The organism is Ruegeria sp. CDSC021, from assembly GCF_059610845.1.
In genome coordinates, this window is the sequence record NZ_JBXWOK010000003.1 from 115,344 (window position 1) to 172,402 (window position 57,059).

53 protein-coding genes and 1 tRNA gene (2 of these 54 cut by a window edge) are annotated in these 57,059 nt (G+C 56.3%); 36 read left to right on the plus strand and 18 right to left on the minus strand.

Features of this window, described 5'->3' with window-relative positions; translation table 11 throughout:
- The 5 genes in view from AC2FGB_RS07440 to arcC are tightly spaced (at most 29 nt apart) and all read left to right on the plus strand, a layout consistent with a single transcriptional unit that may run on beyond the window.
- A protein-coding gene (locus tag AC2FGB_RS07440; RefSeq protein WP_496689271.1) for a YfcC family protein crosses the window boundary here: on the plus strand, positions 1-853 show its 3' portion. 554 nt of this gene lie to the left of the window's left edge; 853 of the gene's 1,407 nt are visible here — the last part of the coding sequence; its start codon lies off the left edge, out of view; its stop codon occupies positions 851-853.
- Positions 854-862: 9 nt separating this feature from the next.
- A complete protein-coding gene (locus AC2FGB_RS07445) occupies positions 863-2,200 on the plus strand; it encodes an amino acid permease (RefSeq protein WP_496689273.1) in 1,338 nt (445 codons plus the stop codon).
- Positions 2,197-3,426, plus strand: a complete 1,230-nt coding sequence (locus AC2FGB_RS07450) for an arginine deiminase (RefSeq protein ID WP_142636397.1) — start codon at positions 2,197-2,199, stop codon at positions 3,424-3,426. The genes AC2FGB_RS07445 and AC2FGB_RS07450 overlap by 4 nt, the downstream gene beginning before the upstream one ends.
- A gap of 29 nt (positions 3,427-3,455) precedes the next feature.
- Positions 3,456-4,457, plus strand: a complete 1,002-nt coding sequence (argF, locus tag AC2FGB_RS07455; protein WP_142636395.1) for an ornithine carbamoyltransferase — start codon at positions 3,456-3,458, stop codon at positions 4,455-4,457.
- Positions 4,458-4,460: 3 nt separating this feature from the next.
- The gene (gene arcC, locus AC2FGB_RS07460; protein ID WP_496693770.1) at positions 4,461-5,393 is read left to right on the plus strand and encodes a carbamate kinase; all 933 of its coding nucleotides are present in this window, start codon (positions 4,461-4,463) and stop codon (positions 5,391-5,393) included.
- Here arcC and AC2FGB_RS07465 read toward each other — a convergent pair.
- The gene (locus AC2FGB_RS07465) at positions 5,390-5,668 is read right to left on the minus strand and encodes a hypothetical protein (protein ID WP_496710104.1); all 279 of its coding nucleotides are present in this window, start codon (positions 5,666-5,668) and stop codon (positions 5,390-5,392) included. The genes arcC and AC2FGB_RS07465 overlap by 4 nt on opposite strands.
- Here AC2FGB_RS07465 and AC2FGB_RS07470 point away from each other — a divergent pair.
- The 5 genes from AC2FGB_RS07470 to AC2FGB_RS07490 are packed head-to-tail and all read left to right on the plus strand — an operon-like array spanning position 5,661 to position 9,416.
- A complete protein-coding gene (locus AC2FGB_RS07470; protein WP_496710105.1) occupies positions 5,661-6,179 on the plus strand; it encodes a DUF4178 domain-containing protein in 519 nt (172 codons plus the stop codon). The genes AC2FGB_RS07465 and AC2FGB_RS07470 overlap by 8 nt on opposite strands.
- A complete protein-coding gene (locus AC2FGB_RS07475; protein ID WP_496710106.1) occupies positions 6,176-7,477 on the plus strand; it encodes a DUF4178 domain-containing protein in 1,302 nt (433 codons plus the stop codon). The genes AC2FGB_RS07470 and AC2FGB_RS07475 overlap by 4 nt, the downstream gene beginning before the upstream one ends.
- Position 7,478: 1 nt before the next feature.
- A complete protein-coding gene (locus tag AC2FGB_RS07480) occupies positions 7,479-7,643 on the plus strand; it encodes a hypothetical protein (RefSeq protein ID WP_185956671.1) in 165 nt (54 codons plus the stop codon).
- A gap of 10 nt (positions 7,644-7,653) precedes the next feature.
- A complete protein-coding gene (locus AC2FGB_RS07485; protein ID WP_142636390.1) occupies positions 7,654-7,878 on the plus strand; it encodes a DUF350 domain-containing protein in 225 nt (74 codons plus the stop codon).
- A complete protein-coding gene (locus AC2FGB_RS07490) occupies positions 7,875-9,416 on the plus strand; it encodes a polyamine aminopropyltransferase (protein WP_282027198.1) in 1,542 nt (513 codons plus the stop codon). Before AC2FGB_RS07485 ends, AC2FGB_RS07490 begins: the two co-directional genes overlap by 4 nt.
- On the opposite strand, the gene speD is transcribed toward AC2FGB_RS07490, so the two are convergent.
- Entirely contained in the window at positions 9,387-9,788 is a 402-nt protein-coding gene (gene speD, locus AC2FGB_RS07495) for an adenosylmethionine decarboxylase (protein WP_281995110.1), read from the minus strand. The genes AC2FGB_RS07490 and speD overlap by 30 nt on opposite strands.
- Positions 9,789-10,124: 336 nt before the next feature.
- On the opposite strand from speD, the gene AC2FGB_RS07500 reads away from it, so the two are divergent.
- Positions 10,125-11,288: an ATP-binding protein gene (locus tag AC2FGB_RS07500; RefSeq protein WP_142636387.1), complete on the plus strand. Its 1,164-nt coding sequence runs from the start codon at positions 10,125-10,127 to the stop codon at positions 11,286-11,288.
- A 410-nt stretch (positions 11,289-11,698) separates the two neighbouring features.
- Positions 11,699-13,720, plus strand: a complete 2,022-nt coding sequence (locus AC2FGB_RS07505) for a DEAD/DEAH box helicase (RefSeq protein WP_496693766.1) — start codon at positions 11,699-11,701, stop codon at positions 13,718-13,720.
- Positions 13,721-14,102: 382 nt separating this feature from the next.
- On the opposite strand, the gene AC2FGB_RS07510 is transcribed toward AC2FGB_RS07505, so the two are convergent.
- Both AC2FGB_RS07510 and AC2FGB_RS07515 read right to left on the minus strand, forming a co-directional pair.
- Positions 14,103-15,704: a BCCT family transporter gene (locus tag AC2FGB_RS07510; protein WP_496689293.1), complete on the minus strand. Its 1,602-nt coding sequence runs from the start codon at positions 15,702-15,704 to the stop codon at positions 14,103-14,105.
- 29 nt (positions 15,705-15,733) lie between these two features.
- Positions 15,734-16,813: an extracellular solute-binding protein gene (locus AC2FGB_RS07515; RefSeq protein ID WP_496689295.1), complete on the minus strand. Its 1,080-nt coding sequence runs from the start codon at positions 16,811-16,813 to the stop codon at positions 15,734-15,736.
- 634 nt (positions 16,814-17,447) lie between these two features.
- On the opposite strand from AC2FGB_RS07515, the gene AC2FGB_RS07520 reads away from it, so the two are divergent.
- Positions 17,448-17,708 carry a hypothetical protein gene (locus AC2FGB_RS07520; protein WP_496689297.1) on the plus strand — a complete coding sequence of 87 codons (261 nt, stop codon included), beginning with the start codon at positions 17,448-17,450 and terminating at the stop codon, positions 17,706-17,708.
- A gap of 80 nt (positions 17,709-17,788) precedes the next feature.
- Here AC2FGB_RS07520 and AC2FGB_RS07525 read toward each other — a convergent pair.
- A tRNA-Pro gene (locus AC2FGB_RS07525) sits at positions 17,789-17,865 on the minus strand.
- A 115-nt stretch (positions 17,866-17,980) separates the two neighbouring features.
- The gene (locus AC2FGB_RS07530; RefSeq protein ID WP_282027196.1) at positions 17,981-19,096 is read right to left on the minus strand and encodes a THUMP domain-containing class I SAM-dependent RNA methyltransferase; all 1,116 of its coding nucleotides are present in this window, start codon (positions 19,094-19,096) and stop codon (positions 17,981-17,983) included.
- Positions 19,097-19,372: 276 nt separating this feature from the next.
- On the opposite strand from AC2FGB_RS07530, the gene AC2FGB_RS07535 reads away from it, so the two are divergent.
- From AC2FGB_RS07535 to nqrF, 6 genes are read left to right on the plus strand one after another with little or no spacing between them, the layout of a single operon-like run.
- Positions 19,373-20,716, plus strand: coding sequence for a Na(+)-translocating NADH-quinone reductase subunit A (locus AC2FGB_RS07535; protein WP_496693765.1), 1,344 nt, complete (start codon positions 19,373-19,375; stop codon positions 20,714-20,716).
- Positions 20,717-20,721: 5 nt separating this feature from the next.
- Positions 20,722-21,930 carry an NADH:ubiquinone reductase (Na(+)-transporting) subunit B gene (locus AC2FGB_RS07540; protein WP_282027194.1) on the plus strand — a complete coding sequence of 403 codons (1,209 nt, stop codon included), beginning with the start codon at positions 20,722-20,724 and terminating at the stop codon, positions 21,928-21,930.
- Positions 21,923-22,738, plus strand: coding sequence for a Na(+)-translocating NADH-quinone reductase subunit C (locus tag AC2FGB_RS07545; protein WP_496677034.1), 816 nt, complete (start codon positions 21,923-21,925; stop codon positions 22,736-22,738). The genes AC2FGB_RS07540 and AC2FGB_RS07545 overlap by 8 nt, the downstream gene beginning before the upstream one ends.
- Positions 22,738-23,391, plus strand: a complete 654-nt coding sequence (locus AC2FGB_RS07550; protein ID WP_142636378.1) for an NADH:ubiquinone reductase (Na(+)-transporting) subunit D — start codon at positions 22,738-22,740, stop codon at positions 23,389-23,391. The genes AC2FGB_RS07545 and AC2FGB_RS07550 overlap by 1 nt, the downstream gene beginning before the upstream one ends.
- Complete coding sequence (nqrE, locus tag AC2FGB_RS07555) at positions 23,391-23,999, plus strand: NADH:ubiquinone reductase (Na(+)-transporting) subunit E (RefSeq protein WP_142636377.1); 609 nt, start codon at positions 23,391-23,393, stop codon at positions 23,997-23,999. The genes AC2FGB_RS07550 and nqrE overlap by 1 nt, the downstream gene beginning before the upstream one ends.
- Positions 24,000-24,009: 10 nt before the next feature.
- Entirely contained in the window at positions 24,010-25,233 is a 1,224-nt protein-coding gene (gene nqrF, locus AC2FGB_RS07560; protein WP_281972904.1) for an NADH:ubiquinone reductase (Na(+)-transporting) subunit F, read from the plus strand.
- A 53-nt stretch (positions 25,234-25,286) separates the two neighbouring features.
- Here the strand turns inward: nqrF and tviB are convergent, their stop codons facing one another.
- Both tviB and AC2FGB_RS07570 read right to left on the minus strand, forming a co-directional pair.
- Positions 25,287-26,570, minus strand: a complete 1,284-nt coding sequence (tviB, locus tag AC2FGB_RS07565) for a Vi polysaccharide biosynthesis UDP-N-acetylglucosamine C-6 dehydrogenase TviB (protein ID WP_496689481.1) — start codon at positions 26,568-26,570, stop codon at positions 25,287-25,289.
- 5 nt (positions 26,571-26,575) lie between these two features.
- Positions 26,576-27,589, minus strand: coding sequence for a GDP-mannose 4,6-dehydratase (locus tag AC2FGB_RS07570; protein WP_281995105.1), 1,014 nt, complete (start codon positions 27,587-27,589; stop codon positions 26,576-26,578).
- A 159-nt stretch (positions 27,590-27,748) separates the two neighbouring features.
- Between AC2FGB_RS07570 and AC2FGB_RS07575 the strand changes: the two genes are divergently transcribed.
- A complete protein-coding gene (locus tag AC2FGB_RS07575) occupies positions 27,749-28,519 on the plus strand; it encodes a metallophosphoesterase family protein (protein WP_271948909.1) in 771 nt (256 codons plus the stop codon).
- A 3-nt stretch (positions 28,520-28,522) separates the two neighbouring features.
- Here AC2FGB_RS07575 and AC2FGB_RS07580 read toward each other — a convergent pair whose 3' ends face one another.
- The gene (locus tag AC2FGB_RS07580) at positions 28,523-29,047 is read right to left on the minus strand and encodes a CBS domain-containing protein (protein WP_271948907.1); all 525 of its coding nucleotides are present in this window, start codon (positions 29,045-29,047) and stop codon (positions 28,523-28,525) included.
- A 363-nt stretch (positions 29,048-29,410) separates the two neighbouring features.
- Between AC2FGB_RS07580 and AC2FGB_RS07585 the strand changes: the two genes are divergently transcribed.
- From AC2FGB_RS07585 to AC2FGB_RS07610, 6 genes are all read left to right on the plus strand, one after another.
- On the plus strand, positions 29,411-30,436 hold the full coding sequence (locus tag AC2FGB_RS07585) for an FAD:protein FMN transferase (RefSeq protein ID WP_281972907.1): 1,026 nt from the start codon (positions 29,411-29,413) through the stop codon (positions 30,434-30,436).
- A 14-nt stretch (positions 30,437-30,450) separates the two neighbouring features.
- On the plus strand, positions 30,451-30,687 hold the full coding sequence (gene nqrM, locus AC2FGB_RS07590) for a (Na+)-NQR maturation NqrM (protein WP_271948901.1): 237 nt from the start codon (positions 30,451-30,453) through the stop codon (positions 30,685-30,687).
- Positions 30,688-30,753: 66 nt separating this feature from the next.
- Positions 30,754-32,427, plus strand: coding sequence for a sulfatase-like hydrolase/transferase (locus AC2FGB_RS07595; RefSeq protein WP_496693764.1), 1,674 nt, complete (start codon positions 30,754-30,756; stop codon positions 32,425-32,427).
- Positions 32,428-32,531: 104 nt separating this feature from the next.
- On the plus strand, positions 32,532-34,049 hold the full coding sequence (gene gpmI, locus AC2FGB_RS07600) for a 2,3-bisphosphoglycerate-independent phosphoglycerate mutase (RefSeq protein ID WP_496689307.1): 1,518 nt from the start codon (positions 32,532-32,534) through the stop codon (positions 34,047-34,049).
- Positions 34,046-35,176 carry a murein hydrolase activator EnvC family protein gene (locus tag AC2FGB_RS07605; RefSeq protein ID WP_496693763.1) on the plus strand — a complete coding sequence of 377 codons (1,131 nt, stop codon included), beginning with the start codon at positions 34,046-34,048 and terminating at the stop codon, positions 35,174-35,176. Before gpmI ends, AC2FGB_RS07605 begins: the two co-directional genes overlap by 4 nt.
- A 6-nt stretch (positions 35,177-35,182) precedes the next feature.
- Positions 35,183-36,523, plus strand: coding sequence for a S41 family peptidase (locus AC2FGB_RS07610; protein WP_142636359.1), 1,341 nt, complete (start codon positions 35,183-35,185; stop codon positions 36,521-36,523).
- Positions 36,524-36,648: 125 nt separating this feature from the next.
- On the opposite strand, the gene AC2FGB_RS07615 is transcribed toward AC2FGB_RS07610, so the two are convergent.
- Positions 36,649-37,005, minus strand: a complete 357-nt coding sequence (locus tag AC2FGB_RS07615; protein WP_496693762.1) for a VOC family protein — start codon at positions 37,003-37,005, stop codon at positions 36,649-36,651.
- 133 nt (positions 37,006-37,138) lie between these two features.
- Between AC2FGB_RS07615 and AC2FGB_RS07620 the strand changes: the two genes are divergently transcribed.
- A complete protein-coding gene (locus tag AC2FGB_RS07620; RefSeq protein WP_496689311.1) occupies positions 37,139-37,837 on the plus strand; it encodes a helix-turn-helix transcriptional regulator in 699 nt (232 codons plus the stop codon).
- A 63-nt stretch (positions 37,838-37,900) separates the two neighbouring features.
- Here the strand turns inward: AC2FGB_RS07620 and AC2FGB_RS07625 are convergent, their stop codons facing one another.
- Both AC2FGB_RS07625 and AC2FGB_RS07630 read right to left on the minus strand, forming a co-directional pair.
- Entirely contained in the window at positions 37,901-38,248 is a 348-nt protein-coding gene (locus AC2FGB_RS07625) for a hypothetical protein (protein ID WP_142636351.1), read from the minus strand.
- 10 nt (positions 38,249-38,258) lie between these two features.
- Positions 38,259-39,020: a DUF6478 family protein gene (locus AC2FGB_RS07630; RefSeq protein ID WP_271948884.1), complete on the minus strand. Its 762-nt coding sequence runs from the start codon at positions 39,018-39,020 to the stop codon at positions 38,259-38,261.
- 246 nt (positions 39,021-39,266) lie between these two features.
- On the opposite strand from AC2FGB_RS07630, the gene AC2FGB_RS07635 reads away from it, so the two are divergent.
- From AC2FGB_RS07635 to AC2FGB_RS07650, 4 genes are read left to right on the plus strand one after another with little or no spacing between them, the layout of a single operon-like run.
- On the plus strand, positions 39,267-42,365 hold the full coding sequence (locus AC2FGB_RS07635; RefSeq protein ID WP_496693761.1) for an ABC transporter transmembrane domain-containing protein: 3,099 nt from the start codon (positions 39,267-39,269) through the stop codon (positions 42,363-42,365).
- On the plus strand, positions 42,358-43,254 hold the full coding sequence (locus AC2FGB_RS07640) for a CPBP family intramembrane glutamic endopeptidase (RefSeq protein WP_496693760.1): 897 nt from the start codon (positions 42,358-42,360) through the stop codon (positions 43,252-43,254). Before AC2FGB_RS07635 ends, AC2FGB_RS07640 begins: the two co-directional genes overlap by 8 nt.
- 59 nt (positions 43,255-43,313) lie before the next feature.
- Positions 43,314-44,231, plus strand: a complete 918-nt coding sequence (gene accD, locus AC2FGB_RS07645) for an acetyl-CoA carboxylase, carboxyltransferase subunit beta (protein ID WP_142636339.1) — start codon at positions 43,314-43,316, stop codon at positions 44,229-44,231.
- Positions 44,228-45,502, plus strand: a complete 1,275-nt coding sequence (locus AC2FGB_RS07650) for a bifunctional folylpolyglutamate synthase/dihydrofolate synthase (protein ID WP_142636338.1) — start codon at positions 44,228-44,230, stop codon at positions 45,500-45,502. Before accD ends, AC2FGB_RS07650 begins: the two co-directional genes overlap by 4 nt.
- 59 nt (positions 45,503-45,561) lie before the next feature.
- Here AC2FGB_RS07650 and zapE read toward each other — a convergent pair whose 3' ends face one another.
- Positions 45,562-46,620 (minus strand): cell division protein ZapE, encoded by a 1,059-nt coding sequence (gene zapE, locus AC2FGB_RS07655; protein ID WP_496693759.1) that lies wholly within the window; start codon positions 46,618-46,620, stop codon positions 45,562-45,564.
- Positions 46,621-46,766: 146 nt separating this feature from the next.
- Here zapE and AC2FGB_RS07660 point away from each other — a divergent pair, with 146 nt between their 5' ends.
- Positions 46,767-48,005, plus strand: a complete 1,239-nt coding sequence (locus AC2FGB_RS07660; protein WP_496693758.1) for an MFS transporter — start codon at positions 46,767-46,769, stop codon at positions 48,003-48,005.
- Between the two features lies 1 nt (position 48,006).
- On the opposite strand, the gene AC2FGB_RS07665 is transcribed toward AC2FGB_RS07660, so the two are convergent.
- The 5 genes from AC2FGB_RS07665 to AC2FGB_RS07685 form a co-directional block, all read right to left on the minus strand.
- Positions 48,007-48,627: an HAD family hydrolase gene (locus AC2FGB_RS07665; protein ID WP_496693757.1), complete on the minus strand. Its 621-nt coding sequence runs from the start codon at positions 48,625-48,627 to the stop codon at positions 48,007-48,009.
- A 142-nt stretch (positions 48,628-48,769) separates the two neighbouring features.
- Positions 48,770-49,225 (minus strand): YaiI/YqxD family protein, encoded by a 456-nt coding sequence (locus AC2FGB_RS07670; protein ID WP_142636329.1) that lies wholly within the window; start codon positions 49,223-49,225, stop codon positions 48,770-48,772.
- Positions 49,222-50,670 (minus strand): Si-specific NAD(P)(+) transhydrogenase, encoded by a 1,449-nt coding sequence (gene sthA / locus AC2FGB_RS07675; protein ID WP_496689328.1) that lies wholly within the window; start codon positions 50,668-50,670, stop codon positions 49,222-49,224. Before sthA ends, AC2FGB_RS07670 begins: the two co-directional genes overlap by 4 nt.
- Positions 50,671-50,673: 3 nt before the next feature.
- Positions 50,674-51,507, minus strand: a complete 834-nt coding sequence (gene fghA, locus AC2FGB_RS07680) for an S-formylglutathione hydrolase (RefSeq protein WP_142636325.1) — start codon at positions 51,505-51,507, stop codon at positions 50,674-50,676.
- Positions 51,508-51,611: 104 nt separating this feature from the next.
- On the minus strand, positions 51,612-52,541 hold the full coding sequence (locus tag AC2FGB_RS07685) for an AEC family transporter (RefSeq protein WP_142636323.1): 930 nt from the start codon (positions 52,539-52,541) through the stop codon (positions 51,612-51,614).
- 193 nt (positions 52,542-52,734) lie between these two features.
- On the opposite strand from AC2FGB_RS07685, the gene AC2FGB_RS07690 reads away from it, so the two are divergent.
- From AC2FGB_RS07690 to AC2FGB_RS07705, 4 genes are all read left to right on the plus strand, one after another.
- A complete protein-coding gene (locus AC2FGB_RS07690) occupies positions 52,735-53,352 on the plus strand; it encodes a TetR/AcrR family transcriptional regulator (RefSeq protein WP_142636321.1) in 618 nt (205 codons plus the stop codon).
- A gap of 368 nt (positions 53,353-53,720) precedes the next feature.
- Complete coding sequence (locus AC2FGB_RS07695; protein WP_142636319.1) at positions 53,721-55,304, plus strand: ABC transporter substrate-binding protein; 1,584 nt, start codon at positions 53,721-53,723, stop codon at positions 55,302-55,304.
- A 65-nt stretch (positions 55,305-55,369) separates the two neighbouring features.
- Positions 55,370-56,464 (plus strand): M24 family metallopeptidase, encoded by a 1,095-nt coding sequence (locus AC2FGB_RS07700; RefSeq protein WP_142636318.1) that lies wholly within the window; start codon positions 55,370-55,372, stop codon positions 56,462-56,464.
- On the plus strand, positions 56,464-57,059 hold the 5' portion of the coding sequence (locus AC2FGB_RS07705; RefSeq protein ID WP_142636316.1) for an ABC transporter permease subunit. 412 nt of this gene lie beyond the right edge of the window; only the first 596 of its 1,008 coding nucleotides appear in the window; the start codon lies at positions 56,464-56,466; its stop codon lies off the right edge, out of view. The genes AC2FGB_RS07700 and AC2FGB_RS07705 overlap by 1 nt, the downstream gene beginning before the upstream one ends.

Sequence of the window (57,059 nt, forward strand, 5' to 3'; positions counted from 1 at the left end):
AGTCATCGCCTCGGATGCGGCGGGGGTGCCCTTCACCAATGGCATAATGCTGCGCTTTGCGCTGTTGCTGGCATGCTGGTTGGCTTGTGTGGTTTTTGTCATGCGATATGCAGCCAAGGTCAAAGCCGATCCGGATCTGTCCTTCGTTGCCGACAAGCGCGAAAGCAATGAGGCGCATTTCCTCAAAGGTGGCCGCACGGGCGGTGAAGCTCCGACCTTTACGGGTATGCATGGGCTGATCCTTTTGATCTTTGCGGCCAGCTTTGGCGTGATGATCTGGGGTGTCGCGGCAGGAGGCTGGTGGATGGCCGAGATGTCCGGCCTGTTCATTGTGTCCTCGATAATCGTGGGATTGATCGCACGGATCGGGGAAGAGGAATTCACCTCGACCTTCGTTGACGGTGCCCGGGATTTGCTGGGGGTTGCGCTGGTGATCGGGATCGCGCGCGGGATCGTAGTGGTCATGGACGCAGGAAACATCACCGATACCATTTTGTATTGGGCCGAAGGTGCCGTGGATGGTTTGGGCAAAGTGGCCTTTATCAATGCGATGTTCGCCTTGCAGGGGCTGTTGTCCTTCCTCGTCCCGTCATCCTCGGGCTTGGCGGTTCTGACCATGCCGATCATGGCGCCGCTAGCAGACTTTTCCGGCGTAGAACGGTCCTTGGTCGTGACGGCCTATCAGTCAGCCAGCGGTTTGGTGAACCTGATTAACCCCACCTTTGCGGTGGTCATGGGCGGGCTTGCCCTGGGGCGTGTGCCCTATGAACGCTGGCTCAGGTTCATGTGGCCGCTTTTACTGATCCTGATCGTCATCATCATGGCCGGGCTCAGCCTTTCCGCGTTGGCATGAGGTCGCATTATGCCCACCGACACCCGATCTAAACCCAAAGGAACCCTTGGGTTCTGGATGTGCACCGCGCTGGTGGTGGGCAATATGATCGGGTCCGGTATTTTCCTGCTGCCCTCTTCTCTGGCCGTGTTCGGGCCAATCTCGATGGCGGGATGGGTTCTGACCGCAGGTGGCGCGATTGTGCTGGCCCTGATCTTTGGACGGCTGGCGCGATTGTCTTCCAATACCGGCGGGCCATACGCTTATGCGCGCGAGGGCTTTGGTGATTTTGCCGGTTTCCTGATTGCTTGGGGCTATTGGATCGCGCTGTGGTCTGGGAATGCCGCCGTTGCCGTCGCCTTTGCTGGCTATCTCAGCTTTATGGTACCCGCCATCGGGGAAACTGCGCTCGCGGGATTGGCGGTCTCACTTGGTGCGATTTGGCTGCTCACCTGGGTCAATCTGCGCGGCGTTCGGCAGGCCGGGATTGTGCAAGTGGTGACCACGGTGATGAAGCTGTCCCCGCTGCTGGTGCTGATCCTGCTGGGCCTGGCTCATGTCCAACCTGAAAACTTCCGGCCGGTTAACCTCAGCGGTATGTCGAACATATCGGCGATCTCGGCCTGCGCGGCGTTGACGCTTTGGGCATTTGTGGGGCTCGAATCCGCAACGGTTCCGGCGGGCGATGTCAGGAACCCTACCAAAACGATCCCTCTTGCGACGATTGTCGGAACCTGTGTTGCCGCATTGGTCTATATCGCCACGACCTATGTGGCGCTTGGGGTAGTACCATCCGGCACGCTGGCCGGAAGCAACGCACCGCTGGCGGATGTTGCGCATGTGATGTGGGGGTTTGGCGGTGCGGTATTCATCGCGGTCGGGGCCTGCGTTTCGACCTTCGGCACGCTCAACGGATTTGTGCTGCTGACCGGGCAAGTGCCACTGGGCGCGGCGCGTGACGGGTTGTTCCCGGCCGGTTTTGCCCGGGTGTCACGGACTGGTACGCCGACATTTGGCCTGATCTCCTCAAGCCTGCTCGCCAGCGCTCTGATCGCTATGAACTATACCCGATCCCTGGCTGAACAGTTTGAATTCATCATTCTGTTGGCCACCCTATCCACGCTGGTTCCCTACCTGCTGTGCGCAGGTGCCGAGATTATGATCCGCGCAAAACGCAAAGAACGCACCCGCCTGCCACCGCAGGCCTTTGTGCTGGCGGGTCTCGGTTTTGTCTATTCATTCTGGGCGATCTTCGGCGCTGGAAAAGACGTCGTTTTCTGGGGCGTCCTTTTGCTGTTGGCTGGGTTGCCCATCCATGTCTGGCTGCGTTGGCAGTCCGGCGCGATTACATCAAAGGAGATATCATGACTGGATTTGGCGCACATTCCGAGATTGGGAAACTTCGAAAGGTGATGGTCTGCGAACCGGGTCTGGCCCATTCCCGCCTGACCCCTGGCAATGCGGCAGAGTTGCTTTATGACGATGTCCTTTGGGTGCACAAAGCCCGCTCTGACCATGCCGATTTCCGCATGAAGATGGAGGATCGCGGGGTTCAGGTTCTAGAATTCCAGACGCTGCTTGCAGAAACGCTGAAGGACAAGGGAGCCCGTAATTGGGTTCTGGACCGCCGCATTACCGAAAATCAGGTGGGCGTCGGTATGCTGAATGAGCTGCGCGGCTGGTTGGATGAGATGGCGGCCAAGGATCTGGCCAGATATCTGATCGGCGGCATCGCGGTCGAAGATATGCCGTTCAAACCCTCAGGTATGTTCGGCAGCTATCTGGGGCCATTGGGCTTTGTGATCCCACCGATTCCAAATACGCAGTTCACTCGTGACAACAGTTGCTGGATCTATGGCGGCGTTACGGTCAACCCGATGTACTGGCCGGCGCGGCGCCCCGAAACCCTGTTGGTGACCGCGATCTACAAGTTCCACCCCGAGTTCCGCGACGCAGATTTCGAGATCTGGTGGGGTGACCCAGACAAGGATCACGGCGCGGCCACGGTCGAAGGCGGTGATGTCATGCCCTGGGGCAATGGCAGTGTGTTGATCGGCATGGGCGAACGCACCAGTCCGCAGGCGGTTGGTCAAGTCGCCCGCGCTCTGTTTGCCAAAGGCGCGGCGGAGAGGGTTGTTGCCTGTCAGATGCCCCGCAGCCGCGCGGCTATGCATCTGGATACAGTGTTCAGCCATTGCGACCGTGAGACCGCGACTGCCTATGTTGATGTCTGTAACGACATCCAGTGCATCAGCCTGCGCCCCGGAAACAAAGAGGACACGATCGACTTCCGGCGCGATGACAAACATCTGTTCGATGTGGCCGCCGAATGCTTGGGGATCAAATCTCTGAACATCGTTCAGACAGGCGGAGACGCATTCAATCAGGAACGAGAGCAATGGGACGACGGTAACAACGTGGTGGCGTTAGAGCCCGGCGTGGTCGTTGCCTATGACCGCAACACCTATACCAACACGCTGCTGCGGAAGGCGGGGGTCGAGGTGATCACGATCTCGGGCTCGGAACTGGGGCGTGGACGAGGCGGCGGGCATTGCATGACCTGCCCGATCTGGCGTGACCCCGTGGATTATTGAACCCGATTACTGAAAAAGGAGATTGACCAATGGCATTTAACATCAAGGGCCGCAGCTTCCTGAAACTGCTCGATTTCGACCAGCGCGAGCTGCGTTATTTGCTGGACCTGTCGCGCGATCTGAAGCGCGCAAAATATGCGGGGTCTGAAATCCAGCATCTAAAAGGCAAGAACATCTGCCTGATCTTCGAAAAATCCTCGACCCGGACCATGTGCGCCTTTGAAGTGGCCGCGATGGATCAGGGTGCCGGTGTCACCTATCTTGGGCCCTCGGGGTCACAGATCGGGCATAAGGAAAGCATGAAGGACACTGCCCGCGTGCTGGGCCGCATGTTCGACGGCATTGAATATCGCGGTTTTGGGCAGGAACTGGCGGAAACACTGGCCGCCAATGCGGGCGTGCCGGTCTATAACGGGCTGACCGATGAGTTCCACCCGACCCAGATGCTGGCCGATCTGCTGACCATGCAGGAATATGGAGAAAAGCCCCTGCATGACATCAAATACGCCTATGTGGGCGACGGGCGGTCTAATATGGGCCATTCGCTGATGATCGCGGGCTGCATGATGGGGATGGACGTCCGCATCGCCGCCCCACGTGATCTGTGGCCGTCCGACGAATTCCGCGGTCCGGCGGAAGAAGCCGCCGCGCGTTACGGCGCGACGCTGACCATCACCGATGATCCTGCGGCCGCCGTGGATGGCGTGGATTTCATCCACACCGATGTCTGGGTCTCGATGGGCGAAGCACCAGAGGTCTGGGACAGCCGGATCAAGCAGCTGACCCCCTATCAGGTCAACAGCGCGTTAATGGCAGCGGCAAACAATCCAAACGTCAAATTCATGCATTGCCTGCCCGCCTTCCACAATACCGAGACAAAAGTGGGCGAAGACATCCACGAGAAATTCGGCATCACCGAAATGGAGGTCACCGAAGAGGTATTCGAAAGCCCCGCCGGTATTCAGTTTGAACAGGCCGAAAACCGAATGCACACAATCAAGGCCGTTCTGGTCGCCACTCTGGGGGCCTGAGTCATGCGCATCGTCGTCGCCCTTGGGGGCAATGCGCTGCTGCGGCGGGGTCAGGCCCTGACCGCCGAGAACCAGCGTGAAAATACCGCTATCGCCGCGCAGGCGCTGGCCACCATTGCCGAGGGGAACGAGCTGATTGTGACCCACGGGAATGGCCCTCAGGTGGGATTGCTGGCCCTACAGGGCAACGCCTATAAACCGGATGAGGCCTATCCGCTGGACGTGCTTGGGGCGGAAACCGAGGGCATGATCGGGTACATGATCGAGCAGGAGTTGGGCAACCGTCTGCCGCCCGAGACGCCTCTGGCCACGCTGCTGACCATGATTGAGGTCGATGCCAAGGATCCCGCCTTTGACGACCCCACAAAATTCATCGGTCCGGTATATGACAAACCCGAGGCTGAACGATTGGCCGCCGACAAGGGCTGGCAAATTCGTGCGGATGGCGACAAATGGCGACGGGTTGTTGCATCTCCGCTGCCGAAACGGATCTTTCAGATCAGGCCGATTAAATGGCTGCTGGAACGGCAAACCGTGGTGATCTGTGCCGGTGGCGGGGGCATTCCCACGGCCTATACTTCTCCGGGTTATCTGGAGGGGATAGAAGCGGTGATCGACAAGGATCTGGCCTCGGAGCTGCTGGCCCGAGAGGTCGGGGCCGATTTGTTCATTTCGGCAACGGATGCTGATTGTGCCTATCTGGACTGGGGTACCGATACTCAGCGTGGCATAAAAGCCGCCTCACCAGAGGCCATGGCCAAGTTCAATTTCGCCGCCGGTTCGATGGGCCCAAAGGTCGAGGCCGCCGCCCAGTTTGCGCGGCTTACCGGCAAATCCGCAGCCATCGGCGCACTGGCCGATCTGGCGGATATCGTTGCGGGCAGGAAGGGCACAACCATAAGCAAAGACGCAGCTGAAATCCTATTTCACGACTAACTCAGATGATTGCTGGGGCTGACGGCATCTCTAACATAACCGCCAGCATGTTCAGTCCCACCTAAGTGGTTCTGTTTGAATTCTGGCAACAAGGGCAAGGCGGCACCGGACGTGTATTCTCCAGAACCAATAACGGCTTGAACTTTCATTTTCTTTGCGCGACTTGAAAGCATGAAGACTTTGAACTGTCCAAACTGCGGTGCGCAAACCCCGATTGCGCTGAAAGGGATAAAGGTTGCCACCTGTGCGTCCTGCGGTACGACGTTGATGATCAATGATGTCCAGGTTCAATCGGCGGGCCAGCAGGGTGAGATGCACGATGCACCGCTTTTGTTCGGGATAGGCGATCAAGTGCAACTGGGTCGAACGTCGACATTGATTCTTGGTCATGCGCGCTATTCCTACGGGCGGGGGTTCTGGGATGAGTTCTGCGGTGTCGATGGTGATGGCCGCACCTGCTGGATATCGCTCGATGAGGGAGATGTCGTTCGGCAGAAACGCTTGACCGGAAAGTACACGCCGAAATTCATGCCTCCGTTCAAGCTGGGCGAAACGCTGGATTTCGACGCGGCCACATTCACGGTTACCGAAGTTGAACATGCCGAATGCATCGCCCTGCGCGGACAATTCGATGAGGTGCTAAAGGTCGGGGAAAGCCATGAATTCGTGAACGCTTCCGCCGGAGACGAGGCACTGTTGTCCGGTGAATTCTGGCCGGGTCATGCGATCTGGTTCTACGGTCGGTGGTACGACGCGTTTGATGTGAAGGTTCAGCGGCAGTCATGACCCGAAATCCAAGTCTTCTTTCGATCAACTGCACTTGCTGCGGCGCCGGTCTGGATGTGCTGGGCGGGGGCAGGGTGATCGTGCAGATCTGTTCCTATTGCGGGGCCGAACTGGATGCACAGAACAACTATCGGACATTGCGGCAGTTCAAGGATCAGAAACGCCCGGAAACTCCGCTTTCGATTGGGATGAGTGGGTCGTTGTATGGTGCTGAGTTCACCATAATCGGTCTGATCGAGCATGCCGAACGCTGGGGCGGACGGGTCTATCAATGGATAGACCATCAGCTCTATTCGCCAACTCACGGCTATGCCTGGCTAACGCTTGAGGCGGGGCATCTGGTGTTTTCCAGACGCTATCGCGGATCGGCCTGGATGTCGGAGCGGTGGGTTGAGACAGCGGAATCTCCTCCCTCTGTGACGACCGAGGATGGGCGCTTTGTGTATTACGAGACCACCACAAGCGCGGTCACCTATGTCGAGGGCGAATTCACCTGGACGCCGTCACTGGGGGAAAAGACAACCACGATTTCGGCGATGTCTGATACGGCGATGCTGGGGTTTTCGACCACCGGGTCCGAGCGTGAGACCTATCGCTCGTTCTATGTTTCGAAACAGCAGGCCGAAGCAGCTTTTGGGGTTTCATTGAACCTGAACCCACATCGGGTGCATCCGCTGCAACCTTTCATCGAGGGCCCAAACTATAGATTTTTGCTGGTCGTATCATGCGTGTTTACGATCCTCTGTCTTGTGATGGCGGTCTCCTTCTCTCAACGATCAGGTGAGAGGGCGATAGAGCGTCAGGCGCTAAAACGTGGCGACTTCCCGGCCGAAATCACAATCCCGCTTGAAGCCAATAGCCAACTGACGAAGGTTTCCTTTTCGGGCAATGTTGAAAACAGTTGGATCTATCTGGACATCGAGCTGCTTGATCCGGACGGAGAGCCGGTGTTCCAGGCGGGTCGGACGATCGAATATTACACCGGCCGCGACTCGGACGGCACATGGCGCGAAGGCAGCAAATTTGCGAGCCTGACGTTTCGGCCAGATCGCACGGGTGACTACACATTGGCACTGGACGTGCCAGAGCAGGGGCTTTGGAACGGGCGGGGCGCAGGCTATGTGCCGGGGCAGCCGTTTAGCCAGTTGCAGGTCAGTGTCAAAACCGGACTGTCCAGTGGTCTTTGGACATTCGCGCTGGCCGGGGTTTTTGGAGCGCTGTTCCTGTTTCAGTTCGGGCGCAAATGGTTGCATCAACGCGCCCGGTGGTCGGGAACTGATTGGGTAAATGAGGATTAAAGTGACAGCTTTCAGGATCATTTTCGTCGTCATTTCAACCCTGGCCGTGGCTGCCACAGGTTATGTCTCGTGGCATGGGTATTGGGCCGAAAGCCGTGACTTGGACACCTCGGTTCGGGTCGGCAGCGGTGGCGGCGGGTACTATCGGTCAAATCGGATAAAATAGTGAGGAATCAATGGATTATATAGCAGCAATTCAGATTGCAGAAATCATCAGCACAATCTTCTACACTCTTCTGGGCGTGACGCTGATGTGGGTCGTGTGGAAGGTGATCGACTGGATGACGCCGTTTTCCGTCGTGCACGAGATTGAAAAGGATCAAAACATCGCGTTGGCGATCCTGATCGGGCTGCTATTTGTGGCGGTGTCCATCATCATCGCGGCCGTCATCCTGTCATGACCCAGCCCCGCGCGGTTGAGGCGCGCGCCGCGTGGTTGTTGCTGGCCACCTTTCTGGTGGCCGTCGCCGGTCTGATCTATGAGCTGATTGCAGCCACACTCTCCAGTTATCTGCTGGGGGACTCCGTCCGCCAGTTCTCGCTGGTGATTGGTATCTTTCTGTCAGCAATGGGGGTCGGGGCCTGGCTATCGCGCTTTGTCTCGGATGCGTTTTCCGGATTTGTCTGGGCTCAGATCCTTTTGGGCATTGTCGGCGGATTTTTGGCGCCGGTGTTGTTTCTGAACTACGCGTGGATGGGGCAGGTGGCCCTGCCGCTGTACGGCGCCTTGATTGCCATTGGTATCCTGTCGGGGATGGAGATCCCTTTGATCGCCCGTGTTCTGGAACAGATTGGGGCGTTGAAGTTCCGCTTTGAAAACGTGCTGAGCGTCGACTACATCGGTGCGCTGGTTGCCTCGCTGGCTTTTCCACTGCTGGTAATCCCATATCTGGGACTGATGTCGGCCAGCCTGGCCTTTGGAGGGTTGAACCTTGCCGTCGCAGGCCTGTCTCTGTTGGTGTTTCGGGAATGGGCCACGCGAGTCCAGGTTGCGGTTTGGGCGGTGGCCTTTGTGGCAACACTGGGCGCACTGTGGCAGTCCGAACGGCTGGTCTCGGTCGCCGAGGCCGAACTGTTCGAAGATGATGTCATCCTGTCCGAGGCCACGTCGTATCAGCAGATCACCGTCACCCGGTACCGCGACCGGGTGCGCCTGTTTCTGGATCATTCGATCCAGTTCGATTCCCTTGACGAACACCGCTATCACGAGCCACTGGTGCATCCGGCCATGGCCCTTGCGCCGCGCGCGCGTGACATTCTGATCCTAGGGGGTGGAGACGGCATGGCCGCGCGCGAGGTGCTGCGCTATCCCGAGGTGCAATCCGTGACGCTGGTGGATCTTGATCCGCGTGTGACGCAGTTGTTTCGCGACCATCCAGATCTGTCCAAGCTGAACGACAATGCTCTCAGCGACCCGCGCGTGACGGTTGTCAACGAAGACGCCTGGAGGTTTCTGGAGCGGGAAACCCAGATTTACGACGTGGTGATCATTGATCTGCCAGACCCCAAATCCATCGCCTTGTCCCGGTTATACACCAAGCAATTCTACGGCTTGCTGGCCGAACGGCTAAGCGGGCAGGGGGTCTTTGTCACCCAGGCCGGATCACCGTTCTTTGCTCGGCAGGCCTTTTGGTCGGTGGCCGAAACGATCGAGAGCAGCCGCAATCCGCAAAGGCCCGGGCGGGGACTGCAGGCGGTTCCCTATCACAGCTACGTGCCGAGCTTCGGCGAATGGGGGTTTGTTCTGGCTACATTTGAACCATTGACCGACCGTAGAATCGAACTGCCGGATGGGTTGAGCTATCTCGACGATGATGTTTGGCGCGCGGCACAGATTTTTGGCGGTGATACCGACCGGGTCGATGCCGAACCTAATACACTGCAATCGCACGCATTGATGGGATATTACTTAGACGGTTGGGACTACTGGTTCCGGTAAACCGCGGTTGACGCGCGTAATTTCAACTCGGGCAGGGCGCAGGTGCTTCTCAAGATATGCGACCGCTTTGTCCGGTTGCGTTGTGCCACACATGAAGATGTCGATGGCGGCATAATCATTTTCCGGCCAAGTGTGGATCGAGATATGGGATTCTGCCAGCAACAACACTCCGGTCACACCGCCATGCCCGCCAAATTTGTGGAACTTGCCCGACAGTATCGTTGCGCCAGCCTCCCGCGCCGCGCGGGTCAGTGCCTCTTCGATGCGCATAACGTCGGTTAGGTATAGGCTGCCGTAATGATCGACCAGAATATGCATTCCCGAGCCAGCCAGCGTGCCTGTGTCAGCGTTTTTGATTGCTGGTATGGTCATGATCCTGGTCCTTTCTGCGATTTGATTTTTCGCAGATTCTTAGGGGTTTGTGCGCGGCAAGTACCTAGTTGGCTTCGCCCTTCAGGGCAATGGAAATGAAATTGAGGGACGCAAAGAGGACTCTTCAAATTTAATAGTTAAGAAAGAAGAACGTACTCAGGTTCTATTTTCTCTTGATCAAATGGGACGCAGCTTTCCACGATTATGCTCGACCTAAGGTCCAGACTTGCGTGTCATGGTTCTGGGGTGAAGGGCCGAGACGGATAGGGTTTCACTGGACAGTAATGTGGAATTTTATCCTTGTAAATCTTCCATCAAATGGGATAAATGCAAGGTATGATCAAGCGCGGTGATAGAAAGTCAGTTGAAGACTCTCTCGAGAACCAGGCGGGTGTAGTCCTGCTTGGGCCGCGGCAAGTTGGGAAGACAACTCTCGCGCAGGATATCGCTGAAAGCCGTGACGCTGTCTATCTTGATATGGAGAGATCTGCTGATCGCCAAGTGCTCGAAGAGCCAGACCTCTATCTCGACGAGCAGGTTGGGCGCCTGGTGGTGATCGATGAAGTTCAGCTTATGCCCGGCCTGTTTAAGGCATTACGCGGTCAGATTGACCGACGACGAAGACAAGGGTATCGGACTGGGCAATTCCTGCTGCTGGGGTCGGCCTCGAACACGCTTCTGCACCAAAGCGCAGAATCTTTGGCTGGCCGGGTCAGCTATCACGAGCTGACGCCTTTCATTTTGTCGGAAACCGGAGCGGACTCGATCTCTGCGCTGTGGTTGCGGGGTGGGTTTCCAGATAGCTTCCTTGCCAAGAACGACAAAACCAGCCTGGCATGGCGCGAGGATTTCATCCGCACCTATCTGGAACGCGATGTTCCGGCTTTTGGGTTGCGCATCCCGGCGGAAACATTGCGCCGGTTCTGGACAATGCTTGCCCATGAGCAAGGCGGGTTACTCAATGCGGCGAAACTTGCGGGAAACCTGGGTGTCTCTGGCCAGAGCGTTGCGCGCTATCTTGATTTGCTGGTCGACCTGATGCTGGTGCGCCGTTTGCAGCCATGGCATTCCAATGCCGGAAAGCGTTTGGTCAAGTCTCCTAAGGTCTATATTCGCGATTCCGGGTTGGCCCATGCACTTCTTGGGATCGAAACGCAAGAAGACCTACTGGGGCATCCGGTTGTCGGCGGCAGTTGGGAAGGGTTCTGCATCGAAAGCCTGATCACCGCGGCACCGCGCGGAACAGAAGCAAACTTCTATCGCTCTTCAGCAGGGGCTGAGGTAGATTTGTTATTGAAACTTCCCCGCGGCGGCCTCTGGGCCATAGAGATCAAGCGGACGACATCAGCGAAGGTTACGCGTGGGTTTCACATCGCGACAGAAGAATTGGACGTCTCAGAGCGCATCCTTGTCTATGCCAACGACAAGGAAGTGCCGGGGCAGGGAGGTGTGCGGGCTATGCCTCTCATGAGCGCAATGAAACGGCTGGCGTCAGCATAGACGCAAGAGGGACCGCGCCATTGGCTCAACGTCATGCCCTAAATTCGAAGAAAACGTGGTCGTAGAAGCTATCGAATCCGACTGCTTGTAGTAGATTTCCCGAAGGAGTAGTCACGTTGACCGCCAGCCCGACAGGGACAGCCGGTTTACAGACGGTTGAAAGCTCTACAGAAAAACGCCTGTTTTGATTATTCCAAGCCTGCGCTTCTGCCGCGTCTCAACAAATTGAACCGAATGCAGCGAGGGTCTCAAGCCGCTACTGAAAGGGAGCAGTACGGACAGGATACGGGATTTTCAGCGCATCTGCCCCGGTTCGTGGCTATACAATAGACAAGACACTCGTTAAGGGGCTGTCTTTACCCATGGATGATGCATTGATTGCAATACCGCACAATCCCATCTCCTGACCGATGAAAAGAACCACCGCTGTGAAACAAACCATTGCAAATGCGCTGGCTCGCAAGGGCTATGACACCTTAACCCAAGTTCAGCAGGCTGTAACCCGGCCCGAACTGGAAGGGAAGGATATGCTGGTTTCGGCCCAAACCGGATCGGGTAAAACCATCGGATTCGGTCTGGCGATTGCGCCGCGACTTTTGGGTGACGCTGAGACTTTCGAAACCTCGGGCGCACCGCTGGCACTTGTTGTAGCACCAACAAGGGAACTGGCGCTGCAGGTAAAGCGTGAACTGAGCTGGTTGTTCGCCGATGCGGGCGCGTTTCTGGCGTCCTGCGTCGGAGGCATGGATATTCGGGATGAACGCCGTGCGTTGGCGCGTGGCGCGCATATTGTTGTCGCCACTCCGGGAAGGCTGCGGGATCATATCATGCGGGGCTCGATCGACCTGACGGCCATTCGCGCCGTGGTTCTTGATGAGGCCGACGAGATGTTGGATCTCGGGTTCCGAGAGGATCTGGAATTCATTCTGGATGAAACACCATCAGACCGTCAGACTTTGCTGTTTTCTGCCACTGTCCCACGTGCGATTGCCAATTTGGCGACACGGTATCAGCGCGATGCAGAACGTGTGAGCACCGTCAGCGAAAAGACGCAGCACGCCGATATTGATTATCGTGCTATGTTGGTCGGTCCGCGCGACGGCGAGAATGCAATTATCAATGTGTTGCGCTATTATGAGGCGCCGAACGCCATCGTGTTCTGCAATACCCGCGCGATGGTGTCACGTCTGACCGCGCGCCTGTCAAACCGGGGCTTTTCGGTCGTCGCCCTATCCGGAGAATTGACCCAGAGCGAACGCTCGAACGCCTTGCAAGCCATGCGCGATGGGCGTGCCAGGGTCTGTGTGGCAACGGATGTTGCCGCCCGCGGTATTGATTTGCCTAACCTTGATTTGGTGGTCCATGCGGAACTGCCAAACAGCCATGAAACACTGCTGCACCGCTCGGGTCGAACAGGCCGGGCCGGGCGCAAGGGCGTTAGCGCACTAGTGGTTGCACCCGCGTCGCGAAAAAAGGCGGAACGTATTCTGAAATTCGCCAAGCTGACCGCCGATTGGGGGACAGCCCCGTCAGCCGAAGAGGTGACCGAACGCGATCAGGTGAGGATGTTCGCATCGGATGACTGGCAAGCAGAGATCACGGAAAGTGAACGCGCAGCAGTTCAGAAAATGGTAGAAAGCTTTACCCCTGAGCAGATTGCAGCAGCTTACCTGCGGCAGTACAAGCTGCGTCATTCCGCGCCAGAAGAGTTGTCGACGGTCGATCAGCAAAGCCAGAAACCGCGCGCGGCCTTTGGCCCCAGCGTCTGGTTTTCGCTGTCCGAGGGGCGCAATCAAAATGCGTCGCCGCGTTATATGCTGCCGATGATCTGCAAGTCAGGCAATCTGACGAAGGATGACATTGGGGCCATCCGGATTGCCGATGATGTGACCTATTTCGAGATCCGTGAGCCCAGCGTCGAAGGGTTTCTGACAGCCGTTGGGCCCGAGATGAAGATCGAAAAGGTCAAGAATCTCGTGCGTCTGGACACGGCACCGGACTTTGCTGCAACTGGCCGGACCAAGCCCATCGGAAAGCAAAAAGGCAAACCGATTACGAGCAAACGAGATACGACTCCGACCGAACGGAGCGGCACTGCAACCTATGGACGTCGCAAGCCTGAACCCGAGGGCCGGGCACCTTCCAGCCCTGCAGAACGTTCCACAAGGGCCGTCAAATCAGCCAAAGTAGAACGCCAGCGTGCTTCGAAAGACGAGGCAGATGCCTTGTTCAAACCGGTTGGTGCAAAGCCAAAGGCACGTAAGGGCGGTAAATCTGAAGCCAAAGGCGGCGATATCAAATCTGCCCGAACAGCATCAAAGGGTCCGCCTCCACCCAAAGGTAAGTCAAGCAGCAAGAAGAACCGAGCGCGAGTCGCAGCGGCCAAATCTACAAAAGGTGGCGATTCTGTCCCGAAACGGCGGAAGACTTAGCCTGCATTCCATTCCGAACCTGGTTTTTTGGCTTTGGGCATTACCTTTAAGGGACAATGGAAGGCATGGGCGAAAGAAACCGCTCCATCACGACCAGGATCGGACTATCCCCCACAATGTACCTTTGGTTCACGGGTCGAGATTGTGTGAGAGGCTCACCATGGAGAGCCGACAAGCCTATCCAGTTGCTGTACCACGCGGGTAGCAGAGATGCTGGTGGAAACCATTAGGCAGAGGTTCTTTCGTATTCGTTTGATCCCAGAAAGTTTAGCAAACTTCACATCAGAACGAGGAAAGTTTCGCGGACAGATCGAAACCCATGTCTGTAATTGTCGAGAGGCAGATGTAACTGCCTCTCGACAAATTGAACCACAATGGCTGCCTATCTGTTGAGGAACTCCATTTCGTACTTATCCTCAACATCTGGCACTGGGTGCTCAGCGTGAAGCGACGAGACAATACCATAGATCATGAACAACAAGATCACAGCGATTGGTAGCCCTGCGACGATGGACGCTGTCTGTAGCGCGCTCAACCCACCGGCCAGCATTAGGACACCGGCAACAACGCCTGCGGTAATACCCCAAAATACACGGAACTTGATTGGCGGATGCTCGTCACCCATCGACAGCATTGTGCACATCACGAGTGTCCCCGAGTCAGAAGACGTGACAAACCACGAAATCAGCAGAACCGTAATCAACACTGTGATCGGGTACACCAGCCATGTGTAGCCAAATCCTTTGACCGTTTGGAATACGCCAGCGGCGTAGTCATTGTTGACCGCCTCGACGACACCTGCGTCGTAGAACAGATCAACCCCGGCTGCTGCGCCACCAAAGACACCCATCCAGAGCATCACGACTGAGGTTGGAATAAGAAGAACGCAATAGCAGAATTGCTTGATCGTCCGCCCCTTTGATACCCGCGCAATGAACAGTCCAACAAACGGGCACCATGCGATCCACCAGCCCCAGTAAAAGATCGTCCACCAGCTCTGCCATTGGTTTTCGGGCTCACCGTTGATCCAGAAACCCATGGGTATCACCGTCCAGAGGTAATCTCCAAATCCGGATATGGTTATGCCCAACAGGAATGCCGTGGGTCCCAGAATGATGAACAGGAGCAGCAGGCCAACACTTGCCATAACGTTGGCTTCAGACAAGATACGCACGCCTTTGCCAACACCCGATGCAGCAGAAGCCGTGCCAAGACAGGTGATGATTGCGACGAGGATCAACTGATTTGTCTGGGTGTTTGCCATCCAGCCAAGATCCTCAAGACCGGCGGCGATTGGTGTGACGCCCAACCCCAATGAGGTTGCGAGGCCAAAGATTGTACCAAATACGCCAATCAGATCGACGAGATGACCCCAGGGACCATAGATCCGTTCCTTCAGGACAGGATAAAGAGCGGTGCGCAAAGTCAGAGGAAGCCCATGGCGGTACGAGAAATATGCAAGGCAGAGGCCAACCAGCACATAAAGGGCCCAACCGTGGAAACCCCAGTGGAAATTCGTGATCGTTACCGCAGAAACCGCCGCGTCAACCGAGCTTGGTTCAATTCCCGCCCGTTCAAGGAATGGGCTGCCTTGGATATGGAACATTGGCTCTGCAACGCCCCAATAGATCAGACCAGATCCCAAGCCCGCACTAAACAGCATGCAAATCCATGAAAACGTTGAAAAATCTGGCTCGTCATCATCCTTGCCCAGCTTCACGTGTCCGAACCGACTGATCATAAGCCAAATTACGAAAAACAGTGCCGCGTTAACGACCAGTACATAGAACCAGTCCAGGCTACCGATGATGAAGTTTTTACCTGTCGCAAAGATCGCACTTGAAGCTTCAACATCACGGATCGTGAAAAACACAAACCCCAATATCATCACCATCGAAGCGATACCCATCGTCGGATTCATACCTTTGAACAAGCCGCTCTTTGCTACAAGATTGTCAGGTTTCTGTGTTGATTGATCACTCATTTTGCACCTCTTAGACCTGTTGTTTCGGCTTACCGTGTTGAACCCGCAGCGCCCTGACGGGCGGAGGTTGCGAGCCAGGACTGGAACGCCTCTTCCAGGCGCCCGTGGTTGGTGGCCCACCACTCGGCGTCCGACAGAATGTAAAGATTGTCTTCATACGCCGGACCGTTCGGGATGCGCTCCAAAACGTCATCTGACAGGAGTGTCATCGAAGATTTTCGGGTTGGACCATTTGGCAGGTGCCCGACCATATCGGCCAGCGAATTTGAGCTGCTAGCAAAGCGAATAAAATCAATGGCCTCTTCTTTATTCTGGCTTCCTTTTGGAATGCCGAACAGATCCAGCTCAATCACACGGCCGTCCATGTTGACCGTAAAATCGGAACCATCTTCCTGGGCGGCCGTTGCACCGGTAGTGGCCCAAATCGATGACATAGCAATGTCGCCAGAGTTCAGCAGACGTACGGGTTCGCGCCCGGTTTCCCAGATTTGCAGGCCGGTTTTTATGTCGTCCATCTTTTTCAGCGCGCGCTCAACACCTTCTTCGGTTTCTAGCGTTGGATACACATCATCGCGGGCTACGCCGTCGGCCATAAGGGCCCATTCCATGATCACTGTCGGATCATTTCGGATGGCACGTGGCCCAGGATAGGTTTCTGTGTCGAAGAAATCCGAAATGGTTGATGGAGGCGTTTCTGCGAATTGAGAATTGTTATACGCATATGCGGTGCCCCATACGATGACTCCTACGCCACAATCATTCAGGGCACCTTCGACAAAATCCTCTCGAAATGGTGTGCCATCGACGCCATCAGGCAGATCTATGTCAGATATGTTCTCCAGCAAGCCCTCTTCGCAGGCGCGAAGTGAATCTGCTTGCGTAAGGTCGACCACATCCCAAATCACATTTGCGCTTTCGACCTGATCGCGGATTTCCGAGATGCCACCATTGTAATGTGCAACATGCACATCAGCGTTTTTGGCTTGCTCATAAGGGCGCACAAACCCAAGCATCTGACTTCGCATGTAAGGGCCGGTCCAGGATGTGAAGGTGATGGACGGCCCGGGCTCTGGGATTGTGGTTTCGCTCTCAGAGTTACTTTGCGCCATCGCATTACTCAAAGAGAGAGTAGAAAACAGCGCAGCTATCATTATCCGACAGCCCCTGACCGCCTTTAGCCTATAGTACATCATCAAATTCCTCCCTAGTCGCTTCTAATTTTGTATAAGCGCTTTGTTTGGGTCGTCCTCCTGGTCAATTCCCAGCACATTCAGCAAGAATACATCAAATTCACCCTGATGATCAGCAATAATCAAAAATTGCGAAAGCTAAATACGACTATTACGCCAGACAGAGCGACAGATTTGGCAGAGCCACCAAGAAACAAGGCTTGCGGTTACAGGCTGTTTTCCAGAAGCCAGCGATACAGAGAAACCGGTTCCTGTTCATCGACCACAGTTAATTACGGACCTGATCTTGGGGCCTATCTCACCTTCGGCGAAAGAGCCTCAGGGGCGTGCGTGGGCGATGGAATGACGACGCCCAGGACATGGTGTGCCACATCGCACACGCGACGGATATCAACATCGCGGAGCTTTGAAGTCTTGATCAACATTCTCATGACAGCTGCATGATCGCCGCCGCCCACGGGAGTAGGCAAATATATCCTGCGCGCTTTGTGATTTGTATGTCGTTTGCTGTGTAACCGTTCAGGATGTCGATAGGGGCCAGTAACTCTGTGACTTGCTGGTTGAAGTCGCAAGCCATCAAGCACCGGCCGAGCAATTTGATACAATTTATCTTGCCCTCGACGCGCCTCCAGCGATGCTCGTTGTCTCAATTTTACCTGATGGCGCGACAGAGGTTTCTAGAGGCTCGCAGGGCCTCATTCCTTGCGCCGAGCCGTTTCAACGCTTCATTGTAGGCCAACCAGTTCGTCATTTTGACTTCGTGGGAGTAAAGCAGTTCATACCACACAGCTATCACCTTGGATTAATGCAGTGAATCCTCGAACCAAATTGTGCGGAAAAGTAGGTTTATTGGTCAAACAGAAAAAAATCTTTGCAGTTGAAACCTTGCTTTATTGGTCGGAGTGAGAGGATTCGAACCTCCGACCCCTGCCTCCCGAAGACAGTGCTCTACCAGGCTGAGCTACACTCCGACCGTGGCGGGTGATTTATACCTGAGGGTTTGGATGTGCAAGAGGAATTCTGGGTCTGGTTAGTGATTAGTAACAGGCTTTGGACAGGCTCAAAATCCCTGTGGTTAGCCCCATGTCAGATCAGGTGATCAGTGCGATAAAGTCGGATTTTTGTGCCGCCGTGATCCACTACCGGCCCTGCCGGAAGCAAAGGAAGGCGCGTGGCATGGGCCAGGGATGGGGTGCTTGTTACGATGCCAACGCGCCAGCCTTTGAAGCGTGACATCAGAACCTTGCCGAAACTCCCATACAAGGATCGCAGACGTTTTTCATCGCCTATCCGGGCGCCATAAGGGGGGTTTACGATCACTAACCCCTCAGCCCCTGGCGGGGGCTTCAGATCGCTGACGGAGTGGCAATGAAATGTTGTATTGGTCGAAACACCGGCTTGTTCCGCGTTGGCTTTTGCGGCTTCGATCGCGCCTGCATTCCTGTCGGAGCCGAAGAACTGAACCTCGGGGGCAGGGGGTTCTGACCCGGCGCGCATGTCGGACCAGATGTCGGGATCAAAACTCCTTAGGCTTTCGAATGTAAAATTACGTGTGCGACCGGGAAGCAGGCCCAATGAGATCTCGGCAGCCTCGATGACGAAAGTGCCCGACCCGCACATGGGATCCAGCACCGGTTCGGTCCCGTGATAGCCACATTCGCGCAGGAACATGGCCGCCATTGTCTCGCGCATGGGGGCCTTGGCGACGGAAGTCTTGTGACCTCGCTTGTGCAGGGGCTCTCCGGAGGTGTCGATCGAGAATGTGCAGATGTCTTTCTCAATCCGCAAAAGCACGCGCAGGGCTGCATCTGTCGAGATTGGAGTCCCCAGTGTCTCGGCCAGCGCTCGTTCGATCCTTTGGCGCGCGGCACCCGCATGATAAATGCGCGATTTGCGGCTTGTCGCCTCGACTTTTACCGGCACTTCCGGGCGCAGGAAATCTGACCACGGAAATTTTCTGGCGCGTTTGTCCAGTTGTGCCAGATGGACAGCGGGAAAGCTGCCAATCCGAACCAGAACTTTATTTGCGCCCCGAAGGCAAAGGTTGGCACGCCATACTTCGGGCCACCCGCCCCGACAAACCACGCCACCGGCAATGACCTTAGCATCGGCGAATCCCTGTTCGGTGGCCTCGGCATGCAGCGGCGCCTCTAGTCCGGGCGTTGCTACCAGAAAAATTTCCAGATCGTTCGTTTGTTCCATCAAGGGTGCTTACACCGGACATGATCGGGGCGCGACAGGCAATTTCAGCGAAAGTGATACAAGAAAGTGAATACCGTGAGGGAATTTTGACGGTTACAGGTTTGCTTTTGGTATCATCCCCGCGTAAAGGGGCCACAATCAGAGGGACGGCCGCGGATTTCAGTCGCAATTCGACGCTTTTGCGACGACTGCTTGGAATTCTCGCGTTATTGTCTGACACTAGATAGGTGTTGGCTCAGCCGGCACAGGTAAAGAGGCTTGGAAGACCGTAGCGACATGCAAACTTTCAAACTGAAAAAAGGGTTGGAGCTGCCGGTGCAAGGCGCACCGGAACAAACTATCCATCCGGGTCCAGAATTCAAGACTGTTGGGGTTTTGGGGGGCGATTACCTTGGCTTGAAACCGCGAATGCTGGTTCAGGAGGGGGATGACGTTCAACGTGGCATTCCGCTTTTCTGTCACAAGGACGCACCCGAGGCGATGATGGTCGCCCCGCTAAGTGGTAAGATCGTTGCCATCAACCGTGGTGCGCGCCGGGTTTTGCAAAGCGTTGTGATCGAGGTTGCGGATGCCAACGACACGGGTATCGATTTCTCGGGTGTTGGTGATGCGGACAGCGCCGAGGGTGTTACCGCCAAGCTATGCGCCGCGGGGCTGTGGACCGCTTTCCGTACGCGTCCCTATTCCAAGATGCCAGTTCCGGGCACTAAGCCAGCAGCGATTTTCGTCACCGCCATGGATAGCGAGCCACTGGCCGGAGATGCAGAACTCATCATCAATGACGCGGGCAAAGCATTTGCGGATGGTCTGGTAGCCGTATCCAAGCTGACCGAGGGCAAAACCTATTTGTGCCAGCAGGACGGTGCTTCAGTTCCGGGTAGCGATCTGCCAGACGTAGAGGCGGCGGCATTCTCTGGTCCGCATCCTGCGGGTTTGGCCGGAACCCACATCCATTTCCTCGAACCGCTTGCGGGCGAAAAGCAGGTCTGGACCATCGGGTATCAAGATGTCATCGCCATTGGCCGCCTGATGCAGACGGGCCATCTGGACCCTAATCTGGTGATCGCCCTGACTGGCCCGGGAGCCCGTCAGCCGCGCCTGATCCGTACGGTGATGGGAGCGTCGACCGAAGACCTGACCCGGGATGAGATTGATGTGGAGGGCACGGCACGGATCATTTCGGGCTCGATCCTATCTGGTCAGCATGCGGATGGCCCAACGGCTTATCTGGGGCGTTTTGCAAGGCAGATGACCATCATCCGTGAGGACCACGACCAGATTCCGATGGGTTGGATCCGCCCGATGCCTTCGAAATTTGCGGTTCAGCCGGTGCTGGGTTCTGCTTTCGCCAAAAAGCTGTACGCGCTCAGCTCGAATCTGAATGGGGGGCGCCGCGCCATGGTGCCCACGGGTACGTTCGAAGAGCTGATGCCGCAGGACTATCTGCCGACGCAACTGCTGCGGGCACTACTGGTGATGGACACCGATACTGCGCAAGCTCTGGGCGCGCTAGAGCTGGACGAAGAGGATCTGGGCCTTGTCGGCTTTGCCTGTCCGGCAAAATATGAATACGGGCTGGCGTTGCGCGACTGCCTGAACAAGATTGAAAAGGAGGGCTGATCCAAATGGGTTTGCGCAGCTTCTTCGATCGGATCGAGCCGAACTTTACCAAGGGCGGCAAGTACGAAAAGTATTTCCCCATCTACGAGATGGTCGAAAGCTTTATCTACACTCCGAAAACCGTGACCTCTGTGGCCCCGCATGCGCGGTCTTACGTGGATATGAAGCGGATCATGACCTATGTCGTGATCGCGACCATTCCCTGTATCCTTTGGGGGATGTGGAACACCGGCTATCAGGCCAACTCGGCCATCGCCAGCCTCGGGCCGGACTCTGCCACCGGTTGGCGCATCGCTCTGCTGCAGATGTTTGGTATCTCGCTGGACCCCAGCAGTGTCTTTGCAAATGTGATGCACGGGTTGATGTATTTTCTGCCTATCTACATCGTCACACTGGTCGCAGGCGGTATATTCGAGGTCATCTTTGCCACCGTGCGCGGCCATGAGGTGAACGAAGGTTTCCTTGTAACATCAATGCTTTACACTCTGATTATGCCGGCCACTACACCCTTGTGGCAGGTGGCTTTGGGCATTATCTTCGGTGTGGTGATCGGCAAAGAGGTATTTGGCGGCACCGGCAAGAACTTCCTTAACCCCGCGCTGGTTGGTCGTGCGTTTTTGTACTTCGCTTATCCTGCTCAGATGTCGGGTGACTCGGTTTGGACCCCGGTTGACGGGTTCTCGGGTGCAACCGCGCTGGCGGTGTCAGCGGCCGAGGGCGTACAGGCTCTTGCTGCCGAAGGGATCACATGGTCCAGCGCTTTTTACGGCACCATTCAGGGCAGCTTTGGCGAGACCTCGACCTTGGCCTGCTTGATTGGTATGGCCTTCCTGCTGATGACCAAGATTGCCAATTACCGCCTGATCGTTGGCTGTCTGGCCGGGACCATCGGATTTACTCTGCTGCTGAACCTGATCGGGTCGGATACCAACCCGATGTTCGCGATGCCGTGGTATTGGCATGTGGTTCTGGGTGGGTATGCATTTGGCCTGGCCTTCATGGTGACCGAACCGGTTTCCGCCAGCCACACCAACCTGGGCCGCTATATCTATGGCGCCTTGATCGGAGTGATGGTTGTGATGATACGCGTGATCAATCCGGCCTTCCCCGAAGGCATGATGCTGGCCATCCTGTTCGGCAATGTCTTTGCACCGCTGATCGACTATTTCGTCGTGCAGGCCAATATCAAACGGAGGGCGCGTCGCCATGTCTGATCCGCAACCTCAAGAACCCAAGGGCGCATTGGCTCGCTTTCTGGCCGCCTCGCCGGATTCGGTTGGCAAGACGATCTTCGTCGCCGTTGCTGTCTGTCTTGTTGCCTCGATGGTGGTCTCCGCCGCTGCGGTCAGCCTGCGCCCGGTGCAAGAAGCCAACGCGCTGAAGGACAAACAGGTTAACGTTTTGCAGGTGGCTGGTGTCTTCGAGCCGGGCATAGATGTGACCGAAGCCTTCGCTGCGTTCGAGCCGCATGTGCTCGAGCTTGCCACCGGCGAATTTGTCGACGATCAGTTCGATCCGGCAACCTTTGATGACCAGGCTGCTGCAAGTGATCCTGAACTCAGCGTAGCATTGGACACTGACCCGGCGGGTATTGGTCGTCAGGCCAAGTACCGAGTGATCTATCTGTTGCGCGATGATGCGGGCGATTTAGACAAAGTGATCCTGCCGCTGCATGGTTATGGCCTGTGGTCGACGCTCTATGGTTTTATCGCTCTAGAAAGTAACGGCAACGACATCTACGGCCTGCAGTTCTATCAGCATGGTGAGACCCCCGGCCTTGGCGCCGAGGTGGACAACCCGCGATGGAAAGGTCTGTGGAATGGCAAGAAATTGCGCGACGATGCAGGCGAGCTGCAGATTACCGTCGCCAAGTCGCAGCCCGCCGCCGGTCCCGATTTCTATGTCGACGCGCTTGCTGGGGCCACTCTGACCTCGGTTGGTGTCGATAACCTGGTGAAATTCTGGATGGGTGACGCGGGCTACGCCCGGTTCCTGGCCAAACTGCAAGCAGGAGAGTTTTGATGTCTCAGACCAAGAAAGAGATGCTGGTCGACCCGCTTGTCGACAATAACCCGATCACGCTGCAGGTCCTGGGCATCTGTTCCGCGCTGGCCGTGACTTCTTCGTTGCAGGTGGCCTTTGTAATGGCGCTGGCTGTGACCTTCGTGACCGCCTTCTCGTCGATGTTCATTTCGATGTTGCGCAACCAGATACCCGGCTCAATCCGGATCATCGTTCAGATGGTGATCATCGCGTCGCTGGTGATCCTGGTGGATCAGGTTCTCAAGGCCTATGCCTTCCAGATTTCGAAAACCCTGTCGGTTTTCGTTGGGCTGATTATCACAAACTGTATCGTGATGGGCCGTGCCGAGGCATTTGCGATGAAGAACCCCCCGATAGCATCTTTTATCGATGGTGTTGGCAACGGCATGGGCTATGGGCTGATCCTGCTGCTAGTCGGCTTTATCCGCGAGCTGTTGGGGGCCGGGTCGCTGTTCGGTGTCACCATCTTGCAGACTGTGAACAATGGCGGCTGGTACGTACCCAACGGTATGCTGCTGTTGCCACCTTCGGCGTTCTTCATCATCGGCCTGATCATCTGGGCCTTCCGTACATGGAAGCCGAACCAGGTCGAAGAACGCGAATACAAAATCCAGCAGGTAGAGGCGCACTGATGGAAGGGCTTATCTCACTGGCCGTAAAGGCCATCTTTGTCGAAAACCTTGCGCTCAGCTTCTTTCTTGGCATGTGTACCTTCATCGCCGTGTCCAAGAAGATCTCGACCGCGCTGGGTCTTGGGATCTCGGTCATGGTCGTGCAGGCGATCACCGTTCCCGCCAACAACCTGTTGCTGACCTATCTGCTGAAGCCGGGCGCGCTGGCCTGGGCCGGGTTCCCGGATGTGGACCTGACCTTCCTTGGCCTGATCTCGTATATCGGCGTGATAGCCGCGATGGTTCAGATCCTCGAGATGGTCTTGGACAAGTATTTCCCCCCGCTCTACAACGCGCTGGGTATTTTTCTGCCGCTGATCACGGTGAACTGCGCCATCCTGGGTGGCTCGCTGTTCATGGTCGAGCGGGATTATAACTTTGCCGAGGCCACGACCTATGGTCTGTCCTCCGGCTTTGGCTGGGCGCTGGCGATTACCGCTATGGCGGGGGTGCGCGAAAAGCTGAAATATTCGGACATTCCTGATGGCCTGCAGGGTCTGGGGATCACCTTTATCACCGCGGGTCTGATGGCGATGGCCTTCATGTCCTTCTCGGGCGTGAAACTGTAAGGGGGCGGCAATGGAAACCTTTAGCCTAGGCGTCGTTCTTTTCACGCTGATCGTTCTGGCGCTTGTCGCCCTTATCATGGCCGCCCGGTCGCGGTTGGTGTCGACGGGCAATGTCAACATCACCATCAATGGTGAGAAAACCGTGTCCGTGCCCGCCGGTGGCAAGCTGTTGCAAACCCTGGCAGCTGAGAAACTGTTCGTGCCATCGGCCTGTGGCGGCGGCGGGACCTGCGCACAATGCCGCGTACGCGTCCATTCCGGCGGTGGCTCGATCCTGCCGACCGAAGAAAGCCATATCACCAAGCGCGAGGCCGCTTGTGGCGACCGTCTGTCTTGTCAGGTTGCAGTTAAACAAGACATGGATATCGAGGTCCCCGAAGAGGTCTTTGGCGTCAAGAAATGGGAATGCACGGTTCGGTCGAACGAAAACGTTGCCACCTTTATCAAAGCGCTGACGCTGGACCTGCCCGAAGGTGAGGATGTGAATTTCCGCGCTGGTGGCTATATCCAGATCGAAGCCCCCGCCCATGCGCTGAAATACACTGATTTCGATGTCGAGGAGGAATATCGCGAAGATTGGGATCGCTTCAATCTGTGGCAATACGACTCGGTCGTTGCCGAACCCATCGAACGCGCCTATTCCATGGCCAACTATCCGGACGAAAAGGGCATGATCATGCTGAACGTCCGGGTTGCCTCACCGCCTCCGGGTTCCGAAGGGATACCGGCGGGCCAGATGTCGTCGTATATCTTCAACCTGAAACCGGGTGACAAGGTCACGATCTCGGGTCCATTCGGTGAATTCTTCGCCCGCGAGACCGGAAGAGAGATGGTGTTCATCGGTGGTGGTGCTGGTATGGCGCCCATGCGCAGCCATATTTTCGACCAGCTCAAACGGCTTGAGAATCGCGACCGTAAGATCACCTTCTGGTACGGTGCCCGGTCCAAGAAAGAGATGTTCTTTGTCGAGGATTTCGACAGCCTCGCGGAAGAGTTCGACAATTTCGAATGGCATGTCGCCCTGTCGGATGCCCAGCCCGAGGATGACTGGAAAGGCTATACCGGCTTTATCCATAACGTGCTGTTCGACGAATACCTCAAGAACCACCCGGCACCCGAGGATTGCGAGTTCTACATGTGCGGACCGCCGATCATGAACCAGTCGGTCATCAACATGCTGCTGGATCTGGGTGTGGACCGCGAAGATATCATGCTCGACGATTTCGGCGGGTAATCAGTTATCCGGCGCCCTGTGGCGCCGGTTTCATTTTAGGTCTTTTGGTTCGATTACAGGCGCAGGTCGCTTGCCTCGCGTGGCAGGCAGGATTTGATGTCGAAGACTACGCTGTTTTCTTTGCCATAGGCTCGAAACTGCAAAGGATCGAGTGCCCGATATTCCGCATGCGCGACGGCCAGGACGACCCCGTCATAGAGCCCTGGCTCAGGTTGGTCGATCAGGGCCAGGTCGTATTCTTCGTGCGCGGCTTTGGGGTCGGCATGAGGGTCGTGGACATCGACGCTGATGCCATAGCTTTGCAATTCTTCGATAATGTCGACGACACGGGTGTTGCGCAGGTCGGGGCAGTTTTCCTTGAACGTCAGGCCCATCACCAGAACACGGGCGGCGCCAACATTGATACCGCAACGGGTCATACGTTTGACCAGTTGCGACACCACATAGCTGCCCATCCTGTCATTCAGGCGCCGCCCTGCAAGGATGATCTGCGGGTGATGGCCCACGGCCTCGGCCTTGTGCGTCAGGTAGTAAGGATCCACGCCGATGCAATGCCCGCCGACCAGACCGGGGCGGAAGGGCAGGAAGTTCCATTTGGTTCCGGCTGCGCGCAGCACAGCCTCGGTATCGATGCCCATGCGACCGAAGATCATCGCCAACTCGTTCACCAGAGCGATATTCAGGTCGCGCTGGGTGTTTTCGATCACCTTCGCGGCCTCAGCCACGCGGATGCTTTCGGCCTTGTAGGTTCCAGCGGTGATGATCCGGGCATAGAGCGCGTCAACTAGATCAGCGACCTGCGGGGTTGAACCAGCGGTGACTTTGCAGATGTCCGCGATACGGTGGGTCTTGTCACCGGGGTTGATCCGCTCGGGGCTGTAGCCTGCAAAGAAATCCGTGTTGAAAGTCAGGCCCGAGGCGCGTTCCAGCACCGGAACGCAATCTTCTTCGGTTGCGCCGGGATAGACGGTGGATTCGTAGATCACCAAATCACCGGGTTTCAATACGTGGCCAACTGTTTCCGACGCAGCCAGAAGGGGGGCTAAATCAGGCTGCTTACCTGCGGTGATCGGCGTGGGGACGGTTACGACATAGGTATCGCAATCGGCAATCTCCGAGGGGTTGGTTGTGAATTTCAGGCCGCCCGCCGCGCTCAGGTCATGTGGCTCAACCTCATGCGTTGCATCTACGCCAGCGCGTAGTGCCTCGACCCGCGCCGCATTGATGTCAAATCCGATCACCTTGCCAATTTTGCCGAAGGCCACGGCCAGGGGCAGGCCGACATAACCCAGCCCGATCACAGCAATCTTTCGGGAATTGGGGTCGGTTTCAAGCATATGCGTCACTTACCATGATAGTCGCGGAACCATTCGACAAACTGGGCGATTCCATCTTTGAAATTTGTCTGCGGACGATAGCCGGTCAGCTTTTGCAGCAGATCACTATTCGCCCAAGTGGCAGGAACATCACCCATCTGCATAGGCATGTAATTGCGGATGGCTTTCTTGCCGATAGCTTCCTCAATGGCTTCGATAAAATCCATCAGCCGCACTTTGTCGCCATTGCCGATATTCACCACGCGCCAGGGCGCCGCCGGCGACAGGCTGTCACCTTCTTCAATCTCATCTGCGCTGTCCGGCCGCACCGGAGGGACGTCGATCAGCAGTCGGATACCGCGGACAAGGTCTTCGACATTGGTGAAATCCCGATACATGTCGCCGTGGTTATAGATATCGATCGGGCGGTCATCCAGGATGGCGTCCACAAATTTATAGAGCGCAAGATCGGGTCGCCCCCAGGTGCCATAGACGGTGAAGAACCGGAACATGGTCGTGGGCAGGTTCCACAAATGGGCATAGGAATGGCCCATCGCCTCATTTGCCTTTTTGGTCGCGGCGTAAATCGTGAGCGGCGTGTCGGCCTTTTCGACCTCGGTGAAGGGCATGACCTCGTTGGCGCCATAGACCGAGGATGTCGAGGCCATCAGAAGGTGATCCACCTTATGCTCGCGCGCGATTTCCATGACGTTGAACGTGCCGACCACGTTGGAATTGATATAGCTGCGCGGGTCCTCAAGGCTATAGCGGACACCAGCCTGCGCCGCGAGATGCACGATCACCTCGGGCTGGAACTCCTCAGCGACCTTTGCAAGCTGCTCGTAGTTTTCCAAAAGATCCTCGGTTGCGGAAAACCCAGGGGATTGCAAGAGCATCTGATGGCGGCGCTGCTTGAGCGAGACGTCGTAATAATCCGTCATCCCATCGTAGCCGTGAACCTGAAACCCCTCGGCCAGTAGTAGTTTTGCCAAGTGAAAACCGATGAACCCTGCTGTGCCTGTGACTAATACGCGCTTCATTTAACCCTCGACCCAAACCAAAACCGTTTGAAACATCAGGGATACTTTCAGCCCCTCAAGGTCAAGGGGATTTTCCTACAAACCGCGCCAATGGGGCAATCCAGAACCCGAATTCACTTGCGGATTGTTGTTGCCCGCCAGTCAGGGTAGGAAATTGCGATGGTGTGGGATTGGATCAAAACCAGGTGGAAAAAACCTCAGGCGGCACAGAATTCAGTTTCTGACATCGCGCCTGACCAGAGGTTTTATGCCGTGGGGGATATCCACGGGCGATTGGATCTGTTGCAGACTTTGCTGGCAAGGCTGGATCCAGATTGCCCCACAATCTTTGTCGGGGACTACATTGATCGTGGCAATTACAGCGCCCAGGTGCTGCACCAGTTACGGCACCTTAGCCGGGTCCGGGGCAATGATTTCATTTGCCTGCTGGGTAATCACGAAGAGATGCTGTTGCGGTTCACCGATGACCCAAAACGGGTCGGCAGGCTTTGGCTGCAAAACGGTGGCCTGCAAACGCTCGCCTCATTTGGAATTACCGGTGTGGATGAAGACACGGTTGGTGCGGATGCTGTCTCGGTGGCTGACAGATTGCGACGCGCAATGGGAGAAGATTTGCTGTCATGGCTGCACGACCGTCCCCTGACCTGGACCAGCGGCAATGTCACCGTGGTGCATGCAGGGCTGGACCCGGGCAAGCCATTGGATGAGCAGACACGCCAAGTCCGCCTGTGGGGCCATCCGAATTTCTCACGGCAGATGCGGGAAGATGGCCAGTGGGTTGTCCATGGTCATACGATCACGTCAGAGCCCCGCGCTGAGAATGGCGTTGTTTCGATCGACACCGGCGCCTTCTTCAGTGGCAGGTTGACCGCCACTGATATTCGCGCCGGCGAGGTCCGGTTCATCGCAACCAACGAGCAGCCGGAATAGCTGTCAACCGACGATCATCTGCTTCATGCGAAGGGCTTCATACTCCAGCTCTTTGAGGCGGAAATGCACGACATCACCGATCGTGATCACGCCACGAAGATGGCCATCGCTGAGGACGGGCATGTGGCGAAAGCGCCCCTCTGTCATGGTTTTCAGTACATCGTTCAACAGATCCTCGGGCGCGCAGGTCTGTACACTGCGGGTCATCAGATCTTCGACAGATTGGGGCAGGGTCTGGCCCGGAGTATCGGCCATACGGCGCACAATATCACGCTCGGACAGGATACCCTGAAGCGTACCATTCTGATCTGTCACCACCACAGCGCCAATACGCTTTTCCTTGAGGATATTCACCACCGAATGAATTGTGTCTTTCGGGCGCACGGTAAAAACCGCGTCCCCTTTGCCAACAAGCAGCTTTTCGACTGTTGTCTGTGTATGAGAAAGGTTCGATTCAACCGACTGGCTATGCGAGGCAGCCGCGGCCTTGTCGCCGCGTGTCGGTGGCTGGTAAGAGCTTGGGGCCATGGGCAATCTCCTCTTGCTTTGCTTTTCACCTTACCGCAGCCATATGACCTGTATAGGGTACAAATGCCCTAACCGGGGAAAACTGCCAAAAACCAAGGAAATCCGGCCCGTTGTCCAACTTTTATCTGACCCCCCCTGTTGCCGCGCTGATATTTTTTGCGGTTGTCGTTTGTGGCCATAATTTTCGCATGACCTGGAAACAACAGGCTCCGGGATGGCAGAAGAAAGCATGGCTGTTCGGGGTGCCCGCCGGAATCGGTTTGTTGGCGCTAGGCTTCCTGCCGCTGAAAGCCTGATGCAGGTTTGACTCTGATTAGGGCCGCTGTCATATGCCGGGCACGCTTTTCCTCAGGAGGGACCCATATGCGTTTCTTGCCAGTCCTGGCTGTCGCCACACTTATTTCCGGCTGCTTGTTCGACAAAGAGCCCGAGGTGGTACGCCTGTCAGGCGAAACGATGGGGACGACCTTCAACATCACGGCCATCGGTGTCGATGTTGATGAAGAAGCGCTGGCGGGTGCGGTCGAACAGACACTGGCCGAAGTTAACGCAAAGATGTCGAACTGGGACCCGAATTCCGAGGTTTCGACCTTCTCGGACTCGGGCAGCACTGAACCTGTAGCCGTTTCGGATGAATTTGCGCTGGTGCTTGATGCCGCGAATGATGTGCACGAGAAATCCGGGGGTACATTCGACGTGACTCTCGGCCCGCTGATCGAGCTGTGGGGCTTTGGTCCGCGCAAACCGGAAGATCCGGTGCCCGCAGATGCTGACATCCAGGCGGCTTTGGGCAAGGTCGGACAGGCCAGATTGCTGCAACTGGATCGCGATGCCGGAACTTTGGCGAAGGCCGATGCCGGAGTCGGCATTAACCTGTCCGCCATTGCCAAGGGGTATGGCATCGACGCCGTGGCCGAAACGCTGCGCACGGCTGGGATTGAGGACTATATGGTCGAGATCGGCGGCGATCTGGTCACAAGAGGCGATAACGACAAGGGTGAAACTTGGCGGATCGGGATCGAAAAACCCCAGGCCGATGCGCAGAATCTGCAGTTGATCGTACAGCTTGATGATCTGGGTATGGCGACATCCGGCGATTACAAGAATTTCTTTGAACAAGATGGTGTGCGGTATTCGCATATCATTGACCCAACTACTGGCCGCCCGATCACGCATCGGACCACTTCGGTCACGGTACTGGCCGAAAATGCTATGATGGCAGATGCTTGGGCGACAGCGATGTTGGCCTTGGGTCAGGAAAAGGGTTTGAAACTTGCCGAGACGCATAAACTTGCCGTGTATTTCATCTCGCGGGATGTGACAGGCGGTGAGGATGCCTATATCACGGTACACAGCACAGCGTTCAAAGAGGCGTTGGGCACCAACTGACGGGTTGAGCTGAGATGAGCACTTTTATTCTGGCCTTCATTCTGCTGCTGATCATCATGGTTGGCATGTCGCTGGGTGTGATGTTGATGGGTAAGACCATCAAGGGCAGCTGCGGTGGCCTGAATGCGATCTCGGGGGCGGATAAATGTGTGGTCTGCCAAAAGGACGTGGACCCTAACAGCCCCTTGCGCGACAAGCTTCAGTGCAAACGCGCCCAAAAGATGCTTGAGCAGATGGAACGGCAAGCCTAATAACTTAGCGCTTCGTTTGGCGGTTGGAATTGGCTAAGCAGGTCCCTGAATAACGGGGGCGCAGATTTGGCCAAAGCAAGAAACATCCTGTTCATCATGTTCGACCAGCTGCGCTGGGACTATCTGAGCTGTTACGGGCATCCGCATCTGCACACCCCCAACATAGACCGCTTGGCTGCGCGTGGCGTGCGGTTCGACAGGGCCTATATTCAGTCTCCTATTTGCGGTTCCTCCCGTATGTCGACCTATACCGGGCGCTATGTGCATTCGCATGGGGCTTCTTGGAACGGTATCCCGCTGAAAGTGGGTGAGATGACCATGGGTGATCATCTGCGCAAGGCCGGGATGGACTGTTGGCTGGTGGGCAAAACCCATATGCGCGCGGATGCTGAAGGCATGGCGCGGCTGGGGCTGGAGCCGGACAGTCTGATTGGTGCGCGCGTGGCCGAATGCGGGTTCGACGTGTTCGAGCGTGATGACGGAATGCTGCCCGAAGGGCCGGATGGGTATTATGACCCGGACGGAGCCAAGGAATACAACAAATATCTATCGGCCAAAGGATATGACAGCGACAATCCCTGGCATGACTTCGCCAATTCAGGTCTCGACGCTGATGGCAATGTTCTGTCGGGCTGGTTTCTCAAGAACTCGTCCCAGCCGGCGAATATTGCCGAGGAAGATAGCGAAACGCCCTATCTGACCGGGCGCGGGATCGAATTCATGGAAACCCATGACGGCCCCTGGTGCTGCCACCTGAGCTTTATCAAACCGCATTGGCCCTATGTCGTGCCGGAACCCTATGCCTCAATGTACGGACCGGAACATATCCTGCCCGTGGTCCGGTCTGAGGCGGAACGCCGGAATGCCCATCCGGTGCTCCGGGCATTCATGGACACCAAGGTTGGCGAGGCGTTCTCGCGGCAGGATGTGCGCGACGCCGTGATCCCCGCTTATATGGGTCTGATCAAGCAGGCCGACGACCAAATGGGCCGGCTGTTCGCATGGCTGGAAAAGACGGGTCGGATGGAGGACACGATGATCGTGTTAACCTCGGACCACGGGGATTTTCTGGGCGATCACTGGATGGGTGAGAAGACCTTTTTCCAGGACGCATCGGTCAAGGTGCCGTTGATCATCTATGACCCATCCCCCGAGGCTGAGGCAACCCGTGGCACTGTCAGCGACGCGCTGGTCGAGTCCATCGACCTCGCCCCAACATTCTTGGACATAGCCGGAGGCGAAGCGTCGGGTCACATTCTGGAAGGTCACTCCTTGTTGCCGATCTTGCGTGGCCATCAGGTCGAGACACCTCGGGAAGTGGCAATCAGTGAGTATGACTATTCCGCCTCGCCCATGGCGGAAAAGCTGAATGCCTCGGTTCGGGATGCAGTGATGTTCATGGTGGCCAACAAGAATTGGAAGCTGATCCATTGCGAAGGCGGGCATCGGCCACTGCTGTTCGATCTTGAAAACGACCCGAATGAACTAACCGACCTTGGCAACAGTGCTGAACACGCGGATATCATCGCCAAGATGTATGACCATCTGTTCACTTGGGCGCGTCGCCCGTCGCAGCGCACAACACGTTCCGAACAGCAACTGATCGATATGCGCACCAATAGTCGGGGCAGAGGGGTGGTTATTGGAATCTATGACGAAAACGACGCACCACTGGAATTGACCGTGAAATACAGAGGCCGCAAAGCGCGCCCCTATCAGGACCATACCGGCAAGGAATAGCCTTTGTAACATGAATTCTGACCTGATCAGGGCAAAAGGCGGTTCACCCTGCGCGGGGCAGGCGATACAAGACCAACCAAGAGCAGCAAACCCGGAGAGCCGAAATGACCGCCCCGAAACCCGTCGTCCTGTGTATTCTTGATGGCTGGGGCCTGTCCGAGGACACCGAGGCCAATGCGCCTTACCTTGCCGACACGCCAACATTTGATGCGATCATGGCCAAGGGCCCACACGCCAAGCTGATCACCCATGGTCCGGATGTTGGTCTGCCAAGTGGTCAGATGGGCAATTCCGAAGTCGGTCACACAAATATTGGGGCTGGCCGCGTTGTTGCGATGGATTTGGGCCAGATTGATCTGGCGATTGAGGACGGTTCTTTCTTTGCCAACTCCGCGCTGCAGAACTTTATCGGTAAGGTAAAGGCTGCAGGTGGCACCGCACATCTGTTGGGGGTGGTCTCGGACGGGGGAGTGCATGGCCACCTGAACCATATCATTGCTGCGGCAAAGGCGATAACGGATTCTGGTGTGCCCGTAGCCTTGCACGCGGTTACGGATGGCCGGGATGTGGCCCCGAAATCAGCGCTGACCTATATCACAGAGCTTGAGGAGCGCTTGCCCGACGGCGCCCGTGTTGCCTCGGTCTGCGGGCGCTATTTTGCCATGGACCGCGACAACCGATGGGAACGTGTTAGCGAAGCCTATGGTGCAATGATCAAGGGGAAAGGGCGCAGCGCTGTTTCGGCGCGCAATGCCGTGGATCAGGCCTATCAGCAGTCGGAAACGGACGAGTTCATCGTTCCGACCGTCCTCGACGGCTATCACGGCATCAAAGACGGAGACGGGTTCTTCTGCCTCAACTTCCGCGCCGACCGGGCCCGCGAGATTCTGCGGGCGATTGGCGAACCCGGCTTTGATGATTTCGACACCGGCCCGCGCCCACAGCCTTCAGCCCTGCTGGGCATGGTCGAATATTCCGACGGGCACAGCGCTTATATGACCACTGTTTTCCCCAAACGTGACATCATCAATACACTGGGCGAATGGGTGGCAAAAAATGGGCTCAGCCAGTTCCGACTGGCCGAGACTGAGAAGTACCCGCATGTGACCTTCTTCCTCAATGGCGGCAAGGAAGTGCCTGAGGCGAACGAAGACCGCTTTATGCCTAAATCACCCAAAGTGGCGACCTACGACCTGCAACCCGAGATGTCATCGGCCGAAGTAACCGCAAAATTCGTCGAAGCCATCGGGGCGTGCTATGATCTGATCATAACCAACTATGCCAATCCGGATATGGTTGGGCATACCGGCGACCTGCAAGCGGCAATCCGCGCCTGTGAGGCTGTGGATCAAGGGCTGGCGCAAGTGGTCGCCGCGTTGGAAAAAGTGGGGGGCGCAATGATTGTAACGGCCGATCATGGAAATTGCGAGATGATGGTCGATCCCGAAACCGGCGGGCCGCATACAGCCCATACGCTGAACCCCGTGCCCGTGGCGTTAGTCGGGGGACCAGCAGGGGTATCCTTGCGGGATGGTCGCCTGTCCGATCTGGCGCCCACACTGCTGGAACTGATGGCGTTGGATCAGCCCCCTGAAATGACTGGAAAGAGCCTGCTTTCATGACGCTTCGTGCGCTGCTTCTGGCGATTTTCTTTGCATCCAGGGCGGTTGCCCAGACCGACCCCGCGACCGCTGCATTGAATGCAGCGCAGATGCTTGAGCAGGCATCAGTATGGTTGACCGAGGCCGAAAGCGCCCGCGACCGGGTCCGTGCCCTGACCGAAACCATACAGGCGTATGAGGCGGGCCTGTCGGCCATGCGGGATGGCCTACGACGGGCGGCAACACGCGAAGCCCAGTTAACAGCCGAGTTGCGCAGTCGGGAAAAGGACGTGGCACAGCTGTTGGGCGTATTACAAACGATCGAAACCACGGCGCCTCCGGTTCTGATGCTACACCCGTCAGGGCCGTTGGGCTCGGCCCGGGCCGGTATGATGCTGTCCGAGGTTACGCCAGGTCTGAACGCAAAAGCGCAGTCTCTTGCGCGTGATCTTCAAGAAGTGCGCACGCTGCGATTGTTGCAGCAAAGCGCCTCGGAAACCTTGGTCGAGGGCTTGACCGGCGTTCAGAATGCCCGCACCCAGCTCAGCACCGCCATCGCAGACCGAACGGATTTGCCGCGCCGCTTTGTCGAGGACCCGATCCGCACAGCGATCCTGATCTCATCGACTGAAACGCTTGACGGTTTTGCCAGCGGGCTTTCCCAGATCTCCGAAGGGCAAATCGCCGAAACGGATGCGGATATATCAAGTATCAAGGGTCAAATTGCGCTGCCGACGCAGGGCATCATCCTGCACCGGGCAAATGAAACCGATGCGGCCGGTGTCAAACGCCCTGGTATCGTATTGGGCACCCGACCGCGCGCAATAGTCACCTCGCCAACGGCGGCCACGATACGGTATCGCGGGCCACTACTGGAGTTGGGGAATCTGGTGATCCTCGAGCCGCAACCGGGGCTTCTATTTGTCTTTTCCGGGCTACAAGAGGTCTACGGAGAAGCCGGTCAGGTGATTCCCCGGGGGACGCCAGTCGGATTGATGCCTGCAGAATCGAAGGAAATCGGCGCAATTTTGTCAACAAGCAGTGATGGCACTGGAACTGACCGGTCAGAAACGCTCTATATAGAGGTAAGACAGGATAACAGCCCCGTGGACCCGGAATCGTGGTTTCGGACCGACAAGGATGGATAAACGAGTATGAAGAAATTTGTGATGGCCGGTTTGGCTGGAACTATTGCAGGCCTGATTGTAACGACGCAGATCGCCGGTCCGTTGCTTGCCCAAGAAGCCGAAAACAAGGCCAGTGTCTATGAACAGCTGGATCTGTTTGGCGATATTTTCGAACGCATCCGCGCGCAATATGTCGAAGAGGTTGAGCCCGAAGACCTGATTGAGGCGGCCATTGACGGTATGCTGACCTCGCTGGATCCGCATTCCAGCTATCTGTCGCCGGATGATGCCGAACAAATGCGGGTCCAGACCCGTGGCGAGTTTGGCGGTCTGGGTATCGAAGTCACGCAGGAAGAGGGCTTTGTCAAAGTTGTCTCGCCGATCGACGATACGCCTGCGGATGAGGCCGGGATCGAAGCCGGAGATTTCATCACCCATGTCGATGGCGAAAGCATACTGGGCCTGACCCTGGACAAAGCGGTCGATCTGATGCGCGGGCCGGTGGGCTCGGAAATCGTGATCACCGTTGTCCGCGAGGGTGAACAGGAACCTTTTGACGTGCCTATCATCCGCGACACAATCAAACTGACGGCAGTACGCGCGCGCACCGAAGGGACCAGTGTGGTTCTGCGTGTGACCACCTTTAACGACCAAACCTATCCCAACTTGCAGGAAGGTCTGGCCGAGCAGATCGAAGAGGCCGGAGGGATCGACAAGGTGAATGGTGTCGTTCTGGATCTGCGCAACAATCCCGGTGGTCTGCTGACACAGGCAATCAAGGTTTCGGACGCATTCCTAAACGAGGGTGAGATCGTATCAACCCGTGGCCGCGATCCAAGCGATGGTGAGCGTTTCAACGCAACAGTGGGTGATCTGGCAGAAGGAAAGCCGATTGTCGTGCTGATCAATGGCGGGTCCGCCTCGGCATCCGAGATTGTAGCCGGCGCGCTGCAGGATCATCGCCGCGCAATCGTTGTGGGAACCAAAAGTTTCGGCAAGGGCTCGGTCCAGACCGTTATGCCACTGCGGAGCGATGGTGCGATGCGTTTGACCACGTCGCGTTATTACACGCCATCGGGCCGTTCGATTCAGGCGCTTGGTGTCAGCCCCGACATCATCGTCGAACAACCCCGTCCAGCCCCGGAGACCGAGGAAGAAGAGGCCAATGGGAACACCCGTTCCGAGGCTGATCTGCGTGGCAGTCTGAACAATGACAGCCTGAGCGAGGATGAAATCCGCCAGATCGAAGAAGATAGGGCCAAGGCCGAAGCCACCGCCGAATTGCGGGAAGAGGATTACCAGCTGGCCTATGCCATCGACATCCTCAAGGGGCTGTCAGCCTTCAACCCGGACGGGCCATCGCAATAAAGAAGCCGGGCCGCCTGACAGGCGGCCCTTTTCCTGATGGGGCCGCTGCCGATCGAGGTAAGGTGGCTGATTAGAGCCCGATGCCACCTATGTTGTCTCCCAACCAACGTCCGCTCTGTGAAAAGCTAGTCAGAAAAACACATCTTGTTTCCATCCAGGTCTCGAACGTATGCAGAGAACTTTGGCCCGCGTTGGTTGGGGGGCCCCTCACAATCACCCCCGAGATCTGTGGCTAAAGCGTGCAGCCTTCTGACTTCTGCTTCGCCACCAACGCAAAATCCAACCATCGTTCCATTACCGTTAGTGGCCGGCAACGTGTCGAAGGGTTTGGCCACGGCGAAGGCAAAATCCTTTCCAAGCCAGTAAGTCATTCTTTCTGAAGGCGACATGCTTTGGAGACCCGATTGCGAAAACAGTGTGTCGTAGAAGGTTCTTGCAGCTGCCATGTCATTCGTTCCGACAACAAAGTAATTCATTTTCATCGATTTAGCTCCTGCAAGTGAGTGGCCTGCGTCAGGCATTGGTTTCAGTGACCCAAGCTATATCGACTAATGTGCCATTTTATGTCTTATTTGATTCATGGCACGGGCTAATACACACAACAGACTGAGGCGATTGGAATTGCTTGCGGTTCAACTCAAGCAAGATGCCCATTGTACGGTTAGAGACTTGGCGCAACAGCATGGTGTCAGCATGCGCACGATAGCCCGCGACCTTGTGCTTATGCGGGACCAAGGCATGCAGATAGACGCTGATCGCGGTCGTGGAGGAGGTGTGCGCCTCGACCGCAACTGGGGCGTTGGTCGCATGAACCTGACATACGCTGAGGCGGTCGATCTGCTAATCAGCATCGCTGTCGCAGAGCAGATGAAATCACCAATGTTGCTTGCGAACTTGGCATCGGTAAGGCGGCAGCTTGTGGCCTCGTTTTCACCCGAGAAACGCAACAAGGTGAACCAGCTCAAGTCCCGTATTCTCATAGGCGTCACGGCTTCGACTTATGTTCAAGCCAGCGCGAGCGCCCCACCAAAAAGGATTGTGCAAGCGGTTCATCAGGCTTTCGTCGATCAAAAGGTCTTGGAGCTGCAATATCAAAGAGAAGACGGTGTTATTTCCAACCGGCAAATTGAGCCTCAGTATCTCTTGTTGAAGTATCCCATTTGGTACGTCGTTGCGATCGACCGTCTGAGAAACGAACCAAGGACATTTCGGTGCGACCGGATGCTTGGGGCCTCAATGGGCGAAACGCGCTTCAAGCTGCTGCCGAAAGAAAAATTTCAACCCTCATTGGTAATTGATGATTCTTCGATGTGATCGGGTCATGGCCAACCGTATGCGGACAATGACGCCTGAATTATAGGCACGCACTTCTACCGCCTACTGAGACCGGCGAAAGACTCGTTTTAGCATATCAAGCTCTGCTCGCATCAGGTCCAGTTCGGCGCGCAGGTCATCGGCGGCGGCGTTTCCTGCAATGATCGAGAACCCGCCCAGTTTAAGCCCTGAAACGGAATCTGAGATTACAAAACTGTGGACCCCGTCAGACAGGGCCACATCAGGCACCTGTACACAAAGCTCCCACCCGGTGTCGGCTGGTGACAGGTGAACCTCATCCAGCGCGTCACCACGGTAGGACACGCTGATCTCGGGCTGCGTATCGGCCTGCAGGTGGCCCATCCAGGTGCCATTTTCCAGGCCCAGTGATGTGAGTATCAGATTAGTCATGGCTGGGTTCTCATAAATCGGCGCGATGGTGACGACAGACGGTCAGGTCCTGCAACACTATCCGGTTCATCCGAGGATTATCCAGAATGATATCCAGCCAGACTTTGTCCATGCGGCGTTCATTCAGTGGTAAATGTGCAAGATCAAAATCCACGCTGTTTGAAGGACCAGTGGGATCAAGTTTGCGCAGAACCTGTTCGGCGTTTGGGCCGTGTCGAATATTGAGCCGCGCGAACAATTCCTGTGGGCGTTCGGCCTCAATATGGCAATCGACTCGGATCAGATGCTGCTGCGTCAGCCCTTGCACAGCCTCTTGTGGAAGCTCGATAGAGAGAGAGAGAAATGATCCCTCGAACCCAAAAACCTCGACCGCCAAGCTGAACGGTGACAGATCATGCTTGCGCGTGTTCCTGATCTGGCGCGTGCTGATTTCCTGGCGCGGACAGTCGTGAAACAGCGTTGCCTCATCGTTGATACGTGCCTTACGCGGGGCCGAGGCGACACCGGGGCGGGGCTGAGGATAGCGCCACAGCTCGGGCCTCCAGCTCCAGTCGGTGCCCAACGGTTTCGGGAAATGGGTTGATCCCGCCACAGGCCGTGTAAGGCGGCTGTTGGCCTGAAGGATCAGCGCATCCAGCTCGGATCGCAAGCGACGTGCATCATCACGCTGCAGCCGCAATTCAGAAAGCACAGCCTCGGGCGCTGCCCGGGCGTCCCGCTGCCAGCGCGTAAGTGCTTTGCGGTGAATATAGCGATCCAGTAGCTTACCCATGATCCCAATCTATTGCTCCACACATCTTTTGTCGGATATCCACCCGAGGATAAAGCCGATTTGCATCATAGCGTCGGTAAATTACCGAAAATGTGAACACGCTTTTGGCTAGGCAGCAAAGTTGTGACCTGTTACGGAGTGCGCCGTTCTTGCAATCGACCCGGTCAGTGCGTACCGTCTGACACCTGATTGCAGTGGACCATCCGTTACAACCCTATAGCAATATTTCCGAGGCAAAGACGGGGCATGGAACCCACTCTATTCGCATTCATCTGGAAGCATTCCAAGAAACAGCAACTGGTATTGTTGCTGCTGACATTGTTTTCTTTTCCCTTCCTCTATGCATCACTGGAGCTGCCCAAGCAGATCATTAACGATGCGATTGGTGCACCAGGCAGCTCGGTAACTTTCTTAGGAGTTACGGTGACGCAGGTGCAGTATTTGTTGATTCTGTGTCTGGCCTTTCTGGCGACGGTCATCGCCAGCGGTCTGATGAAAATGCGGATCAACACGATGAAAGGTGTGTTGGCCGAACGCATGTTACGCCGACTGAGGTACATGCTGATCCACCGAACTCTGCGGTTCCCGAAATCCTATTTTGCCACCACCAGTCAGGGCGAGTTGGTGTCGATGATCACGTCCGAGGCTGAACCGATGGGCGGCCTGATGGGAGATGCGATCGCACAACCTGTATTCCAGTTTGGTCAGATGATGACCATTGTGACGTTTCTGTTCATGCAAAGCGTGTGGTTTGGTCTTGCAAGTATTGCGCTGATCCCGCTGCAGGCTTGGTTGATCCCAAAATTGCAGCGCCAGATCAACCTGTTGAACAAAGACCGAATCCAGGAAGTTAGGCGCTTGAGCTCAGAAATCGGCGAAAGCGCAGCCGGGATCAGCGATCTGCGCACCAACGGAGGCTGGCGGCACAGATTGGCCCAGTTCAGCCATCGTTTGGGAACTTTGTTCGAGATCCGATTCAAGATCTATAACAAAAAGTTCTTCATGAAGTTTCTCAACAATCTGATCACTCAGATGACCCCGTTTCTGTTTTATTCGGTGGGCGGATACCTGGCGATCACGGGCGAGGTAACAGTGGGCGCGCTGGTGGCGGCACTGGGAGCATATAAGGATCTTAGCGGACCTTGGAAGGATCTGCTGACCTATTACAATCAGGTTCAGGACATGTCGTTGCGGTGGGAAATCGTGACCGAACGCTTCGCACCCGACAACATGGTGCCCGAAGAGCTGTTCGAGGGCGAGCCTGATTCCATTCCGCATCTGACTGGCGAGATCAAGCTGCAGAATATTACCGTTCGGGATAACGATGGGAAAACTGTTCTCGAGGATATAGACCTCGTCATACCCAAAGGGGCCCGCGTGGCCATCAAATCCTCGAATGCGGCCGAAAGAGGGGCATTGGCTCAGCTGCTGACCCGCGAATTGCTGCCGGTTCAGGGCGACGTCACGATTGCCGGGCATGACATCCAATCCTTGCACCAATCCGTCATCGCGGCGCGGATCGGATATGCCTATTCTCGACCATATCTGTTTGATGGGTCGATTGGGGACAACTTGATGATGCCCCTGAAAACACGCCCTCAGCATGAAGCCGACGCCGCCAGGGCCCCTAGCCGCCGCCAGATCGAGGCCGCGCGAGCGGGGAACTCGGTGGATTCGCTGTCAGATGAATGGATTGATCCCGGTCTGGCCGGGCTCAACAACACCGACGACATCCAGGATTGGTGGTTCAAGCTGGTCGAGGCGATGGGAACGGATGAATTCATGTTCCGCCGTACCCTGCGCAGCCAGTTGAATCCGGATCAGCATCCCGAGTTTGTGCAAAATATCATCGACCTCCGTGGCCCCATCCATGACAAGTTGGTGGAAAAAGATTTGGACCGCTTTGTCTACCGGTTCGATCCGGACAGGTTCAACCCAACTGTGCCTTTGGGTGGCAACCTTCTTTATGCAGCACCGTCGCAGGAAATCTCGCCGGACATTTTGGCCGGCGATAATCGGTTCATGCAAATGCTGCGTACACATGAGCTTGATGACGACGCGCTGAGTATCTCAAGCGCTGTTCTAGAAACGCTGAACCATGCTTTTGGGCGGGACGGAACCGACCATCCGCTGTTCCTGCGCCTGGGCTTGAGCAAGGATATGTTCCACCGGCTGCTGGCGATCGAAGACAAGCGCAAGGCAAAAGGAGTGGACGAGCTGTCGCAGCGCGAACACGCCTTTCTTCTGACTGTTCCGTTCCTGCTGACCGCCGAACAGATAGGCCCTGATTTCCCGGATGAATACAAACAGAAGATTCTGAAAATCCGCACTGAACAGGGCGAAAGGCTACGTGGAAGCCTGCAGGAGATATTTGTACCGGTCACACCGGACACATACATCGCGCGTATGACGGTTATGGAAAATGCGCTTTTCGGGCGGGTGTCTGTGACGGCGGGAGCTCATGCTGACGAGATAGAGGATGTGGTTGCCGAAGTGATCAATGCCGCAGGTCTGCGCAGACAGGCAGCGGCCATCGTCTATGATCTGTCCGCAGGGCTGGGTGGGAACAATCTGACAACCGTCTTTCAGGAACGAATTGCCTTCTCGCGCGCCGGGATTAAACGGCCGGATTTGCTAATCCTGGATAGAGCGTTGGCCAGCCATGACTCTGAGAGCCGTTTACGCACCCGGTTGAAACTGCGCGAACTGCTGCCCGATTCCATCATGATTTTCATGGAGGACAGTTTCGCCCATCCCGAGGCCTATGATCTGTTTGTTGAAATCAAGGATGGCCGCATTGACGGTGTCTCGAAAACGCAGCTCGAACAAGAATCCGGCACCACCGCTGACCTCAGCCGCAAGCTGAAGATTATCTCATCAACTCCGCTTTTTGCCAATATCGACGGTCGCAACCAGAGATTGCTGGCGTTTTCGGCGCAGTGGTATGATGCTGCCGCGGGTCAGGTCATTTTCTCTCGTGGGCAGGCGCCGGATGCGGCCTATCTGTGCATTTCGGGTCATGCGAAGCTGATGTGGCACGAAGAGGACGGTTCGACCCGGTCCATATCTGTCATTGAACCCGGGCGCCTGATCGGTGACCTGTCTGTTATCACCGGTGAGACCAGGCAGTTGGATCTTGTGGCAGGCGAAAACTGTTCATTCCTGCGGATTGGTGCAGTGGAACTGCGCGCGGTGATCGAAAGCGATGCAAGCGTTGCGGTTCAGTTGCTTGAAACAGTTGCCGGATACCTGACAACCATTTCGGAAAAGATCAACGCCACCAAAGCATCGACCTTGTTCTTCGATGATGAGGACCAGACCGAAAGTTCCCACCAGAATGTCTGAAATCCGCGCGCCCTCTTACGCCCCGCATGAGCAACTGGTCGCCGACGCACGCGACAAACCACAGCTGTGGCGCCTGCTGGCCGGCCTGGCAACAATCGTAGTCGTTGCAACCGTCTTCAATCTGATCCTGTTTGCAGTCGTAACCGTGGCCGGACCGCAGGAATGGGCCAGCGGGTTGATGAACGGCTCGACCCCGATCTCGATGGTGATCCTGCTGTCAAGCTTTGGGTTTGTCACATTTGGTGTGTGGACCGCAGCGCGACAGTTTCAGAAGCGGTCCCTGGGTTCTATTTTAGGGACTCGGGGCAAAGCGGCCAGACAGTTCTGGCTTGTGCTGCGCGCCCTGATGGTGCTTGGCGTGGTTATCGTAACCGTGCCGCACGTCATTTTGGGCGCGCCGCTTGTTCAAAACCTGTCCTTTTCGGTTTGGCTGGTATTCCTGCCTCTGTCGCTATTGGCTGTGTTTGTCCAAATCAGTGCAGAGGAGCTGCTTTTCCGCGGATATATGCAGCAAAGCCTGGCGGCGCGATTTCGTTCTCCGATCATCTGGATGGGGGTACCGTCGCTTCTATTCGCGGTGGGGCACTATTCGCCCGATGCGGCGGGCGGCAATGCAGAGTTGCTGGTGCTGTGGACTGGTCTGTTTGGACTTTTGGCTGCGGATTTGACCGCGCGGGCGGGAACCCTGGGCCCGGCCATAGCGCTGCATTTTTTCAACAATGTCATAGCGCTCTTGTTTGTCTCGCTACCTGACACCCTCAGCGGTCTTGCCTTATTTGTACTGCCCTTTGATATGACCGATACTCTGACATTGCGGCAATGGTTATATGTGGATTTTGCCGTGATGATTGTCAGCTGGTTTATCGCGCGCCTTGCGCTCAGGCGCTGATTGCAATTCTTTCCGTAGCGTCTTATGTGACGTCAACGCCGTACTAGCAAGGTTCCGACATGAACTGGATCACAAACTACGTCCGTCCCCGGATTAATTCGATCTTCTCACGCCGGGAAGTCCCCGAAAACCTTTGGCACAAGTGTGACGAATGCGGCACGATGCTGTTCCACCGCGAATTGGCGGAAAACCAGAATGTCTGCACCCAATGTGATCATCATATGGCGATCACACCGCGCGACCGGTTCGGGCACCTGTTTGACGGTGGTATATTTACCGAGGTCGATGTTCCCGCTCCCAAAGATGATCCGCTACAGTTCCGGGACCAGAAGAGATACCCCGACCGGATGAAAGCAGCGCAGAAGAAAACTGGCGAGCAAGAGGCGATGCTGGTCGCCAAAGGTGATATCGGACGTACGCCGATCGTGGCAGCGGCCCAGGATTTCTCGTTCATGGGCGGTTCGATGGGTATGTATGTCGGCAATGCCATCATTGCGGCCGCGCAAGAGGCAGTGAAGTTGAAACGCCCGCTGATCCTGTTCTCGGCAGCGGGTGGCGCGCGAATGCAGGAAGGCATCTTGAGCTTGATGCAGATGCCGCGAACCACCGTGGCGGTTGAGATGCTGAAAGAGGCAAAACTGCCCTATATCGTTGTACTCACCCATCCTACCACCGGAGGCGTGACCGCTTCTTATGCGATGCTGGGCGACGTCCATATCTCGGAACCCAATGCGCTAATCTGCTTTGCAGGCCCGCGCGTGATCGAACAGACCATTCGGGAAAAGCTGCCCGAAGGATTTCAGCGCGCAGAATACCTGCTGGACCACGGAATGCTGGACCGGGTAACGAAGCGTACCGAAATGCGTGACGAATTGATCACGATTACCCGCATGCTGATGAATCAGCCTCCTGCGGTCAAAGGTGATTTGCCCGCGCCCACCCCCGAAGCCCCAGAGAAAGACGCGGATCAGGAATGACTTCGCCATCGTCAGACGTCATCCTTGATCGGATGATGGCGCTGCATCCCAAGATCATCGACCTGACGTTGGATCGGGTGTGGCGTTTGCTTGCCGCACTGGAAAGCCCTCAGACCAAATTGCCTCCGGTCGTTCATATCGCAGGGACAAATGGCAAGGGGTCTACGCAGGCTATGATCCGCGCCGGTATGGAAGGGGCGGGGAAAACGGTTCACGCCTATACCTCTCCGCATCTTGCCCGGTTTCACGAGCGTATTCGGCTGGCAGGTGAGTTGATTTCGGAAGCCGAACTGACAAACGTCCTTGATGAGTGCTATGCCGCCAATGGTGGTGAGAACATCACCTATTTCGAGATTACGACCTGTGCGGCCCTGCTGGCCTTTGCCCGCAAACAGGCTGATTATACCTTGCTTGAGGTCGGCCTTGGCGGGCGCCTGGATGCAACAAACGTGGTGCACGAACCCGCCGTGACGGTTATCACGCCGGTTTCCATCGACCATGAACAGTTTCTAGGCGACACGTTGGGCAAGATCGCAGCCGAAAAAGCCGGGATCATCAAGCCGGGCGTCCCTTGTATCGTCGGCCCACAGCAGGACGAAGCGCTTGAGGTCATCGAATATACAGCGGCCCGTCTGGGCGCCCCATTGCTGGTACACGGTCAGCACTGGCATGTGACCGAGGAAAACGGACGTCTTGTGTATCAGGACGAAATCGGGCTGCGGGATCTGCCGCTGCCCAACCTGCTTGGCGCACATCAAATTCAGAATGCGGGTGCGGCAATAGCGGTATTGCGCCATCTCGAACTTGGTGATCAGGCCTATGAGGCCGCCGTTACCAAGGCCGAGTGGCCAGCACGGATGCAGCGTCTGAAATCCGGCCCGCTTGTTGAACAGGCCGCACAGGCCGAGCTGTGGCTGGATGGTGGGCACAATGCCGCCGCGGGAATTGCGCTTGCTGAAGTGCTGAGAAAATTACCGCAATCTCCGACACATTTGATCTGCGGAATGCTCAACACCAAAGATGTCGCTGGCTATCTTGCACCGCTTGCCACGCAGGCTCAAAGCCTGACCGCAGTGTCGATACCGGGTGAGGCCGCGACGCTTAGCGCTGAAGATACGGCGCAGGCTGCTGACCAGGTTGGCATGAAAGCCGACACAGCAGAGAGTGTATCCGCGGCCCTGCAGAAAATCACAGACCAAGACCCTCAGGCCCGTATCCTGATTTGCGGATCACTCTATTTGGCGGGCAACATCCTACGGGAAAACGGATAGGTCTTCACCTGGCGGAGGTACCTTGGGGAAGGCGCGCAAAACGTGACGGGGCAGCGCCCCTATGCCCCCCAATCTTCGGCTTGCATCTCGCGCAGTCGCGAGGCAGTGCGTTCGAACTCGAACGTCCCTTCACCCTCGACATACAACATCTCGGGCTCTGCGGCCGCCGAACAGATCAGGCGTACCCGCGCCTCATACAAGGCGTCAATCAACGTCACAAAACGCTTGGCCTCATTGAAATTATTCCGGGACAGGCGCGGGATGTCCTCCAGAACCAGAACTTTGACCGCCTCGGCAACGGCCAGATAATCTGCAGGGCCCAGCATCCGTCCGCACAGATCATAGAAGCTTGCTCGGGCTATCCCGTTCCGAAAGGCCGGCAATTCGACAGCACGGCCATTTACCTGCAACACCAGCGGTTCCGCCGCACCGCCCGCGAGATCGTTCCAGACGGATCGGATATTCTGTCGAGCCTCGGGGCCGATCGGCGTGAAATAGACTGGCGCACCTTCAAGACGGTTCTGTCGGTAATCAGTGGGCGAGACCAGTTCCCATATCTGAAGCTGCTCCTTGATATGCGCGATGAATGGCAAAAAGAGCTGGCGGTTCAAGCCGTTCTTGTACAATTCGTCCGGGTGCCGGTTGGATGTGGTGATGACCACGACCCCGCCAGCATGCAAAAGATCAAACAGCCGCCCGACGATCATCGCATCGGTGATATCGGTGATCTGCATCTCGTCAAATGCCAGCAGTTTTACGGATTTGACAACCGAGTCCGCGACCGGTGCAAGCGCATCCTCAACTCCGTCCTTACGAGCTTTATGCATTCCCGCGTGGATTTCCTGCATGAAAGCATGAAAATGGACGCGACGGGCGGGGATGTCGCCAAGCGCGTCGACAAACATATCCATCAACATCGACTTGCCACGACCAACTCCGCCCCACAGATAAAGTCCCTGGGGCGGCGGGGGTGTCTTGCGAAAGAAACCACGCTTAACCGGGGTAGCCAAGGCCGCGCGAATGCGTTCGAAATGCGGAAGGACAGCCTCTTGCGCATCGTCCCGCGTCAAAGTGCCATCGGCGATGCGTGTCTCGTAAAGCGATATCAAATCTGACATATCCCGAGGGATACCTTCACCTCTGGGCGTTGAAAAGCAGGCATTTGGAAGATGCATCAATTTTGCTTATCCGCGGCGTCAAAACTCCTGAATTGACCACGGTACAAATTTGGGTACCGTCGCGGCTCGGCCATTCCGAGGATTCAATGCCCCAACACGCGCGCCTGCTAAATCCGATCTTGATCGTCGGCTGCATCATTATCGCAGTCAGTTTTGCAGTGCGGGCATCCTTTGGCGTATTCCAGATCCCCATTGCGACTGAATTCGGCTGGCTGCGCTCCGATTTTTCGATGGCGATTGCGATCCAGAACCTCGCTTGGGGAATTGGACAACCCATTTTTGCCGCCATCGCCGAGAAGGTGGGGGATCGCCGTGCGATTGTGCTCGGGGCATTGACCTATGCATCGGGCATGGTGTTGTCGGCGTGGTCCGTTACCCCTTTCGAGCATCAGATGTACGCCTGGCTTGTGGGCTTTGGGATTGCCGGCACGGGGTTTGGTGTCGTGCTTGCCGTAGTTGGACGGGCGTCCTCTGATCATAACCGCTCTATGTCTCTGGCCGTCGTGACAGCGGCAGGAAGCTTTGGCCAGGTTTTGGGTGCTCCAACGGCGGAATGGCTTTTGTCTTTTATGCCCTGGCAACAGGTTTTCATCGTGTTTGCCGTTGCCATCCTGGCACTGGTCATGACTCTGCCCTTCATGCGCGCCCCCCAAGCCGCAACCAAAGCCGAAATCGAAGAAAGCATGGGGCAAATTCTGGGCAAGGCCTTCCGGGACCCGTCTTATACCCTGATTTTCCTGGGATTTTTCAGCTGTGGTTATCAGCTTGGCTTTATCACAGCGCATTTTCCCGCTTTCGTTACCGAAATGTGCGGCCCGATTCAGCCGGGTGGAATACTGCATTCCATTGGTATAACGACAACTTCCGCATTAGGGGCTGTGTCGATTTCATTGATCGGGTTGGCCAATATCGGAGGGACATTGCTGGCGGGGTGGGCCGGAATGCACTTTCCCAAGAAATACCTTCTGGCCTCTATTTATGCCGCCCGCACGCTTACAGCGGCGGCTTTCATAATCCTGCCAATCACGCCAATCACGGTTGTTGTATTCTCATTGGTCATGGGTTCGCTCTGGCTGGCAACGGTTCCACTGACCTCGGGGCTTGTCGCACATTTGTACGGGTTGCGCTACATGGGTACGCTTTACGGCATCATCTTCTTCAGCCATCAGGTCGGCAGTTTTCTTGGCGTCTGGCTAGGCGGCCGCATGTATGACCAGTACGGAGATTACACCTTTGTCTGGTGGGTCGGCGTGGCCATCGGCGCCTTCAGCGCCATCGTTCACCTTCCCATCCGCGAGAACCGGCCGCTCTCCGTCGCAGCCTGATCTAGCGGGCCTCTTCGCGGGTCAAAAGCCCCTCTGCCACCAACCGGTCTGCCCATCCTTGCGGGCCCTCAAAATGATGCGTTTGCCAGCCTCGCGCCTGCGCCGTTTCGATATTGTCGATCCGGTCGTCGGTGAACAACAACGCCTCAGGCGCCAGACCACAATCGACCTCTACCTTCTCGTAAATCGGGACATGCGGTTTCACGGTCTGCATGCGACCTGAAACATACAGCCGGTCGAACTCGTTGAGGAATGGATAGACCGTGGTTGCATACTCAAAATTCTGCACCCCGAAATTTGTCAGCGCAAAGACCGAGATGCCTTTGGCGCGCAGCGCACGTTGCAACCGTACCGAGTGGGGGATTTCGGGCGTGGCCAATTCGATCCATTTGTCGTGCCACATCCGGATTTCATCCCGCCATTCGGGATATTTATCAGCCCAGCCATAGATGGTGTCAGTGAAATGTTGCCCCTGATCAACAAGATCATTCATTCCATGCAGGTCAACCTCGGCAAACATGGCCCGGCGACGGTCTTCACCAATAACCGCGTCGTAGTACCGTTCTGGCTGCCATTCTATCAGGACATTCCCGATGTCGAAAACCACCGCTTCTATTGGCATGAATAATCCTTCTTAGAATCTCTGCTGGGGCTGACTGAATCAATCCTTGCTGCGCTTTTCAAGACAGGAACTGCAGCGCGCAGCGCTGCCCGGCCCAACCGGAGGGGACGCATCTCTGATGCGTCTGAGACGGGCGGGAAGGTCACGCCCTTAGTGCCGCCCGCAATTCCCGTTCCAACGCATCCAAAAACCGGGACCTATCGGCCTTGCCAAAAGGCTTGCCACCGCCCCCGGCGCCCAGAGGGTTTGCTGAACGCAGGTCTGCCATCAGGTCGCGCATCGCCAGTTGCTGACCAATATTGGCGGCGGTAAAGGCCTCGCCGTTGTGACGTAATACACGCGCACCTGCTTCAACACATTTCGCGGCTAAAGGAATGTCAGAGGTCACAACCACGTCCCCTATACCACAACGGTCTGCGATCCATTTATCGGCCTCATCCGCACCTGCAGACACGATCACAACCTGTACCAGAGGATTGGCCGAAGGCCTCAAGCCCCCGTTCGATACCAGAGCCATCGGAATCTTATGTCGGGTCGCTACACGCTCGGCCTCGGCCTTCACTGGACAGGCATCTGCGTCTATGTACAGGGTTGTCACGCTTTCTTTGCCTGTTTCTCGGCAGGCTTCTTCTTGACCTTGAACTCCTCAGGGATGGGCATCCGGTTAAACGCATCCAGACCAGCAATCTTATAGGCCTCGGCCAAGGTCGGGTAGTTGAATGTGTTTTGAACGAAATAATCCACTGTGCCTTTCAGGTTCAATACAGCCTGTGCGATATGGATAAGCTCAGTCGCGCCTTCGCCTACGATCTGCACACCAAGAACCCGGCGGGTTTTCAGTGAAAACAGCATCTTCAGCATGCCATGTTCCAACCCCATGATATGCCCGCGAGAAGTTTCGCGGAATCGCGCGACGCCGACCTCGTAAGGGATATCGCGCTCCTGTAACTCTTCTTCGGACATGCCGCAGGTGGATATCTCGGGCACCGAATAGATGCCGTAAGGGTACCAGGGGCTTTCCGGCAGGGTCGGGGTCTCCAACGCGTGACATGCCGCCACGCGCCCCTGCTGCAGCGAGGTTGATGCCAGCGAGGGATGTCCGATTACATCTCCGGTCGCATAGATATGCGGTACCGCTGTCTGATAGGTCTTGCGATCGACTTCAATCCGGTTGCGGTGATCGGTTGTCAGCCCGACCGCATCCAGATTCAACGCCGAGGTCGCGCCCATCCGCCCGGCGGCAAACAGCAACATCTCGGCCCGGACATGCCGTCCATTCTCGAGCGTCACTTCTACGTGGCTACCTCCATCTTCGATCTTTTCAACGGCAGAGCCCAGTCGCAAATCCACACCGTTTTCGCGGATTTGGTGGGTAAAGTCATGGATCAGCCGGCTGTCGATGAAATCCAGAAACGTCTCACGGGGTTCAATCAGGGTGACACGTACATCAAGCGCGGAAAACATCGTGGCATATTCCACACCGATTACACCGGCCCCGATCACGCATAGCGAGCGCGGTATCTCGACCATCTCCAGAAAATCATCGCCATCGACGATGGTCTTCCCGTTGAAGGGCACATAATCGGGACGATAGGTCTTGGTTCCGGTGGCGATCAGGAACTTTGCGGCGGACAGACGTGTGGTTTCGCCTGCGTCGGTTGCAACCTCAATCTCGTGGGGACCGACAAATCTTGCCAGACCATTTAAGGTTTCCACGTGGTTCCGATTGAACTGATGTTCCAGCACGTCGACCTCATGGTCCAGCGTCATGTGCAACCGAGCCTTGAGGTCTTCGGCCCGGATCTGATCCTTTACCCGGTACGAGCGCCCGTAAAAGCTGCGCTCGCGCCAGCCAGACAGGTTCAGCACTGTCTCGCGGAGGGTTTTTGACGGGATGGTCCCGGTATGGACCGAGACCCCACCCAACCGATCCTTGCGGTCGATAACCAGCACCCGGCGTTTCAACTTGCCTGCCTGAATCGCCGCCGAACGACCGGAAGGGCCGGACCCGACAATGATCAGGTCATAGTCGTATTTGCTCATGCCTCAGTCTCCATACAGTGCTTCGGCGTGGAAAGTGATGTGGTCTTCCATGAAGGTCGACACAAAGAAGTAAGAATGGTCATAGCCGGGCTGCAGACGGAAAACTGCCTGTTGGCGACGTTCGGCTATCGCCTGGGCCAGCGCCTCGGGGCGCAACAGGTCGATGAACTGGTCATTGTCGCCGGTGTCGATCAGGACAGGGCCGTCGAAACCGGTGTTCTTCATCATCAGCGATGCGTCGTGCTTGGCCCATTGGGCCGCGTCATCGCCCAGATATGCCTTCAGTTGTTTGCGGCCCCAATCGGCGCTTGTTGGGTTTGAAATTGGTGCAAATGCCGAAACCGATCGGAACCGACCCGGTAGGTTCATTGCCAATGTCAGGGCGCCATGGCCGCCCATGGAATGGCCGGTAATGGCCTGGCGGTCTGCGTCGATTGCAAAGGTTTCAACCAGCAGAGCGGGCAATTCCTCGGCCACATAGTCCCACATGTTGAAGTGCGGTGCCCAGGGTGATTGCGTGGCATTCACATAAAACCCCGCGCCCTGGCCCAGATCGTAGTCCTCGTGATCGGCGACGCCTTCGCCGCGCGGGGATGTGTCAGGGAAAACAAGGGCGATACCCTGTTCCGCGGCCCAGGCCTGCGCCCCGGCCTTGGTCATGGCGTTTTCATGGGTGCAGGTCAGGCCAGACAGATACCATAGAACCGGAACCGGGCCGTCCTTTGCCTCGGCGGGCAGGAACAGTCCAAAAGTCATGTCGCATTGGCAGGCAGCCGAGGCGTGGCGATAGACGCCCTGGACGCCTCCGAAACAAGCGTTTTCCGAAAGGGTTTCCATTTGGTTCCGTCCTTACGTTAGGTTCGCGCCATGGCTATCGTTACTCGGTCCGTGCGTAAAGTCTGTGTTCCTGCGGCCAGCGAGTATTTTTCCCTATCTGTGGCTTAGAATGTTCCGGCTATGGCAATCACCAGCGGCAGTGTCAGGATGCTGACCACGGTGGACAAGAGAATTGCGGCCGAAGCCCGATGGGGTGCGACCCCGTAATAGGCCGCCAGCATATAGACATTCCCAGCGACAGGCAGTGCTGCCGCTGCAATGGCAACCGAAGCCGAGAAGCTTTCCGCCGGGATCAGCCAGATTACGAAAACAGCAACGCAGAGCGGATGAATGATCAGTTTGCAAAAACTCAGCCAGGCAGCGATCTGAACACGCTCGGCGGATTTGCTGGCGAGCGATGCCCCTATCGCAAACAAGGCTCCCGGAGTGGCTGCCCCGCCCAGGATTGTCAGAAAATCGTTCAGTGGAACGGGCACGGGAATTTGGAAGGCTGACCACAAAAGCCCCGCTGAAATAGATACGATCATCGGGTTTTTGAGCAAACCGAGGCCAATCAACCTAAATGTTGCCGGCGTCAGCCGCCCATCGCGTCCGGCATTGATCAAAATCACGATCAGCGAGGAAAACACCACAAGGTCGACAGTCAATACCAGCATGACCGGGCCGATTGCTGCTTCGGTGAACAAAAGCGCAAGCATCGGCAGCCCCAGAAAGCCCACATTGCCGATCGCAGCGCATTGGGCCTCGACGGCCGAGGTTGGTATGTCAAGGCCGCGCATCCACGCGATCAGACTGGCCAGAGCATAAACCGTAAGCGTTCCCAGCAGATAGCCCGCGACCAATCTGCCGTCGAATATCTCGGCAAAGGGCAGGGTGGCGGCAAAGCGGAACAACATTGCCGAAAGCGCGAAATAGAACACGAATTTCGTCAGATAGGCCGTGGCTTCTTCCGAAAAGAACCGACTGCGCCCAGCCCAATACCCCAGGCCAATAATCGCAAAGAACGGCAGCGTACGCAGAAAAATATCAGCCATGGCCAGAGTGTTAGCACGGTTTTCTCTGGCGGCAACCCCTGGCCAATCAGGCCCCGCCGAACGACCTTCGCGGACTGACCTAACGGAAAAATTACCATAATCCCGCCTGCCCATGGCCGAAATCCTATGCGAATCGTTGTATCTGAACTGATCAGTTTATAGATTCGACGAATTCACCCCTGAAGGAGAGCGCATGTCCGAAGCAACTGCCATTTTGCGAACAGGCCGAAAATTTGATCAGGTCCTGCAAGGAGCCCGATCAGTGTTCATGGCAGATGGTTTCGAAGGAGCTAGTGTAGATGACATTGCGCGCGCGGCGGGTGTTTCCAAGGCGACTTTGTACAGCTATTTCCCGGACAAGCGTCTTCTTTTCATGGAGGTCGCCCAGAACGAATGCTGCCGTATGGCCGAGAATGTCGTTTCGATGGTTGACGATACAAAACCCGCACGCGAGGTGCTGACCATCGCTGCGACCCAGCTGGCCGCATTTCTGGTGTCGGATTTTGCGCAGCAGGTGTTCCGCATCTGCGTGGCCGAGCAAGATCGGTTCCCCGAACTTGGCCGCGCCTTCTATGAGGCGGGGCCGCAAAATGGCACCCGGCAACTTGCAGAATATCTGCAAAAAGCGGTGAATAAAGGCGAATTGGTTATCGAGGACCTTCAATTTGCCGCTGAACAGTTTTCGGAATTGTGCAAGGTCCGCCTTTGGCCCCGATCCACATTCGGCATTCAAAGCAGCTTTTCAGAGGCTGAGATTGAAGAGGTCGCGCTGCAGGCTGTCGACATGTTCATGGCCCGTTACGGCGCCTGACATTTGGGTCGGATCGACTCGATTCAAGATATGGATGTGGAGGTCGATCCCTGAAGCCCGCGGCATTTAGGATTGATGGCATTCAAGAGTTCGGACGCTCCTGCCCGGTGGCTTCGCCACTGCTTGGCTCTAATCGCCAAAGAACCGAAATCAGTTAGAAAACAGGCTCGACCAGGCGAATCATAACGCTGTACCTGCCCTCTTTTTTACTTCCTGATCGCTGGGCGGTGAACTCAGTTGACAATGGATTTTGTATTTTGGATACATTGGGCAGGGATTTCGCTGCGGTGACAGTCATCAAAGATTGTTCTGACTAGAAATTAGAACAACGCGAAAATCTGAAGAAAAAACATTTCTGGGAGAAACTCATGAAACTTAGATTGATGGCCGCAACTGCAGCGATTGCGTTGTCCAGTGCTGCGGCCCAAGCAAATACTTTGGTATATTGCTCGGAAGGATCACCCGAAGGCTTTGACCCGGCGCTATTTACCGCAGGGACAACCTTTGATGCCTCGTCACACCCGATTTACAACCGTCTGCTCGAGTTTGAGACCGGTACTACCAATGTTATCCCCGGTCTGGCGGAAAGCGTTGAGGCCAGCGATGATGGTCTGGAATATACCTTCAAATTGCGTCAGGGCGTCAAATTCCATTCGAATGACGAATTCACGCCGACGCGTGATTTCAATGCTGATGACGTGATCTTCTCGTTCATGCGCCAGAAGGATGAAGGCCATGCCTATAATCAGGTATCTGGTGGTACCTGGGAATATTTCCAGGGCATGGGTATGCCGGACCTGGTCGAGTCGATTGAAAAAGTCGACGACTACACAGTGAAGTTCACCCTGTCCAAGCCTGAAGCGCCTTTTGTGGCCAACATGGCGATGGACTTTGCCTCGATCCTGTCTGCGGAATATGCGGATGCGATGATGGCCGCGGGTACGCCTGAGAAGCTGAACACAGCACCGATCGGGACTGGTCCGTTCTCGTTTGTAGCCTACCAGAAAGACGCGGTGATCCGCTATGCGCAGAATGCTGACTACTGGAAGGCCCCTGCGGATGTGGAGAACCTGATCTTCGCGATCACGCCGGATGCATCGGTTCGCTATCAAAAGCTGAAAGCGGGCGAATGTCATATCATGCCTTATCCGAACCCGGCCGACATTCAGGCGATGCAGGACGATGCAGATATCAACATGTTGGAGCAGGAAGGCCTGAACGTCGGCTACCTCGCCTACAACACCACCATGGCACCGTTCGACAATCCGAAGGTCCGCAAGGCGCTGAACATGGCGATCGACAAGAATGCGATCATCGACGTCGTGTTCCAGGGCTCGGGCCAAGTTGCCAAGAACCCGATCCCGCCAACCATGTGGGGCTATAACGACGCCATCACCGATGACGCGTATGATCCCGAAGCGGCCAAGGCGATGCTGGAAGCCGAAGGCGTATCCGACCTGTCGATGAAGGTTTGGGCTATGCCGGTACAGCGTCCCTATAACCCGAATGCACGCCGTATGGCCGAGCTGATCCAAGCGGATTTTGCCAAGGTTGGTGTCGACGTCGAAATCGTGTCCTATGAATGGGGTGAATACCTGTCGCGTTCGAAAGATCTGGACCGTGACGGAGCCGTTCTGCTGGGTTGGACCGGTGACAATGGCGATCCAGACAACTTCCTGGCGGTTCTCCTGGGTTGTGACGGACGCGAAGCCTCGAACCGGGCGCAGTGGTGCCACGAGCCCTTCGAAGAGCTGATCCTCAAGGCCAAGCAGTCCACCGATCAGGCCGAACGCACCAAGCTGTACGAAGACGCTCAGGTGGTCTTCAAAGAGCAGGCGCCTTGGGCAACGATCGCACACTCGGTGGTCTTTATGCCGATGCGCAACGAAGTGCAGGGCTATAAAGTGCACCCGCTGGGCGGCCACATCTTCTACGGTGTGAGCGTCGAATAATTCATCACTTACCGACCGGAGCCGCCCGCGTGGCGGCTCCGGTTTCTTATTGGAGGTCGGCCCTGATGCCGAATTTGTCCGAGTACCGTCAACTGGCAAAGGACATGTCAGTTGATGCCGTGGCCCTTGTGCCCGGCCCGAATTTCACCCGCGCATTGGGAAAACCTTTCATGAGCCACGAGCGGCCCTTTGTGGTCGTGGTCCCCGGCGAAGGTTCTCCTGCGGCCATCGTTCCCAACCTTGAGCTCGGCAGTTGGGACCTGGTTGAATTTGAAGGCGCCGTTTTCGACTGGTTCGACCAGACCGGATATGATGACGCCTTTGCAGCCCTCGCCAAGCATATGCCGCTGACATCGCTGGCTGTGGAAGGGCAGGTGATGCGAGTCTTTGTGTCGAAAGCGTTTACCAACGCGTTACCGGACCTGCGGATTGTCGATGCCGAGCGTGAAATTTCTGGCTTGCGCATTATCAAGACAGAAGACGATATCGCAGCGCTTCAAGCCGCGATCGACATCTCTGAACGCGCATTAGAGCGCGTGATTGCGGATGTGCGCGTCGGTCAGACCGAATTGCAGATTGAACAGGCCTTGATTCAGGCGCTGTTTGCGGAAGGCGCCGCCTCGCTGGCATTTTCGCCGATTGTTGCCGCCGGGGATAACTCGGCGCGGCCCCATGGTAAGGCGCGGGCGGATTACCAGATCAAACCGGGCGATGCGCTTTTGTTTGATTTCGGAGCCCGCAAACATGGGTTTGCCGCCGACATCACCCGCACGTTCTTTGTCGAAGAGGTCTCGGACGAGGGCAGGGCGGTCTATGACACCGTTCTGCGCGCCAATCTGGCAGGATTCAAAGCCTGCCGTCCCGGTGTCACGGCGCATGATATCGACGATGCCGTGATCGGCGTTCTCGAAGCGTCACCCTATGCCGATCGGATCCGCACCAAAACGGGCCACGGTCTGGGCCGCGACGTTCACGAAGCGCCGTATATCATGCGTGGAAACGACCAGAAAATCCTGCCGGGCATGGTTTGGACAAACGAGCCGGGCCTTTACGCGCTGGACAATTTCGGCGTGCGCATAGAAGATGACGTGCTTGTTACAGGGGATGGCTGTCGGTCGCTAACCCACTTTCCCAAAGATCTCACAATCATAGGTCGCTGATGTTTGGCTACTTTCTTTCTCGTCTCGGTATGTTCATTCCGACATTTCTGGGTGTAACGCTTATCTCCTTCATGTTCATTCGCGTTTTGCCTGGTGATCCGATCATCGTCATGGCCGGCGAACGCGGAATGTCCGAGGAACGCTATCAGGAAATGGTGGTCAAACTGGGCTTCGACAAGCCGGTCCTCCAACAATATTGGGACTATCTGACCGGCGTTATGCAGGGCGATCTGGGCGAAAGCTTTGTCACCAAGAAACCGGTCTGGGACGAGTTTTTTGCCCTGTTCCCAGCGACGCTGGAATTGTCGATCTGCGCGATGATCTTCGCGGTGGCCCTTGGGTTGCCCGCCGGTGTCATTGCCGCAGTCAACCGGGGCAAATTCTTTGATCGGGCGCTGATGTCATCTGCGCTGGTGGGATATTCGATGCCTATCTTCTGGTGGGCGCTGCTGCTGATCATCGTGTTCTCGGGCAATTTGGGCTGGACACCTGTTTCGGGTCGGATCGACCTTCTGTATTACTTCCCCAGCGTGACCGGCTTTATGCTGATCGACAGTCTTTTGTCGGGGCAACCCGGGGCATTCACGTCGGCTGT

What these genes read in the sequence shown, in the direction of transcription:
- AC2FGB_RS07445 (WP_496689273.1), top strand. Translation starts at nt 863, where the DNA reads ATGCCCACCGACACCCGATCTAAACCCAAAGGAACCCTTGGGTTCTGG.
- AC2FGB_RS07450 (WP_142636397.1), top strand. Translation starts at nt 2,197, where the DNA reads ATGACTGGATTTGGCGCACATTCCGAGATTGGGAAACTTCGAAAGGTG.
- argF (WP_142636395.1), top strand. Translation starts at nt 3,456, where the DNA reads ATGGCATTTAACATCAAGGGCCGCAGCTTCCTGAAACTGCTCGATTTC.
- arcC (WP_496693770.1), top strand. Translation starts at nt 4,461, where the DNA reads ATGCGCATCGTCGTCGCCCTTGGGGGCAATGCGCTGCTGCGGCGGGGT.
- AC2FGB_RS07470 (WP_496710105.1), top strand. Translation starts at nt 5,661, where the DNA reads ATGATCAATGATGTCCAGGTTCAATCGGCGGGCCAGCAGGGTGAGATG.
- AC2FGB_RS07475 (WP_496710106.1), top strand. Translation starts at nt 6,176, where the DNA reads ATGACCCGAAATCCAAGTCTTCTTTCGATCAACTGCACTTGCTGCGGC.
- AC2FGB_RS07485 (WP_142636390.1), top strand. Translation starts at nt 7,654, where the DNA reads ATGGATTATATAGCAGCAATTCAGATTGCAGAAATCATCAGCACAATC.
- AC2FGB_RS07490 (WP_282027198.1), top strand. Translation starts at nt 7,875, where the DNA reads ATGACCCAGCCCCGCGCGGTTGAGGCGCGCGCCGCGTGGTTGTTGCTG.
- speD (WP_281995110.1), bottom strand. Translation starts at nt 9,788, where the DNA reads ATGACCATACCAGCAATCAAAAACGCTGACACAGGCACGCTGGCTGGC.
- AC2FGB_RS07500 (WP_142636387.1), top strand. Translation starts at nt 10,125, where the DNA reads ATGATCAAGCGCGGTGATAGAAAGTCAGTTGAAGACTCTCTCGAGAAC.
- AC2FGB_RS07505 (WP_496693766.1), top strand. Translation starts at nt 11,699, where the DNA reads ATGAAAAGAACCACCGCTGTGAAACAAACCATTGCAAATGCGCTGGCT.
- AC2FGB_RS07510 (WP_496689293.1), bottom strand. Translation starts at nt 15,704, where the DNA reads ATGAGTGATCAATCAACACAGAAACCTGACAATCTTGTAGCAAAGAGC.
- AC2FGB_RS07515 (WP_496689295.1), bottom strand. Translation starts at nt 16,813, where the DNA reads ATGGCGCAAAGTAACTCTGAGAGCGAAACCACAATCCCAGAGCCCGGG.
- AC2FGB_RS07530 (WP_282027196.1), bottom strand. Translation starts at nt 19,096, where the DNA reads ATGGAACAAACGAACGATCTGGAAATTTTTCTGGTAGCAACGCCCGGA.
- AC2FGB_RS07535 (WP_496693765.1), top strand. Translation starts at nt 19,373, where the DNA reads ATGCAAACTTTCAAACTGAAAAAAGGGTTGGAGCTGCCGGTGCAAGGC.
- AC2FGB_RS07540 (WP_282027194.1), top strand. Translation starts at nt 20,722, where the DNA reads ATGGGTTTGCGCAGCTTCTTCGATCGGATCGAGCCGAACTTTACCAAG.
- AC2FGB_RS07545 (WP_496677034.1), top strand. Translation starts at nt 21,923, where the DNA reads ATGTCTGATCCGCAACCTCAAGAACCCAAGGGCGCATTGGCTCGCTTT.
- AC2FGB_RS07550 (WP_142636378.1), top strand. Translation starts at nt 22,738, where the DNA reads ATGTCTCAGACCAAGAAAGAGATGCTGGTCGACCCGCTTGTCGACAAT.
- nqrE (WP_142636377.1), top strand. Translation starts at nt 23,391, where the DNA reads ATGGAAGGGCTTATCTCACTGGCCGTAAAGGCCATCTTTGTCGAAAAC.
- nqrF (WP_281972904.1), top strand. Translation starts at nt 24,010, where the DNA reads ATGGAAACCTTTAGCCTAGGCGTCGTTCTTTTCACGCTGATCGTTCTG.
- tviB (WP_496689481.1), bottom strand. Translation starts at nt 26,570, where the DNA reads ATGCTTGAAACCGACCCCAATTCCCGAAAGATTGCTGTGATCGGGCTG.
- AC2FGB_RS07570 (WP_281995105.1), bottom strand. Translation starts at nt 27,589, where the DNA reads ATGAAGCGCGTATTAGTCACAGGCACAGCAGGGTTCATCGGTTTTCAC.
- AC2FGB_RS07575 (WP_271948909.1), top strand. Translation starts at nt 27,749, where the DNA reads ATGGTGTGGGATTGGATCAAAACCAGGTGGAAAAAACCTCAGGCGGCA.
- AC2FGB_RS07580 (WP_271948907.1), bottom strand. Translation starts at nt 29,047, where the DNA reads ATGGCCCCAAGCTCTTACCAGCCACCGACACGCGGCGACAAGGCCGCG.
- AC2FGB_RS07585 (WP_281972907.1), top strand. Translation starts at nt 29,411, where the DNA reads ATGCGTTTCTTGCCAGTCCTGGCTGTCGCCACACTTATTTCCGGCTGC.
- nqrM (WP_271948901.1), top strand. Translation starts at nt 30,451, where the DNA reads ATGAGCACTTTTATTCTGGCCTTCATTCTGCTGCTGATCATCATGGTT.
- gpmI (WP_496689307.1), top strand. Translation starts at nt 32,532, where the DNA reads ATGACCGCCCCGAAACCCGTCGTCCTGTGTATTCTTGATGGCTGGGGC.
- AC2FGB_RS07605 (WP_496693763.1), top strand. Translation starts at nt 34,046, where the DNA reads ATGACGCTTCGTGCGCTGCTTCTGGCGATTTTCTTTGCATCCAGGGCG.
- AC2FGB_RS07610 (WP_142636359.1), top strand. Translation starts at nt 35,183, where the DNA reads ATGAAGAAATTTGTGATGGCCGGTTTGGCTGGAACTATTGCAGGCCTG.
- AC2FGB_RS07615 (WP_496693762.1), bottom strand. Translation starts at nt 37,005, where the DNA reads ATGAAAATGAATTACTTTGTTGTCGGAACGAATGACATGGCAGCTGCA.
- AC2FGB_RS07625 (WP_142636351.1), bottom strand. Translation starts at nt 38,248, where the DNA reads ATGACTAATCTGATACTCACATCACTGGGCCTGGAAAATGGCACCTGG.
- AC2FGB_RS07630 (WP_271948884.1), bottom strand. Translation starts at nt 39,020, where the DNA reads ATGGGTAAGCTACTGGATCGCTATATTCACCGCAAAGCACTTACGCGC.
- AC2FGB_RS07635 (WP_496693761.1), top strand. Translation starts at nt 39,267, where the DNA reads ATGGAACCCACTCTATTCGCATTCATCTGGAAGCATTCCAAGAAACAG.
- AC2FGB_RS07640 (WP_496693760.1), top strand. Translation starts at nt 42,358, where the DNA reads ATGTCTGAAATCCGCGCGCCCTCTTACGCCCCGCATGAGCAACTGGTC.
- accD (WP_142636339.1), top strand. Translation starts at nt 43,314, where the DNA reads ATGAACTGGATCACAAACTACGTCCGTCCCCGGATTAATTCGATCTTC.
- AC2FGB_RS07650 (WP_142636338.1), top strand. Translation starts at nt 44,228, where the DNA reads ATGACTTCGCCATCGTCAGACGTCATCCTTGATCGGATGATGGCGCTG.
- zapE (WP_496693759.1), bottom strand. Translation starts at nt 46,620, where the DNA reads ATGTCAGATTTGATATCGCTTTACGAGACACGCATCGCCGATGGCACT.
- AC2FGB_RS07660 (WP_496693758.1), top strand. Translation starts at nt 46,767, where the DNA reads ATGCCCCAACACGCGCGCCTGCTAAATCCGATCTTGATCGTCGGCTGC.
- AC2FGB_RS07665 (WP_496693757.1), bottom strand. Translation starts at nt 48,627, where the DNA reads ATGCCAATAGAAGCGGTGGTTTTCGACATCGGGAATGTCCTGATAGAA.
- sthA (WP_496689328.1), bottom strand. Translation starts at nt 50,670, where the DNA reads ATGAGCAAATACGACTATGACCTGATCATTGTCGGGTCCGGCCCTTCC.
- fghA (WP_142636325.1), bottom strand. Translation starts at nt 51,507, where the DNA reads ATGGAAACCCTTTCGGAAAACGCTTGTTTCGGAGGCGTCCAGGGCGTC.
- AC2FGB_RS07685 (WP_142636323.1), bottom strand. Translation starts at nt 52,541, where the DNA reads ATGGCTGATATTTTTCTGCGTACGCTGCCGTTCTTTGCGATTATTGGC.
- AC2FGB_RS07690 (WP_142636321.1), top strand. Translation starts at nt 52,735, where the DNA reads ATGTCCGAAGCAACTGCCATTTTGCGAACAGGCCGAAAATTTGATCAG.
- AC2FGB_RS07695 (WP_142636319.1), top strand. Translation starts at nt 53,721, where the DNA reads ATGAAACTTAGATTGATGGCCGCAACTGCAGCGATTGCGTTGTCCAGT.
- AC2FGB_RS07700 (WP_142636318.1), top strand. Translation starts at nt 55,370, where the DNA reads ATGCCGAATTTGTCCGAGTACCGTCAACTGGCAAAGGACATGTCAGTT.